50 protein-coding genes and 1 tRNA gene (2 of these 51 only partly in view) are annotated in these 56392 nt (G+C 61.6%); 30 read left to right on the forward strand and 21 right to left on the reverse strand.

What is annotated here, in order from left to right; all coding sequences use genetic code 11:
• The 4 genes from ACB034_RS16825 to mglC form a co-directional block, all read left to right on the forward strand.
• Positions 1-728, forward strand: partial view of a beta-galactosidase gene (locus ACB034_RS16825; protein ID WP_371173307.1) — the end only. 2332 nt of this gene lie to the left of the window's left edge; only the last 728 of its 3060 coding nucleotides appear in the window; its start codon lies beyond the left edge, outside the window; it ends in the stop codon at positions 726-728.
• Positions 729-972: 244 nt separating this feature from the next.
• Positions 973-1959, forward strand: coding sequence for a galactose/glucose ABC transporter substrate-binding protein MglB (gene mglB, locus ACB034_RS16830; protein WP_082037535.1), 987 nt, complete (start codon positions 973-975; stop codon positions 1957-1959).
• A gap of 54 nt (positions 1960-2013) precedes the next feature.
• The gene (gene mglA, locus ACB034_RS16835; RefSeq protein WP_026456960.1) at positions 2014-3534 is read left to right on the forward strand and encodes a galactose/methyl galactoside ABC transporter ATP-binding protein MglA; all 1521 of its coding nucleotides are present in this window, start codon (positions 2014-2016) and stop codon (positions 3532-3534) included.
• Positions 3535-3550: 16 nt separating this feature from the next.
• Positions 3551-4561, forward strand: a complete 1011-nt coding sequence (gene mglC / locus ACB034_RS16840) for a galactose/methyl galactoside ABC transporter permease MglC (RefSeq protein WP_026456961.1) — start codon at positions 3551-3553, stop codon at positions 4559-4561.
• Positions 4562-4638: 77 nt separating this feature from the next.
• Here mglC and trmA read toward each other — a convergent pair whose 3' ends face one another.
• Positions 4639-5772 carry a tRNA (uridine(54)-C5)-methyltransferase TrmA gene (gene trmA / locus ACB034_RS16845; protein ID WP_371173308.1) on the reverse strand — a complete coding sequence of 378 codons (1134 nt, stop codon included), beginning with the start codon at positions 5770-5772 and terminating at the stop codon, positions 4639-4641.
• A 170-nt stretch (positions 5773-5942) separates the two neighbouring features.
• On the opposite strand from trmA, the gene ACB034_RS16850 reads away from it, so the two are divergent.
• Together ACB034_RS16850 and ACB034_RS16855 are read left to right on the forward strand one after the other, a co-directional pair.
• Positions 5943-7085 (forward strand): DUF5610 domain-containing protein, encoded by a 1143-nt coding sequence (locus ACB034_RS16850; RefSeq protein WP_371173337.1) that lies wholly within the window; start codon positions 5943-5945, stop codon positions 7083-7085.
• Positions 7086-7171: 86 nt separating this feature from the next.
• On the forward strand, positions 7172-7705 hold the full coding sequence (locus ACB034_RS16855; RefSeq protein ID WP_371173309.1) for an ATP--cob(I)alamin adenosyltransferase: 534 nt from the start codon (positions 7172-7174) through the stop codon (positions 7703-7705).
• Positions 7706-7832: 127 nt separating this feature from the next.
• On the opposite strand, the gene malZ is transcribed toward ACB034_RS16855, so the two are convergent.
• The 3 genes from malZ to ACB034_RS16870 all read right to left on the reverse strand — a co-directional run bounded on the left by malZ (position 7833) and on the right by ACB034_RS16870 (position 11003).
• On the reverse strand, positions 7833-9662 hold the full coding sequence (gene malZ / locus ACB034_RS16860; RefSeq protein ID WP_223379523.1) for a maltodextrin glucosidase: 1830 nt from the start codon (positions 9660-9662) through the stop codon (positions 7833-7835).
• Positions 9663-9668: 6 nt separating this feature from the next.
• Positions 9669-10517, reverse strand: coding sequence for an HDOD domain-containing protein (locus ACB034_RS16865; protein WP_371173310.1), 849 nt, complete (start codon positions 10515-10517; stop codon positions 9669-9671).
• Positions 10518-10586: 69 nt separating this feature from the next.
• The gene (locus tag ACB034_RS16870; protein ID WP_371173311.1) at positions 10587-11003 is read right to left on the reverse strand and encodes an META domain-containing protein; all 417 of its coding nucleotides are present in this window, start codon (positions 11001-11003) and stop codon (positions 10587-10589) included.
• A gap of 325 nt (positions 11004-11328) precedes the next feature.
• Between ACB034_RS16870 and ACB034_RS16875 the strand changes: the two genes are divergently transcribed.
• Both ACB034_RS16875 and ACB034_RS16880 read left to right on the forward strand, forming a co-directional pair.
• Entirely contained in the window at positions 11329-12657 is a 1329-nt protein-coding gene (locus ACB034_RS16875; RefSeq protein WP_371173312.1) for a DUF4910 domain-containing protein, read from the forward strand.
• A gap of 11 nt (positions 12658-12668) precedes the next feature.
• Positions 12669-13490 (forward strand): formyl transferase, encoded by an 822-nt coding sequence (locus ACB034_RS16880; protein WP_371173313.1) that lies wholly within the window; start codon positions 12669-12671, stop codon positions 13488-13490.
• A 72-nt stretch (positions 13491-13562) separates the two neighbouring features.
• Here the strand turns inward: ACB034_RS16880 and yegD are convergent, their stop codons facing one another.
• The 6 genes from yegD to ACB034_RS16910 all read right to left on the reverse strand — a co-directional run bounded on the left by yegD (position 13563) and on the right by ACB034_RS16910 (position 18752).
• Complete coding sequence (yegD, locus tag ACB034_RS16885; RefSeq protein ID WP_371173314.1) at positions 13563-14939, reverse strand: molecular chaperone; 1377 nt, start codon at positions 14937-14939, stop codon at positions 13563-13565.
• A 94-nt stretch (positions 14940-15033) separates the two neighbouring features.
• Entirely contained in the window at positions 15034-16023 is a 990-nt protein-coding gene (locus tag ACB034_RS16890; protein ID WP_371173315.1) for a 2-hydroxyacid dehydrogenase, read from the reverse strand.
• A 76-nt stretch (positions 16024-16099) separates the two neighbouring features.
• Positions 16100-16771: an SDR family oxidoreductase gene (locus tag ACB034_RS16895; RefSeq protein ID WP_371173316.1), complete on the reverse strand. Its 672-nt coding sequence runs from the start codon at positions 16769-16771 to the stop codon at positions 16100-16102.
• A 19-nt stretch (positions 16772-16790) separates the two neighbouring features.
• Entirely contained in the window at positions 16791-17258 is a 468-nt protein-coding gene (locus ACB034_RS16900) for a CreA family protein (RefSeq protein WP_026457162.1), read from the reverse strand.
• Between the two features lie 69 nt (positions 17259-17327).
• Positions 17328-18182, reverse strand: a complete 855-nt coding sequence (locus tag ACB034_RS16905; protein ID WP_371173317.1) for a hypothetical protein — start codon at positions 18180-18182, stop codon at positions 17328-17330.
• A gap of 183 nt (positions 18183-18365) precedes the next feature.
• Complete coding sequence (locus ACB034_RS16910) at positions 18366-18752, reverse strand: TraR/DksA C4-type zinc finger protein (RefSeq protein WP_026457164.1); 387 nt, start codon at positions 18750-18752, stop codon at positions 18366-18368.
• Between the two features lie 465 nt (positions 18753-19217).
• Here ACB034_RS16910 and ACB034_RS16915 point away from each other — a divergent pair, with 465 nt between their 5' ends.
• The 9 genes from ACB034_RS16915 (at position 19218) to ACB034_RS16955 (ending at position 28361) form a co-directional block, all read left to right on the forward strand.
• The gene (locus ACB034_RS16915; RefSeq protein ID WP_042027284.1) at positions 19218-20549 is read left to right on the forward strand and encodes a glutamine synthetase family protein; all 1332 of its coding nucleotides are present in this window, start codon (positions 19218-19220) and stop codon (positions 20547-20549) included.
• A gap of 139 nt (positions 20550-20688) precedes the next feature.
• A complete protein-coding gene (locus ACB034_RS16920) occupies positions 20689-22050 on the forward strand; it encodes an aspartate aminotransferase family protein (protein ID WP_371173318.1) in 1362 nt (453 codons plus the stop codon).
• 53 nt (positions 22051-22103) lie between these two features.
• Positions 22104-23201 (forward strand): polyamine ABC transporter substrate-binding protein, encoded by a 1098-nt coding sequence (locus ACB034_RS16925; RefSeq protein WP_371173338.1) that lies wholly within the window; start codon positions 22104-22106, stop codon positions 23199-23201.
• A gap of 119 nt (positions 23202-23320) precedes the next feature.
• Positions 23321-24406 carry a polyamine ABC transporter substrate-binding protein gene (locus ACB034_RS16930; protein WP_042070603.1) on the forward strand — a complete coding sequence of 362 codons (1086 nt, stop codon included), beginning with the start codon at positions 23321-23323 and terminating at the stop codon, positions 24404-24406.
• A gap of 78 nt (positions 24407-24484) precedes the next feature.
• Complete coding sequence (potA, locus tag ACB034_RS16935; protein WP_042070602.1) at positions 24485-25639, forward strand: polyamine ABC transporter ATP-binding protein; 1155 nt, start codon at positions 24485-24487, stop codon at positions 25637-25639.
• Entirely contained in the window at positions 25636-26541 is a 906-nt protein-coding gene (locus tag ACB034_RS16940; RefSeq protein ID WP_124239651.1) for an ABC transporter permease subunit, read from the forward strand. The genes potA and ACB034_RS16940 overlap by 4 nt, the downstream gene beginning before the upstream one ends.
• A complete protein-coding gene (locus ACB034_RS16945; RefSeq protein WP_026457636.1) occupies positions 26538-27380 on the forward strand; it encodes an ABC transporter permease subunit in 843 nt (280 codons plus the stop codon). Before ACB034_RS16940 ends, ACB034_RS16945 begins: the two co-directional genes overlap by 4 nt.
• Before the next feature lie 45 nt (positions 27381-27425).
• A complete protein-coding gene (locus ACB034_RS16950; RefSeq protein ID WP_042027292.1) occupies positions 27426-28130 on the forward strand; it encodes an MOSC domain-containing protein in 705 nt (234 codons plus the stop codon).
• Between the two features lie 154 nt (positions 28131-28284).
• Positions 28285-28361: transfer RNA gene (locus ACB034_RS16955), tRNA-Pro, on the forward strand.
• Between the two features lie 365 nt (positions 28362-28726).
• Here the strand turns inward: ACB034_RS16955 and ACB034_RS16960 are convergent.
• Both ACB034_RS16960 and ACB034_RS16965 read right to left on the reverse strand, forming a co-directional pair.
• Positions 28727-29254, reverse strand: a complete 528-nt coding sequence (locus ACB034_RS16960) for a hypothetical protein (RefSeq protein ID WP_026457638.1) — start codon at positions 29252-29254, stop codon at positions 28727-28729.
• Positions 29255-29378: 124 nt separating this feature from the next.
• A complete protein-coding gene (locus ACB034_RS16965; RefSeq protein WP_042027294.1) occupies positions 29379-29843 on the reverse strand; it encodes a thioesterase family protein in 465 nt (154 codons plus the stop codon).
• Between the two features lie 132 nt (positions 29844-29975).
• On the opposite strand from ACB034_RS16965, the gene recQ reads away from it, so the two are divergent.
• On the forward strand, positions 29976-31811 hold the full coding sequence (gene recQ, locus ACB034_RS16970; RefSeq protein WP_201982617.1) for an ATP-dependent DNA helicase RecQ: 1836 nt from the start codon (positions 29976-29978) through the stop codon (positions 31809-31811).
• 89 nt (positions 31812-31900) lie between these two features.
• Here recQ and ACB034_RS16975 read toward each other — a convergent pair whose 3' ends face one another.
• A complete protein-coding gene (locus tag ACB034_RS16975) occupies positions 31901-32200 on the reverse strand; it encodes a c-type cytochrome (protein WP_017787071.1) in 300 nt (99 codons plus the stop codon).
• Positions 32201-32303: 103 nt separating this feature from the next.
• Between ACB034_RS16975 and ACB034_RS16980 the strand changes: the two genes are divergently transcribed.
• From ACB034_RS16980 to ACB034_RS16990, 3 genes are all read left to right on the forward strand, one after another.
• Entirely contained in the window at positions 32304-33731 is a 1428-nt protein-coding gene (locus ACB034_RS16980) for a YdiU family protein (RefSeq protein ID WP_371173319.1), read from the forward strand.
• Positions 33732-33741: 10 nt separating this feature from the next.
• Complete coding sequence (locus tag ACB034_RS16985; protein WP_371173320.1) at positions 33742-34029, forward strand: DUF3630 family protein; 288 nt, start codon at positions 33742-33744, stop codon at positions 34027-34029.
• A 94-nt stretch (positions 34030-34123) separates the two neighbouring features.
• A complete protein-coding gene (locus tag ACB034_RS16990; RefSeq protein ID WP_042027298.1) occupies positions 34124-34798 on the forward strand; it encodes a 7-cyano-7-deazaguanine/7-aminomethyl-7-deazaguanine transporter in 675 nt (224 codons plus the stop codon).
• Between the two features lie 272 nt (positions 34799-35070).
• Here the strand turns inward: ACB034_RS16990 and rraA are convergent, their stop codons facing one another.
• Positions 35071-35556: a ribonuclease E activity regulator RraA gene (gene rraA / locus ACB034_RS16995; RefSeq protein WP_026456861.1), complete on the reverse strand. Its 486-nt coding sequence runs from the start codon at positions 35554-35556 to the stop codon at positions 35071-35073.
• A gap of 306 nt (positions 35557-35862) precedes the next feature.
• Between rraA and ACB034_RS17000 the strand changes: the two genes are divergently transcribed.
• Positions 35863-36513: a chromophore lyase CpcT/CpeT gene (locus ACB034_RS17000; RefSeq protein ID WP_371173321.1), complete on the forward strand. Its 651-nt coding sequence runs from the start codon at positions 35863-35865 to the stop codon at positions 36511-36513.
• A gap of 80 nt (positions 36514-36593) precedes the next feature.
• Here ACB034_RS17000 and rpmE read toward each other — a convergent pair whose 3' ends face one another.
• On the reverse strand, positions 36594-36809 hold the full coding sequence (gene rpmE, locus ACB034_RS17005; protein WP_005306787.1) for a 50S ribosomal protein L31: 216 nt from the start codon (positions 36807-36809) through the stop codon (positions 36594-36596).
• A gap of 147 nt (positions 36810-36956) precedes the next feature.
• Here rpmE and priA point away from each other — a divergent pair, with 147 nt between their 5' ends.
• Positions 36957-39164 (forward strand): primosomal protein N', encoded by a 2208-nt coding sequence (gene priA, locus ACB034_RS17010; RefSeq protein WP_371173322.1) that lies wholly within the window; start codon positions 36957-36959, stop codon positions 39162-39164.
• A gap of 63 nt (positions 39165-39227) precedes the next feature.
• On the opposite strand, the gene ACB034_RS17015 is transcribed toward priA, so the two are convergent.
• Positions 39228-40313 (reverse strand): hypothetical protein, encoded by a 1086-nt coding sequence (locus ACB034_RS17015; RefSeq protein WP_371173339.1) that lies wholly within the window; start codon positions 40311-40313, stop codon positions 39228-39230.
• Between the two features lie 220 nt (positions 40314-40533).
• Between ACB034_RS17015 and ACB034_RS17020 the strand changes: the two genes are divergently transcribed.
• The 4 genes from ACB034_RS17020 (at position 40534) to dtd (ending at position 44951) form a co-directional block, all read left to right on the forward strand.
• Positions 40534-41967 carry a DUF2867 domain-containing protein gene (locus tag ACB034_RS17020; protein ID WP_371173323.1) on the forward strand — a complete coding sequence of 478 codons (1434 nt, stop codon included), beginning with the start codon at positions 40534-40536 and terminating at the stop codon, positions 41965-41967.
• A 179-nt stretch (positions 41968-42146) separates the two neighbouring features.
• Positions 42147-43391, forward strand: a complete 1245-nt coding sequence (locus tag ACB034_RS17025) for a malic enzyme-like NAD(P)-binding protein (protein ID WP_371173324.1) — start codon at positions 42147-42149, stop codon at positions 43389-43391.
• A 163-nt stretch (positions 43392-43554) separates the two neighbouring features.
• A complete protein-coding gene (locus tag ACB034_RS17030; protein WP_026456899.1) occupies positions 43555-44427 on the forward strand; it encodes a virulence factor BrkB family protein in 873 nt (290 codons plus the stop codon).
• 86 nt (positions 44428-44513) lie between these two features.
• Entirely contained in the window at positions 44514-44951 is a 438-nt protein-coding gene (gene dtd / locus ACB034_RS17035; protein ID WP_371173325.1) for a D-aminoacyl-tRNA deacylase, read from the forward strand.
• On the opposite strand, the gene ACB034_RS17040 is transcribed toward dtd, so the two are convergent.
• Positions 44940-45620, reverse strand: a complete 681-nt coding sequence (locus ACB034_RS17040) for a spermidine synthase (protein ID WP_042027327.1) — start codon at positions 45618-45620, stop codon at positions 44940-44942. The genes dtd and ACB034_RS17040 overlap by 12 nt on opposite strands.
• A gap of 51 nt (positions 45621-45671) precedes the next feature.
• Here ACB034_RS17040 and ACB034_RS17045 point away from each other — a divergent pair, with 51 nt between their 5' ends.
• Positions 45672-46592, forward strand: coding sequence for a bifunctional GNAT family N-acetyltransferase/hotdog fold thioesterase (locus tag ACB034_RS17045; RefSeq protein ID WP_026456896.1), 921 nt, complete (start codon positions 45672-45674; stop codon positions 46590-46592).
• A 45-nt stretch (positions 46593-46637) separates the two neighbouring features.
• On the opposite strand, the gene ACB034_RS17050 is transcribed toward ACB034_RS17045, so the two are convergent.
• From ACB034_RS17050 to gntU, 4 genes are all read right to left on the reverse strand, one after another.
• The gene (locus ACB034_RS17050; protein WP_371173326.1) at positions 46638-48716 is read right to left on the reverse strand and encodes an AsmA-like C-terminal region-containing protein; all 2079 of its coding nucleotides are present in this window, start codon (positions 48714-48716) and stop codon (positions 46638-46640) included.
• A 31-nt stretch (positions 48717-48747) separates the two neighbouring features.
• Positions 48748-50817: an ATP-dependent DNA helicase RecG gene (gene recG / locus ACB034_RS17055; protein WP_371173327.1), complete on the reverse strand. Its 2070-nt coding sequence runs from the start codon at positions 50815-50817 to the stop codon at positions 48748-48750.
• A gap of 192 nt (positions 50818-51009) precedes the next feature.
• A complete protein-coding gene (gene pssA, locus ACB034_RS17060; protein WP_025202387.1) occupies positions 51010-52359 on the reverse strand; it encodes a CDP-diacylglycerol--serine O-phosphatidyltransferase in 1350 nt (449 codons plus the stop codon).
• A 153-nt stretch (positions 52360-52512) separates the two neighbouring features.
• On the reverse strand, positions 52513-53853 hold the full coding sequence (gene gntU, locus ACB034_RS17065; RefSeq protein WP_026456631.1) for a gluconate transporter: 1341 nt from the start codon (positions 53851-53853) through the stop codon (positions 52513-52515).
• Between the two features lie 245 nt (positions 53854-54098).
• Here gntU and ACB034_RS17070 point away from each other — a divergent pair, with 245 nt between their 5' ends.
• On the forward strand, positions 54099-54608 hold the full coding sequence (locus ACB034_RS17070) for a gluconokinase (RefSeq protein WP_026456630.1): 510 nt from the start codon (positions 54099-54101) through the stop codon (positions 54606-54608).
• Positions 54605-56392, forward strand: the 5' portion of a protein-coding gene (gene edd, locus ACB034_RS17075; RefSeq protein ID WP_371173328.1) for a phosphogluconate dehydratase. The gene runs 9 nt beyond the window's last position; the window shows 1788 of its 1797 coding nt (coding positions 1-1788); its start codon is at positions 54605-54607; its stop codon lies off the right edge, out of view. The genes ACB034_RS17070 and edd overlap by 4 nt, the downstream gene beginning before the upstream one ends.

Raw genomic sequence — 56392 nt, forward strand, 5'->3', positions numbered from 1 at the left:
TGCTGGCGCCGATCGGGGATCACTTCTACCGGGCACCGCTCGACAACGATATCGGCACCAGCGAGGCGGATCACGCGGATCCCGACTCCTGGATCGCCCGCTGGCAGGCCTGCGGCCTTATCAACTGGCAGCATCGCTGCCTCGGCATGGTGGCATCAGAGGGCGAGATCCGGGTGCACCACGGTTATTTCCACGATGGGCAATTGCTGGTGGTCTGCCAGTGGCGACACGGCTTCACCAGCGAGGGGGCCATGACTCTCGAGATAGAGACGGAGCTGGCGCCTTCACTCCCCTCTCTGCCCCGTATCGGCCTGCTGCTGCACCTGGCCGGTGTGCCGGAGCGGGTCGATTGGTTGGGACGCGGCCCCCACGAGAACTATCCGGATCGTCTGCTGGGGGCGGATCTGGGGCACTGGAGTGTGCCGCTGGCCGCCATGCACACCCCTTACATCTTCCCTTCCGACAACGGGTTGCGTTGCGACAGCCGCTGGTTACAGCTGGGGGAGGTGAGGGTGACGGGGACCTTCCATTTCAGCGTCAGCCGCTTCAGCCAGCAGCAGCTCGCCGCCGCGCGTCACCAGAGCGATCTGGTGGCAGAAGAGGGGATCCATGTCTGCCTTGATGGCGTCCACATGGGGGTCGGCGGGGATGACTCCTGGAGCCAGAGCGTGCGGCCCGAGTACCAGTTGACGGCACGCCGCTACCATTGGCGTTGCACCCTGATGTGAGCCGTTTTGACAACCTGGCCACAACGACTAGCCTCAACAGACCAGGATTGATTGAGTCTCAAAGATTGTTCTTGAGTTTATGTATTTGAAAAATAATAAAAAGGTTTCAATGTAACAAAGTGTAATCGTTTCCATTTCGTTGTGAGGATCACAGAAGGAATCACAACAAACCGATTACATTTACTGGCGCTTGCTCAATTGCTCGCCACCCTACAACACAGATAGATACATCGGAGCACACATAATGAAAAAACTCACCACAGTTGCCACCCTGTTGATGGGCCTGATGGCCGGTGCCACTGCCCATGCCGAAACCCGGATCGGGGTCACCGTTTACAAATACGACGACAACTTCATGTCGGTCGTACGCAAGGCCATCGAGAAGGAGGCGGCAGCCAATCCGGACGTGGAGCTGTTGATGAATGACTCCCAGAACGATCAGTCCAAGCAGAACGATCAGATCGACGTGCTGCTGGCCAAGGGGGTGAAGGCCCTGGCCATCAACCTTGTTGACCCGGCGGCGGCCCCCGTGGTGATCGAGAAGGCCCGTGGTGAAGATGTGCCTGTGGTGTTCTACAACAAGGAACCGAACGCCACCGACCTGGCCAGCTATGACAAGGCTTATTACGTAGGTACCGACTCCAAGGAGTCCGGCATTATCCAGGGTCAGCTGATTGCCAAGCACTGGAAAGCCAATCCGGCCTGGGATCTGAACAAGGATGGCGTCATCCAGTTCGTGCTGCTGAAAGGCGAACCGGGCCACCCGGATGCGGAAGCCCGCACCACCTACGTGGTCAAGACCCTGAACGAGGGTGGCATCAAGACCCAGCAGCTGCACATGGATACCGGTATGTGGGATACCGCCATGGCGAAAGACAAGATGGATGCCTGGATCTCCGGCCCCAACGCCGACAAGATCGAAGTGGTCATTGCCAACAACGACGGCATGGCAATGGGCGCTGTTGAATCCCTCAAGGCTCAGGGCAAGACCGCCATTCCGGTGTTCGGTGTCGATGCGTTGCCGGAGGCCCTGGCGCTGGTCAAGAGCGGTGCCATGGCCGGTACCGTGCTGAACGATGCGACCAACCAGGCCAAGGCCACCTTCGATCTGACCAAGAACCTGGCCGAAGGCAAACCCGCCGGTGAAGGCACCAGCTGGAACATTGTCGACAAGGTCGTCCGTGTTCCCTACGTCGGTGTCGATAAAGACAACCTGTCCCAGTTCCAGTAATCCTCCCCTTCAGGGCAAGGGAGATCCCCTTGCCCTCTGTTTCAACCAGATGTGATGGCTGATATGACAACACAGCAACAATCAGAATGGCTGTTGGAGATGATTGACGTCAGTAAGAGCTTTCCTGGCGTCAAGGCACTCGATAATGTCAATTTACGGGTCCGTCCTCATTCTGTGCATGCGTTGATGGGCGAGAACGGGGCGGGGAAATCCACGCTGCTCAAGTGCCTGTTCGGCATCTACGAGAAGGATCAGGGCAAGATCTTCTTCAAGGGGCAGGAGATCAACTTCACCTCCTCCAAGGAGGCGCTGGAGAACGGTGTCTCCATGGTGCATCAGGAGCTGAACCTGGTGCTGCAACGCTCCGTGATGGACAACATGTGGCTCGGTCGCTACCCCACCAGGGGGTGGTTCATCGACCATGACAAGATGTATGACGACACCAAGCAGATCTTCGACGAGCTGGATATCGACATCGACCCCAGGGTCAAGGTGGCGACCCTGTCGGTCTCCCAGATGCAGATGATCGAGATCGCCAAGGCGTTCTCCTACGATGCCAAGATCGTCATCATGGACGAACCCACCTCCTCCCTGACCGAGAAAGAGGTCAACCACCTCTTCAAGATCATCAACAAGCTCAAGGAGAAGGGGTGCGGCATCGTCTACATCTCCCACAAGATGGAAGAGATCTTCCAGCTCTGTGACGAGATCACCATATTGCGGGATGGCCAGTGGGTGGCGACCCAGCCCCTCAAGGGGATGACCATGGATCAGATCATCGGCATGATGGTCGGTCGCGAGCTCACCCAGCGCTTCCCGGAGAAAACCAACCAGCCGAAAGAGGTGATCCTCGAGGTCGAGCACCTGACGGCGAAGAACCAGCCCTCCATCCAGGACATCACCTTCAACCTGCACAAGGGGGAGATCCTTGGCATCGCCGGTCTGGTGGGGGCCAAGCGTACCGACATCGTCGAAACCCTGTTCGGCATCCGTGAGCATGTCGAGGGTAGCATCCGGCTTCATGGCAAGGAGATCGCGAACCACAACGCCCACGAGGCGATTCGCAACGGTTTCGCCCTGGTTACGGAAGAGCGTCGTTCCACCGGCATTTATTCCCGTCTCGACATCGCCTTCAACTCCCTGATCGCCAACATGGACAACTACAAGGGCTCCATGGGGCTGCTCAGCGACCAGAAAATGAAGAGCGACACCCAGTGGGTCATCGACTCCATGCGGGTCAAGACACCGACCCAGCAGACCCAGATCGGCTCCCTCTCGGGGGGCAACCAGCAGAAGGTGATCATCGGCCGCTGGCTGCTGACCCAGCCGGAGATCCTGATGCTGGACGAGCCGACCCGCGGCATCGATGTAGGGGCCAAGTTCGAGATCTATCAGCTCATCCTGGAGCTGGCGAAGAAGGACAAGGGCATCATCATCATCTCGTCCGAGATGCCGGAATTGCTCGGGATCACCGACCGCATCCTGGTGATGAGCAATGGCCGGGTCGCCGGGATCGTCAATACCAAAGAAACTGACCAGAGCGAGATATTGCGTCTGGCATCTCTGTACCTCTAGAGACAGGAAGACATTTATGGAGTCGGCAAAAAATTTCAATCTGATGCAGGCGCTCAAGGAGAACGGCATCTATGTGGTGCTGCTGGTGCTGCTGATGATCATCGTCATCAAGGAACCCTCGTTCCTGAGCCTCACCAACCTCAGCAACATCCTGACCCAGTCCTCGGTGCGGGTCATCATTGCCCTCGGGGTGGCGGGCATCATCATCACCCAGGGGACTGACCTGTCGGCCGGTCGCCAGGTGGGCCTGGCGGCGCTCATCGCGGCGACCATGCTGCAGGCGCTGACCAACGTCAACAAGGTCTTCCCGACCCTGGGCGAGGTGCCCATCCCGGTGGTGATCCTGCTGGTGTGCGCCGTCGGTGCCCTGATTGGCCTCATCAACGGCCTGATCGTGGCCTACCTGAACGTGACCCCCTTCATCACCACCCTGGGGACCATGATCATCGTCTACGGTATCAACTCCCTCTATTTCGATTCGGTGGGCGCTTCACCGGTAGCCGGCTTCGATCCCCGCTTCTCCAGCTTCGCGCAGGGCTTTATCCGGATAGGAGGCTTCAAGCTGTCGTATCTGACCTTCTACGCGGCCATCGCCAGCGTGTTCGTCTGGGTGTTGTGGAACAAGACCCGCTTTGGCAAGAACATCTTCGCCATCGGTGGCAACCCGGAAGCGGCCAAGGTCTCCGGTGTCAACGTAGCGGTCAACCTGGTGATGATCTATGCCCTGGCCGGCGTCTTCTACGCCTTCGGCGGCATGCTGGAGGCGGGCCGGATCGGCAGTGCCACCAACAACCTGGGCTTCATGTACGAGCTGGACGCCATCGCCGCCTGTGTGGTGGGCGGGGTATCGTTCGCCGGCGGCGTGGGTACCGTGGCCGGGGTGATCACCGGGGTACTCATCTTCACCCTGATCAACTACGGTCTGACCTATATCGGCGTCAGCCCCTACTGGCAGTTCATCATCAAGGGCGGCATCATCATTCTGGCGGTGGCGCTGGACTCCATGAAGTACGCCAAGAAGAAGTAATAGCAACTGCCCGCAGGCAGTACGGAAATAAAAAAACAGGGCCATCCGGCCCTGTTTTTTTATTTGTTTCTTACGGCTTAACCGGCCTTGCGCTTTAAATAGACCCCGGCTTCCATGTGGTGGGTCCAGGGGAACTGGTCGAACAGGGCGAAGCGGGCGATCTCGTGGGTCTCGCCGAGCACCTGCATGTTGGCCTGCAGGGTCTCGGGGTTACAGGAGATGTAGAGGATGTTGTCGTAATCCTGCACCAGCTTGACGGTGGCATCGTCGAGACCGGCGCGGGGCGGGTCGACGAAGATGGTGTTGCACTGGTAAGCAGAGAGGTCGACCCCCTTGAGGCGGTTGAACTCCCGTTCGCCGCGCATCGCCATGGTGAACTCCTCGGCAGACATGCGCAGGATGATCAGGTTGTCGACTCCGTTGGCGGCGATGTTGTACTGGGCTGAATCCACGCTTGGTTTGGCGATCTCGGTGGCCAGCACCTTGCGGAAATTCTGGGCCAGGGCGATGGAGAAGTTGCCGTTGCCGCAGTAGAGCTCCAGCAGGTCGCCCTCGCTGCCTCGGGTCACGTCCAGCGCCCAGCCCAGCATCTGCTCGTTGATGGCGGCGTTGGGCTGGGTGAAGCTGTTCTCCACCTGCTTGTAGGTGAGCTGGCGGCCGGCGACGTTCAGCTGCTCGACGACGAAATCATTGCCCAGGCAAATCTTCTGCTTGTGGGCGCGGCCAATCAGCTGCAGATCAAACCCCTTGGCGCGCAGGTCGGCCTGCAATGCCTCGGCGGCCTGCTGCCACTCGGCCTCGAGCTTGCGATGGTAGAGCAGGCTGACAACGATCTGGCCGGACTGGGTCGAGAGATAGTCGATCTGGAACAGCTTGCGGCGCAGCACCGGCTGCGGGCGCAGCCCCTCCAGCAACACAGGCATCAGCTGGTTGATGAGGCGGCTGGCGGTGGGGAAATGGTCGACCCGGATGATCTCTCTGGTGGCCGGTGCATACATGCAGTGGAAGAGGTCATCCCCCTCGTGCCAGATGCGAAATTCGGCGCGCATCCGGTAATATTCGGCGGGCGAGGTGTGCACCTCCAGCTTTGGGAGCGGGTAGCCGGCGAACAGCCGGGTGAGTCGCTCGCATTTTTCGTCGAGCTGGGCCTGATAGTCGGCAGGAGTCCGCAGGGGCTGGGAGTCAGCGGAAGCCCGTTGGGATTGGGTCATAGATACCTCATATGCACACCGGCCGGGCCGGAACGAAAACGGGGGAAGGCAACAGGCCACCCAAAGGGGCCCGATTTTAAAAGGCCGCTCTGGATTGTCCAGTATTTTGTGGTCAAGAAGTGTGCAATCGGGCCGATATCCGATCTACAGGCATGATGGGAGGACACATGATGCAAATCGATGGCGTGGGCGCGGCCCAACCCAAGGGAGTGGGTGTTTCTCCCAAATCGCCCCAACAGGCACAGGCAAAGCAGAATCAGGGCGGGGAGGAGGTCTCCCTGCACCAGCCACCGAAGTGGGCTCAGGTGCTGATCCAGCAGGCGCTGCAATTCTCCCTGGAGATCAACGGCCAGCACTATCAGGCGCCCAAGACGAAGGCGCCGGAGGAGATCACCCCCGAGACCCTATTCGACTTCCAGTCGGTGGCGGACAACGTGCTGCAGTTCGTCACCGGTCGTCTGGGGGCAGCTCGTGCCGATGGCAAGTCCGACGACGAGCTGACCAAGATGATGGAGCAAGCCCGCAAGGGGGTCGACATGGGCTTTAACGCAGCCAAGCAGCAGCTGGGGGATCTGGCTACCGACAACGAGGACATCAAGACCGGCATCGAGCAGAGCTACAAGCTGATCCAAGACGGGCTCGAGGAGTTTGAACGGGAGTTTTTCGGCAAGGTCTCCCCCACCGAGCGGGCCGCGATCGAGATGGCCAGCCGCCAGCAGGGCATTCTGGAGATCGAAACCAAGGATGGCGACAAGGTGCTGCTGCGTTTCAATGACAGCTGGCAGATGAAGTCCAGGCAGGGTGAGGGGGGCAGCCAGTTCAGCCTCAAGTCGAGCCAGAGCTTCAGCTTCTCCCTGGAAGGGGATCTCAGCAGCGAAGAGATGGACTCTATCGGCAAGCTGGTCAAGGGGATCGACGATCTGGCGGGGAGCTTCTTCTCAGGCAACTTCGACGATCTGCTCAAGAAAGCGGGCGAGCTGCAACTGGATGACAGCCAGCTGGCCTCCTACTCGCTCAAGCTCAAGCAGAGCGTCAAGCTGAGCCAGACCTATCAGGGGGCTCACTCCCTGCAGGAGATGCTCAAACCGCTGGCCGACTACCTGCCCAAACTTGATCAGGTGCAGCTGCAGGCGGATACCCTGTTGCCCGCCTCCCAGCAACAGGCGCTGGTGCCCGCCGTGCTGGCCGCCAGAGGGGAGGAGGACCCGGCCCAGGTCAGCAGCTTCACCAGTTTCAACCAGCGCATGCTGGAGGCGTTGCGGATGATTGGCCAGTTCCAGCCCGCGACCGGGACCGACAGCCAGTACGGCTGATAGCCGGCCTCACTCCCTAATAATCAGCCGTTTGCCACGCCCGCCGGGGGCTGGCAAACTGGCCTTTTCTTCAATCCGGTCGTCCCATGAACCCCAAGAAGCCCAGAGACAAGCGCGAGCTCTGCTACCCCTTTATTTTCGAAACGTCGCTCAAATGTGATTTTGAAATCGCCACCGACGAGCTCTGTTGTCAGGTGGGGGCCGTGCTGTCACACCTTGCACCGGATGCCGATATTCAGCCCATGCTGGCGGATCTCGCAGCGTTGCAACGCCTTATCTACAACCTCAACGGTTCGGTGCGCGGCAAGCTCGGCCTCTTCGAGGAGGATCTGGACTGGCTCAAGGGGCGTTACGATCACTACAACGAGGCGAGCCGTGGCCGGGTCACCGGTTTCGTGTTGCCCCAGGGGCCGCAACCCATCCCGACCCTGCATCTGTGCCGCTGCGGCAGCAAGAAGGTGGTGCGACTGCTGGTGCGGCTGGAGGAGAGTGACGTCGCATTCGACCCCATCCTCTATCGCTTTGCCAACCTGTTGGCCAACTTCTTCTTCGTGCTCACCGTCTACCTCAAGCAGCTGTGGCAGGTGCCGGAAGTGCCCTACGTCAGCATCAACTACTGATACGGTCGGGCCGTCATAGGGCGCTGCCTGCCGCCATGGGCGGGGTTGCCAGCCAGCGCCGATTGCACAAACGAAAAACCGGAGCACTGGGCTCCGGTTTTTTATTTCCAACTGGCGAGCGTCACTCTCAGCTGGACAGCAGCACCCTGGCCGAATTGGCGGGGACGGTCAGCTGCAGCTCTCCCTGCACCACTTCGAACTTGTCGCCGTTGAAGGCATCGGTGAAGCGGCTGGCCGGGCTGGCGGTCTGCCACAGGGGCAGGCTGATGGTGCGCGGCTCGCTGGGATGACGATTACAGGCCACCACCACCTGATCGCTTTGCAGGGTGCGGGCGAACACATAGCTGTGGGGGCCGGCATAGAGGGTCTGGATATCGCCACGGCGCAGGGAGGGGCGCTGGCGGCGGATCTGGATCAGGCGGCGGTAGTGGTCGTGCAGCACGTGATCCCAGGCGGTGGTTTCCCACGGGAAGCAGCGACGGCAATCCGGGTCGTTGCCGCCGGAGAGCCCCACCTCGTCACCGTAGTAGATGGAGGGCACGCCGATATAGGTGAGCAGCAAGGTGGCGGCGAGGCGCATCCGCTGTTTGTCCTCTCCCAGCAGGTGGAGGAAGCGGGCGGTGTCGTGGCTGTCCAGCAGGTTGAACTGGGCCAGCTGGTTCTTGAACGGGATGTGGGCCCGCGCCAGCCTGAGCCAGCGATCCAGCTCCTCGGCGCTGATCTTGATGGGGTGATAGGCGATGTCCTGGCCGGCCAGGAAGGCGCGGATCGGGTGGGCGAAGCCATAGTAATTCATGGCGCCGTCTTCCTGATCTCCCTGCAGCCACTGGCTTGCCTCGAAGAAGTGTTCGCCGAGCACGTAGGCGTCCGGGTTCTCCTGCTTCACCGCGCCGCGAATCGCGCGCACATGGCCGCTGTTGCCCTCGGCGGTGCCCCGCTCACCCAGCATGTGAATGACGTCGAAGCGCCAGCCGTCGATCTGGTAGGGCGCACGCATCCAGTAGCGCAGGATGGCGTCATCGGCCCGGTAGACGGCGTCCTGTACCTGCTCGCTGGAGAAATCGAGCTTGGGCAGGCTGCGAATGCCCTTCCAGCTGACGTAATCCCCATCGCCATCAAAGGTATAAAAGCTGCGCCATGGCGAATCCGGGTTGCTCTGGGCCCCCAGCGGCGGGCAGAACCAGGGGTGCTCGGTGGAGGTGTGGTTGACCACCGCATCCAGGATGATCTTCATGCCGCGCTGGTGCAGGTTGCGGGTCAGCTCGGCGAACTGGGCGTTGGTGCCCAGATGCGGGTCGACCTTGAAATAGTCCTGGGTGTCGTACTTGTGGTTGCTCGGTGAATCGAAGATGGGGTTGAGGTAGAGCGCCGTCACCCCGAGGGACTGCAGGTAGTGCAGCTTGGCATCGATGCCCGCCAGATCGCCGCCATAGAATTCGCAGGCGCCGTGCCCCTCGTCGTGGCGACTGACCGGCTCGCCCCAGGCCTTGCTGATGACCGCCTTGCCACGATATTCGTACTCGTGATGCTTGACGCTAAGCGACGGGTCGCCGTTGCAGAAGCGGTCGGGGAAGATCTGGTAGAACACCTGATCCTGCACCCAGGCCGGCGGCTGGTGCAGGCTGTTGAAGCGAAAATGCTGTTCCCGCGGCGGCATGGCCGAACTGACGCCGGCACCGTGCAGCCACCACTGCTCCTCATCGGTGAGGCACTTGAAGCAGTAAAGGTGGATATCCTGCCCCTTGATGAGCGGCAGGGTTCCCTGCCATACCTGCAGCCTGTCCCGGGTGGAGACAGGGGTCATGGCGATCAGGTACTCCTCGTTGTCCGGCTCGTGGCGCAGCCACACCTCGCGGATGGGGGCGTCCAGTTCGCTGAACAGGGTGAGTTGCAGTGCATCGGCGCTCTCTTTGAACCAGGGCGCTACCTGGGGATGAAACAGAAACGGATGGGTCATGATCACTTATTGAGTCAGAAGCTCGGCAAGGGCGTTGCCCTGTTCGTGCAGCGTTTCGAGCTGGTTTGCCAGCGACTTGGGGTCCAGTCCAAGCTGGTCGGCCAGCGGTTTGGGGAAGCGGGCTATGATGGCCTGGGCCGGCACCCCCGCATTCCAGGCGAAGGAGATAAACACGGCGAGGCGGATCAGCACCGCCTCCTTGCTGATCGGATCGTGGGAGAGGGGATCCAGCTGCTGGGAGATGGCCTCGATGAAGCTCTCCGACAGGTTCCAGCGCCGTGCCAGCTCGGCTCCGAGCTGGGCGTAGTCAAATCCAAGCATCTCCCGCTGGGCCTCGACCCGGCTGCTCCCCTTCTGGATCGCCAGATTGATGAGTTCGGCCTCTTCCGGCAGGGTGCTCTGAATGAGCAACTCGCCAATGTTGTGGATCAGCGCGCAGGTGAAGGCGGTTTCGGGATCCAGCACATTGGCCTCTTTGGCCAGCGTCCTGGCGATGGTGGCCACCTGGAAGGTCTCGGTCCAGAACTTGTTCTTGTCAAAACTGGGGGGCGTCTTGAAGCTGCCTATGATGCCGGAGGCAACCACGATGGAGCGCAAGCGGTTGAAGCCAAGGCGGATCACCGCCTGCTCGACCGAAGTCACTTCGTTGCCACGGCGCAGGGCGGCCGAGTTGGCCATCCGCAGCACCTTGACGCTGATCACCTGATCCATGGCGATCTTGGCCGCAATCAGGTCGATGCGGGCGTTGTCATCGTTGAAACTCTGCATCAACTCGTGCAGCAGCTTGGGTATGGTGGGGAGTTGCTTGATCTTGTCAAACAGACGGTCCATCGACATGGCTGAGGCAGCCTCCATTGCGAATTCTGCCTCATATTGTGCCACAGCCGGGCAACATGTTCCTGTTTGTGATGCGGCTTTTGAGCGTCAAAACACCCAGTCGCGCAATTGGTATTCCAAACGGTGCTGCTTGCCTTGCAGGATCAGGGTCTGGCTGTCGCCGCTCAGACGCGCCCCCTCGGTCAGGGTGGTGAGCACCGCCTGTTCGATGGCATCGAGGGGCGGCGTGCAGGCCCTGACCGTGCTGCCGAGGCTGGTGACCCACAACTTGTCTTTTTTCAGATGGCCCTGGCCGAAGTAACGGTTGCAACCTGCGATGCCGTTGACGGTGAAGTGTTCGCCGATCTCGAGGTCGGGAGGATTGTCGCGCACCGACGCGACCGGTTGGCCATCCAGCTTGCTCAGCACCCAGTGATGATGTTGCAGATCCTGCTGGACAAAGGCAGTCGAGCTGCATCCGGCGAGCATGAAAAGGGGGATCAGCAGGGCGGGCAATTTGGACATATCAAGGCTCCGTTGGGGGGAACGACAAGCATATCCTGTCGGGGCCGCTTGCAGCAGAGGAAGAGGAGAGCAAGCCGACCGCTTCTGTCGCCGCCATTTCGCCTCGGTGTCGTTAAATGGCGACATCTATCTGCTTTTTGCCGGCAATATGTCCGATCTGCTGAGTAAACAGCCGGTCGGGCAACAGACAACAGAATGCCAGCTCCCCATGCAGACAACAGATGAGCAGAGGCGTTCGGGAACGTGCTCCGTCGGTCATTTGGTGCCATCAATGCCGGGTGTGATAAAGTGCCGCAACGATTAACGCCTTGATGAAACATATAAAATGACCACCGAGCAGCTGGACTCACTGTTTGACCGCCTGTTTCCCATCTGTCGCAGCATCTCGGGGGCGGGGCTGCGCGAGAGTCTGGCCATCTTCGCCGAGCAGATGCCATTGCAGCTGGAGAGCACGCCATCCGGCACCCAGGTCTTTGATTGGACTGTCCCGCACGAATGGCATATCGATTCGGCGACACTGACTGCGCCAGATGGCCGCGTGGTGGCCGATTTTGCCGATCACAATCTGAGGGTGGTCAACTATTCGGCGCCGGTTGAGGGGCGCTATTCGCTCGAGGAGTTGCGCCCCCGGCTTCATACCCTGCCGCATCTGCCGGATCTGATCCCCTACGTCACCTCCTATTACCAGCCGAACTGGGGGTTCTGCCTCACCCACAACGAGCTGGCGCAGCTGGCTCCCGGTGACTATCAGGTGCGCATCGACAGCCGGTTCCAGGCCGGCGAGATCAATTACGGCACGGCCCTGCTGGGCGGCGAGAGTCAGCAGGAGTTTCTGCTGTCGAGCTATTTGTGTCACCCCAGCATGGCGAACAACGAGCTGAGCGGCCCCCTGGTGCTGCTCGGCTTGTACCACAGGCTGGCCCGCTGGCCGAAGCGGCGGTTCAGCTACCGCTTCGTGCTGGCGCCCGAAACCATTGGGAGCCTCTGCTACCTGCATCGTTATGGCGAGCACCTGAAGTCCCACTGCATCGGTGGTCTGGTGCTGACCTGTCTGGGAGGGCCGGCCAGCGCCCTCTCCGTCAAGCTGGCCAGGCAGGAGGAGTGCCTGCTCAATCAACTGGTACGCCAGCTGGCCAGCGAACAGCCCGAGCGCTGGGCGGTCCGCGAGTTCACCCCCTGCCACGGGTCGGACGAGCGCCAGTACTGCTCGCCGGGCTTTGACCTGCCGGTGGCGCAAGCGGCCCGCACCGTCTACGGCAACTTTGCCGAATACCATACCAGCGGTGATACCAAGGAGTTCATGCAGATCTCCCGCCTGATCGAGGCCATCGATCAGCTCGAACAACTGCTGTTGCAGCACGAGAATGCCGGGGTGTTCGAGCGTACCAACCCCTACGGTGAACCCCAGCTCGGCAAGCGGGGGCTCTACCCCAACCTGAATTCGCCCGCGAGCTACGGCAAATCGAGCGATCAGCTGCTGGATGGCCGTACCCAGCTGATGGCGATGCAGTGGATCCTGAACCTGGCCGACGGCCGGCACACGCTGCTGCAGATGGCCCGTCGTGCCAGGATGCCGCTGGCGACCCTGCTGGCCGTGGTACCCTTGCTGGAAGAGGCTGAGCTTATCCGGTTTACTGCCCCGCAGTGCCGCTGACAGGAGAAAACATGTCGATAGTCCTGATTACCGGGGATCACCCCCGCCACCGCTACCTGGCGCGCCAGGTGATGGCCAGCGGCCTGCCGGTGACCTGGTTCGCCGAACGGCGGGAACACTTCACCCCGGCGCCACCGGCTCATCTGAACGGGCGCCTGGCAGCACTGTGGCAACACCACTTCCGCCTGCGTGACGAGTGCGAGCAGCACTATTTTGCCGCCCAGGGAGCGCCGCTGGATGCGGCCATCGGCATCGGGCATGGCGAGCTGAACGGGCCCGAGATGATCCGCAGGATCAGCCAGTTGCAGCCGACACTGCTGCTCTCCTACGGTTGCCACAAACTCTCCCCCGAGTTGCTGAACTGCTTTGACGGCATGGCGTGGAACGTGCACGGCGGCCTCTCGCCCTGGTACCGTGGCTGCATCACCCACTTCTGGCCCAGCTACATGCTGGAGCCCCAGATGACGGGGATGACCCTGCACGAGACGACCGAGGCCATCGATGGCGGCAATATCCTCTACCAGACGGCTGTCACGCCGCGACGGGGCGATCGGCTGCATGATCTGGCCTGCCGGGCTGTCAGGGAGTTTTGCGATACGCTGCCCGCCGTGCTGGGAACCCTGCTGGCCCGGGAGCAACCCGTGTCAGGCATCGCCGCCACCAGCACGGGGCGTATCTGGACGGCCCGCATGTGGCAACCCCAGCATCTGGAGGTGGTATACGGCCAGTTCGAGGACAAGATAGTCGACTACTGTCTCGATTCCGGCATCGCCATGCCGCCGGCCAGGTTGCTTTGCGTCGACGGCCTCGACATGACCAGCCCTCAGCCCTGAGGGTCTGCATGATGAACAACAGGGAGGCCATTGGCCTCCCTGTTGTTTTGTGGCACTCCTGAGCCGGAGCGGTTATTCCCCCTGGTTCGCCGAAGCGAACAGCCGCTCCGCGTAACGGGCCAGGCCGGCGGCAACCGAGCCGAAGTCATCGCCCCCTTCCAGCGGAATAGCCGGGAGCTTCTGGCGGATAAAGCTGGCGATCAGCGGCGAGCGGGCGCTGCCGCCGGTGACGAAGATGCGATCCGGCTGTACGCCGGCGGCGGCGATGGCCTCATCCATCAGCTCGCCGATCTTCTCCAGCAGCGGCGCCGAGGCGCAGGCCAGCTGCTCGCGATTGAGTTCTGCTGCCAGCCCTTTCTCCAGCTCGTCCAGGGATTGGCGGTTCAGATCCTGCTCCGAGAGGGCGATCTTGCCCTGCTCGGCGCGCCACACCAGCTGGTGGCTCAGCTTGTGGGCCCGCAGGTTGGCAAGGCGCGATAGCTTGCTGCCGGGCTGGCTGTCGAGCTGCAGATCTTGCAGCTGGCGGACGGTATCCAGGCTGTAGAAGCGGCTCTGGGCGCTGACGTCGTTGATGGCGGCCGCATCCCAGAACAGGGGGTGGGGCAGCGGCTTGCCGGTCTTGAGGGTCTCGTGCATGCCGAGCAGTGGCATCATGCCTTCCACCGTCAGGCGGATGTCGAAGTCGTTGCCGCCGATGCGCTGGCCGCTGTGGCCGAGGAGATCGCCGCTGCGATCCAGCTGGTCACGATAACTCGGGCCCATGCGCAGCATGGAACAGTCTGTGGTACCGCCGCCGATATCCACCACCAGTACCACGGCATCTTCGGTGAGGCGCGCCTCGAATTCAAAACCGGCCGCCACCGGCTCGTAGAGAAATTCCACCTGCTCGAACCCGGCGAGGCGGGCCGCCTCGGTCAGGATGGCGATGGCCTGGCGGTTGCTCTCCTCCCCCGCCAGCCCCTGGAAGTTGACCGGGCGGCCGATCACCGCCTGGCGGATGGGGGCTCCGGTCTGCTGCTCAGCCTGCTGGCGAACGTGCAGCATCATGGCGCAGACGATGTCTTCGAACAGGGCAATCTGGGGGGCCTTGAGGCCATAGGCGCCGAGGAAGGATTTGGGCGACTTGATGTAATAGCCCTCGTCCGGCTCTTCCAGATAGCGCTCCAGCGCCGCGGTGCCAAAGCTGAGCTCGTCGATCAGCCCCTCTTCCCGCATCTGGCGGCGCACGCTCTGGGCCCGGGTAACCACGGGGCCGCGCAGCTTGAGGTATTCCGCCTGGCGGGTCGGGGCCAGTCCTTCGGCCAGCAGGCCCGCGATGGCATCCCGATGGGGGGCGTGCAGGGTGGAGGGGAGATAGCGAGAGGCGCCGAGATTGAGCAGCCTGGGGCTGCCTTGCTCCATCACGGCAACGGCACAGTTGGAGGTACCGTAATCAAATCCGATAAACATGGGCAGCCAGACTCCTGAATAAAAAAGGGGGGCTAGCCTACCCGATGGCGCCGGGTCTCACAACCCGGCGCAGGGTGAAGAAAGGGGCTATCCCTTACTCCACCTCGTTGTCGCAGCGACCCTGGCTGTCGAGCGCCCGGATGTTGCTGAGGGTGGTATCGGCGATGGCGTGCAGCGCCTCGCGGGTCAGGAAGGCCTGGTGGCCGGTGAACAACACGTTGTGGCAGGCCGACAGGCGGCGGAACACGTCATCGGTGATCACCTCGTTGGACTTGTCGGCAAAGAAGAGATCTTCCTCTTCCTCGTAGACGTCCAGCCCCAGGGCGCCGATGCGGGCGGTCTTGAGTGCCTCGATGGCGGCGTTTGAGTCGAGCAGGCCGCCACGGCTGGTGTTGATGATCATCACCCCGTCCTTCATCTTGTCGAACGCCTCCTTGTTCAGCAGGTGGTAGTTCTCCTTGAACAGCGGGCAGTGCAGGCTGATGACGTCGGACTGGCGGAACAGGGTGTCGAGATCCACGTACTCGGCCCCCAGATCGAGCGCCGCCTGGTTCTGGTACGGATCGCTTACCAGCAGCCGCATGCCGAAGCCCTTGAGAATGCGCAGGGTGGCGATGCCGATCTTGCCGGTGCCTATGATGCCGGCGGTGCGGCCGTGCATGTTGAAGCCGACCAGCCCCTCCAGCGAGAAGTTGGCGTCGCGGGTGCGCTGATAGGCCTTATGGATACGGCGGTTGAGGGTCATCATCAGCCCCACCGCGTGCTCGGCCACCGCCTCCGGTGAGTAGGCCGGTACCCGCACTACCTTCATCCCCAGCTCCCTGGCGGCAGCCAGATCCACGTTGTTGTAGCCGGCGCAGCGCAGGGCGATGACCTTGGTGCCGTTGGCGGCCAGCTCGGTCAGGACTTCGCGATCCGCATCGTCGTTGACGAACAGGCAGACGACCGGGAAGCCGTGAGCCAGTCGGGCCGTCTTGGCCTCCAGACGAACATCGAAAAACTCCAGGTTGAAGCTGTACTGGCTGTTGGCCTGGTTGAAATGCTCTTTGTCATAGCTCTTGCTGCTGAAAACGGCGACTTTCATGTTGGAACTCCGTATCGGTTGATGGCGTCACGTTACTACAAACCGTGATCCTGATCACCATGCCCGCATGACGTACTTACTCCAGCTCGAACGGCGGCCGGAAGGTCATCTCGTGGACGATCACGTCCGCCGGCAGACCAAGCAGGGTGGTGATGGTGGTGGCCACGCTGGCGGGTTGCATGTAGTGAGGCTTGGCCTCGGCCCGGAACGGAGTATCGACGCCGCCCGGGTAGAGGGTCGAGACCTTGATGCCGTGGGGCTGGGCCTCCTTCATCATCACCTGGCTCAGGCTCGCCAGGCCGCTCTTCATGGTGCTGTAGATGCCCATGGGGGTGGGGTGGCGCAGGGCGCAGGTGCTCACCACGTTGATGATGTAACCGCTGCCGCGCGGGATCATCTCGCGCAGGGCCTCGCGTCCGAGCAGATAGGGGGCGCGCAGGTTGAGGGCGTATTGCAGCTCGAACTCTTCCAGCGTGGTGTCGGCGATCGGCACCTTGCGCGGGTTGGCACCGGCGTTGTTGATCAGCACATCGACCCGCCCCAGCGTTTCGCGAGCCCGCTGATAGAGGGCCATGGCCTGCGGGGGATCGGTGAGATCGGCGGTGCTGCCGAGACAGCCGGTGGCGGCCATCAGCTCGGCTAGGGCAGCCTCATTGCGGCCGGTGGCATAGACCCGGTAGCCGCGTGCGCACAGGTCGTGCACCACGATGCCGCTGGTGGCGCCGGTGATCAGAACGGTTTCGTACATGCTTGCCTCCTTGCGGGGATCAGCCCCAGGGCATGATGGGCACAGCGCTGACGGCGCTCTTGTAGGAGCCGTCCACCAGCTTGGTGCTGTAGGTGAGATAGACCAGCGCATTGCGCTTCTGGTCGTAAAAGCGCACCACCTTCTGTTCCTTGAACACCAGGGAGGTGCTGACGTCGAATACCTCTTCCCCCGCCTTCAGCTTTTCGGGCAGGGTGATGGGGCCGATCTGATGGCAAGAGAGGGAGGCGTGGGACGGATCTTCCGCCAGCCCCAGTCCGCCCTTGACACCGCCGGTCTTGGGACGCGCCAGATAGCAGGCGACGCCGTCGATCCTGGGGTCATCGAACGCCTCCACCAGGATCTTGTGGTTGGGACCGAGCAGCTTGAACGAGGTGCTCACCTCGCCGACGGGATCGGCCTTGTCGGCGAGGGCCGGCATGGCCAGCAGGCAACCCGCCAGCAGCAGGCTCATCTTGGTCTTTTGCATATCAACTCCTGGGCGCGGTGGAGAGTGGCCAACCCGGCGTTGGGGCGGCCGCTTGCGACAAACGCCCCTTTAGCGGGGCGGATATTGCCAATATTGGGCCGGAATGCGTTGGAGCAAGGGGGTCATGTCCGGATTATCCAGCTTGATGGTGACCCGCCGATCCAGGTTGGCGCTAGCCAGCGCCTCGCGGATCCTGGGGTTCTCATTGAAGAACTTCATGAAGCTACCGTCGGCGTAGGCCCGCTCCAACCCGGTCTGAATCGCCTTGGCCAGCTTGGGATTGTTGGGACTGACGAAGAAGAACTGGGCGAAGGGGTAGCGCAGCAGCAGGTGCTGCTCGATGGCGAGGCGGGGGTATTGCTCGGCCAGTTCGCCATGCTCGGCGAAGATCTCCACCAGGCCGCGGGGGAAGAAATCCACTTTGTCGCCGTCGTTGATGAGGCGGAACAGGTTGCTGTAGCGACCCGAATAGGTGGGGATGCCGGCATTCTCCAGGATCCTGTTGTCGGCCCAGCCGACACCCTGCAATGCCTTCATCTGCTTGAGATCGGCCAGGGTGTTGATCTGGTTGAACTTCTCTTGGGCATCCTGGTGGATGAACGACAGCCGCAGCCCTTCCAGCCCGCGAAACAGCGGGATCGGGATGGCGATGAGGGTGGATTCGAGGGCGCTGGAGGTACCCATCCAGAACACATTGATCTTCTTGCCCTTGACCAGCTGCTGCTGCAGGGTGAACTGGTTGAGATCGAGTTCGACGGGGTCGATGCGAAAGGGTTGTCCGGAGCGGGTCAGGGCCAGTTCAAGCAGCTTGATCTGGTACTCCTGATCCAGGCTGTTGATGGGCCGGCTGGGGATCTTGACCTGCAAAACCTGTGCTTGTGCCAGCAGGGGCAGACACAAGCACAGCTTGATGAGCCATTTCACTCTCTGTTCTCCTCTAGAATCCGGGGCTAGCCCGGAGTCTATCAGAACTTCTCCGCGATCTTGTGGCGAAGTCATGAGCAAGGCGTGTTCGCCGTCAGGCTCGCGGTTCATCGAGATGAACCGGATACCTTGGGCCGTGCAGCCTGCCCGCGATTCACCGCGGATCGTGACGGTCTACAGAGATCAGGCGACGCGGCGAAATACGTGAGTGTCGTTGAATTCCTTGGTGCTCTGGCACTCGACGCAGAAACGGGATTCTGGACGGGCCTGCAACCGCTTGAGAGAGATCTCGTCACCGCAGGATTCGCAGTAGCCGAAGTCTCCTTCGCTGATGCGCTTCAACGCGCCACGCAGTTTGCGCAGGTGCAGTTTGTCGTGCTCGATGCGGTTCAGCTCCAGACGGCGGGCCTCCTCGATGCTGGCACGGTCAATTTCATCAGCCATCTCGTTGGTATCGGTGGCGATGGCCTGGCTGGCCTGGGAGTTGAGGCGTTCCTCGAGCTCGACGATCTGTTGCTCGATCTGCCCCTTGTAAAAGGCCAGTTGGTCTTCAGTCATGAAATCACACATACGATTTACTACCAGTCAGTTTACTAACCCAATTATCCCTGTTTATGGGGGCTGTCTGCCTGCAGACCAAGCCCTTGTGTCCGATTTGCACTCGAATCGTGCAAGAGAGTGCAAATCAGGGCGGGCCTTGTACCAAAAAAATGCAGCCAAGCAAAGCAAATGGGACAAGGATTGTGCGCCCTTGCAAAGAAAAGCCCATTCGGACCACTGTTCGGCCGGGTTCTGTCGCGTCCTGAAACCCCTGTTGGCACTGGCTTTGCAATGAGCTGAGTCCGGGATGAAGTGTTTAGTATTTGGTGCCGTCTTGGTCATTATATGCACCGATATTTATATTTTTTTAAACAGTTCACCTTGACATTGCCCTTGATGGCGGGCTTTTATGGTGATGTTGATTACAATTTGATAACAAGGGTGTTCCATATATTAGACACCCTTGCCAATGACAATCGAAAGTCGGGGTTTAACATGGACAGTATCAAAGGCTGGATGGAGAACAATCGCATCACGGAGGTGGAGTGCCTGTTTCCGGATTTCACCGGCAACGCCCGGGGCAAGATCATCCCAGCCAACAAGTTTCTACGCGAGGGGGGCATGCGCCTTCCCGAGGTCATCTTCACCCAGACGGTAACCGGCGAATACCCGGACGATGACAGCATGATCGACCCGCTGGAGCGGGACATGCAGCTCTATCCCGATCCCAACACCATCCGCTTCGTGCCCTGGGCACTGGAGCCGACCGCCCAGGTGATCCACGACTGCTTCGACGTCAATGGCAAGCTGATCGACATCGCCCCCCGTTCGGTATTGCGCCGGGTTTTGTCATTCTACGAGAAGCAGGGCTGGAAGCCGGTGGTGGCGCCCGAGCTGGAATTCTACCTGGTGACCCGCAACGAAGACCCCGACTATCCCCTGGTGCCTCCGGTGGGACGCAACGGTCGCCCGGAGACCGCACGCCAATCGTTCAGCATCGATGCGGTCAACGAATTCGACCCCATCTTCGAAGACATGTATGACTACTGCGAGGCCCAGGAGCTGGAGGTGGATACCCTGATCCACGAATCCGGCGCCGCCCAGATGGAGATCAACTTCCTGCACGGGGATGCCATTGATCTTGCCGACCAGGTGTTCCTGTTCAAGCGCACCATGCGGGAAGCGGCTCACCGCCACGGCATCTACGCCACCTTTATGGCCAAGCCGATGAGCAATGAGCCCGGCTCCGCCATGCACATCCACCAGAGTCTGGAGGACATGGACGGCCGCAACCTGTTCGGCACCGAGAGCGGTGGCCACTCCGAGCTGTTCATGCACTTCATCGCCGGGCTGCAGAAATACACCCCGGCGGTGACCGCCCTGCTGGCACCGAACGTCAACTCCTATCGCCGCCTCACCTTTGGCGAGAGCGCGCCGCGCAACGTGCAGTGGGGAGTGGAGAACCGTACCTGCGGGTTGCGGGTGCCCTTCTCCGAGCCCAATGCCCGCCGGGTGGAAAACCGCTTCGCCGGTGCCGATGCCAACCCCTATCTGGCGCTGGCCGCCACCCTGGCCTGCGGCTATCTCGGCATGATGGAGAAGCTGGACCCGCTGCCCGAGATGAAGTCGAGCGCCTACGAGCTGCCCTACAGCCTGCCCCGCTCGCTGGAGGAGGCGCTCAGCCATCTCGAGCAGTGCGAGCCGATCAAGGAGATGCTGGGCGAGCGCTTTACCCGCGCCTTCGTGGCGGTCAAGCGCAAGGAATACGAGACCTACTTCGGGGTGATCAGCCGCTGGGAACGGGAATTCCTGCTGCTGAACGTGTGACCCGGATGCGTGCCCGTCACGCATCCCCCCTGTGGGGAGGCTGAACCTCCCCGCTCATATCGAGAGTGTTGGCAGCGCGCCAGCAGCCTCTCGATTCATGAAACAAACCGCTTGAGTCGAAGGAACCGAGGAGCAAGAAATGCAGCACACCACCCGTGAGTGGCAGCAACTGGATGCCAGCCACCACCTGCACCCCTTTACCGATTTTCAGGCCCTGAACAAGAAGGGTAGTCGCATCATCACCAAGGCCGATGGCGTCTATCTGGAGGACTCCGACGGCAAGCGCATCCTCGACGGCATGGCGGGGTTGTGGTGCGTCAACATGGGTTACGGCCGCCAGGAGCTGGTGGAGGCTGCCACCCGCCAGATGCAGCAGCTGCCCTACTACAACCTCTTCTTCCAGACTGCGCACCCGCCGGTGATCGAGCTGGCCACCCTGCTGACCGAGGTGACGCCGGCCCATCTCAATCACGTCTTCTTCACCGGCTCAGGCTCCGAGTGCAACGATACCGTGCTGCGCATGGTGCGCCACTACTGGGCCAGCAAGGGGCAGCCCGACAAGCAGGTGATCATCAGCCGCCACAACGCCTATCACGGCTCCACCGTGGCGGGGGCGAGCCTTGGCGGCATGAAGGGCATGCATGCCCAGGGTGGCTTGCCCATCCCCGGCATAGTGCACATCGATCAGCCCTATCATTTCGGCGAGGGGCAGGGGATGAGTGCCCACGAGTTCGGCCTGGAGCGTGCCCGCCAGCTGGAGAAAAAGATCCTGGAGCTGGGGGTGGACAAGGTGGCCGCCTTTATCGGCGAGCCGATCCAGGGGGCCGGCGGCGTCATCATTCCGCCCGACAGCTACTGGCCCGAGATCCAGCGCATCTGCGATCAGTACGGCATCCTGCTCATCGCCGATGAAGTGATCTGCGGGTTTGGTCGCACCGGCCACTGGTTTGCCAGCGAAGGGTTTGGCATCAAGCCGGATCTGATGTGCCTGGCCAAGGGGATCACCTCCGGCTATCTGCCGCTGGGTGCCGTGATGGTGAGCGATCGGGTCGCCAAGGTGCTGGTGGAGGAGGGAGGCGAGTTCAATCACGGCTTCACCTACTCGGGTCACCCGGTGGCCTGCGCCGTGGCGGTAGCCAATATCCAGCTTATGCAAAACGAGAGCATAGTTAAGCGGGTGCATGATACTATCGGCCCCTATTTGCAGCGTCGCTGGAGCGAGCTGGCCGACCATCCTCTGGTGGGCGAAACTCGCGGCAAAGGCCTGGTGGCCGCGCTGGAAATTGTCCAGGACAAGCAGACCAACCAGCGTTTTCCGGCCGAGGCAAATGCCGGAATGACGTGTCGGGAATTCTGCTTTAACAATGGCTTGGTGATGAGGGCGGTCGGCGATACCATGATCATATCGCCCCCCTTGGTCATCACCGAGGAACAGGTTGATGAATTGGTCAAGCTGGCAAGGCTCAGTCTGGATCTGACTGCTGCGAAGCTGAAGGGATAGCTGGTGCCAGGCAGGTTGGCATGCGCATACAATTTGCTTAGGAGACAAGGATGATGTCTTTCAAAATGGGAGTGATCGCTGCCTCTGTGGCGTTGGTCATGGCAAGCGCCGGAGCAATGGCTGAAGAGAAGGTGTTGCACGTCTACAACTGGAGCGACTACATCGCCTCGGATACCCTGGATAACTTCCAGAAGGAGACGGGCATCAAGGTGGTCTATGACGTGTTCGACAGCAACGAGGTATTGGAAGCCAAGTTGCTGGCAGGCAAGTCTGGCTACGATATCGTGGTGCCGTCCAACCCCTTCCTGGCCAAGCAGATCAGGGCGGGCGTGTTCCAGAAGCTGGACAAGTCCAAGCTCCCCAACTGGCAAAATCTGGATGACAACCTGCTCAAGGCGCTCGAGCCTAGCGATCCGGGTAACCAGTACTCCATCCCCTATCTGTGGGGCACCATCGGCTTTGCCTACAACCCCGAGAAGGTGAAGGCCGTACTGGGTGACAAAGCCCCGGTGGATTCCTGGGATCTGGTGTTCAAGCCGGAAAACATGGCCAAGCTCAAGGAGTGCGGCGTCTCCTTCCTCGACTCGCCGACCGAAATGCTGCCTGCGGCCCTGCAATACCTGGGCTTCAAACCGGATAGCCAGAAGCCGGCCGAGCTGAAGAAGGCCGAGGAGCTGTTCCTCTCCATTCGCCCCTATACCGCTTATTTCCACTCCTCCAAGTACATTTCGGATCTGGCCAACGGCAACCTGTGTGTGGCGGTCGGTTACTCCATGGACCTGCAACAGTCCAAGGCTCGTGCCGCCGAGGCCAAGAATGGTGTCGCGCTGACCTACATCATTCCGAAGGAAGGCGCTGGCAGCTTCTTTGACATGATCGCCATTCCGGCCGATGCCAAGAACGTCGAATCTGCCCATACCTTCATCAACTACCTGATGAAGCCGGAGGTGATCGCCAACATCACCAACCAGATCCAGGCCCCGAACGGCAACAAGGCAGCTACTCCGCTGGTGGATGAGGCGATCCGCACCGATCCGGGTGTCTACCCCGATGCGGCGACCCTGCAGAAGATCTACACCTTCCCGGATCTGCCGGCCAAGGTGCAGCGGACCATGACCCGCAGCTGGACCAAGATCAAGTCCGGCAAGTAAGTGACGAGTACTCCTCCCGGTCCGCAGTTCGGCCGGGAGGATTGTGATGCCATCCCTTCGGGATGGGCCGCGCGAAGGGATGCGCAGCCGGAATACCACAAAACAGGAGAACTGACACAGTGCATACTACCAAGTTGATCACCCTTGCCCTGACCATGGGGCTGGCGAATGTGGCCCAGGCAGCCCCTGTGGTGCACTTTTACAACTGGTCCGATTATATCGGCGAGACGACCCTCAGCGATTTCCAGCAGGCGACCGGGATCAAGACCGTCTATGACGTGTTTGACTCCAACGAGACCCTTGAGGGCAAGCTGCTGACGGGACGGACCGGGTACGACCTGGTGGTGCCTTCCAACAATTTCCTGGCCAAGCAGATCCAGGCGGGGGCGTTCCAGAAACTGGACAAATCCCAGCTGCCCAATCTGGCCAACCTGGACCCCGTGCTGCTCGGCCAGCTCGACAAGGTGGATCCGGGTCAGCAATACGCGGTGCCCTATCTGTGGGGAACCAATGGCATCGGCTACAACGTCGACAAGATCAAGGCGGTGCTGGGGGTCGACAAGATTGACTCCTGGGCCACCATCTTTGAACCGGAAAACATGGCAAAACTCTCCCGTTGCGGAGTCGCGTTTCTCGACTCCGCCGACGAGATGATCCCCGCCGTCCTCAACTACCTCGGACTCGATCCCAACAGCCACGAACCGGCCGACATCAAGAAGGCCGAGGCCCAGCTGTTGAAGGTGCGGCCCTATGTGGCCTACTTCCACTCCTCCAAGTACATCGGCGATCTGGCCAATGGCGACATCTGCGTGGCGGCCGGTTTCTCCGGCGACATCCTGCAGGCGGCGGCGAGAGCCGAGGAAGCGGGCAAAGGGGTGAATATCGCCTACAGCATTCCGAAGGAGGGAGCCAACCTCTGGTTCGACATGATGGCCATCCCTGCGGATGCCCACAATGTCAAAGAAGCCCACGCCCTCATCAACTATGTCCTGCGGCCCGAGGTGATCGCCAAGATCAGCAACTATGTGGGCTATGCGAACCCCAACGCCAAGGCCGGAGAGTTCATGGATGAGGAGGTGCGCAAGGATGAGCGGGTCTACCCGCCTCAAGCGGTGCTGGAGCATCTGTTTGTGCAGGAGGCACATCCACGTGCGGTACAGCGCCAAATGACCCGGAGTTGGACGAAGATCAAGTCCGGAACCTAACCTTGGTGCCCGCTCTGGGGCGCCAGATCGCTTTTATGAATCGACCCTCTGGTCGGTGTCACGCTTGGGAGTTTGGTAATGGCGATAGCCTCCAGTGCCTACAAGAAAGCCCTCGAGGGCAGTCAGCAGCGCAAAGAAGTGCTGGTCAAGATCGATCGGGTCAGCAAGCAGTTCGATGAAACGCTGGCGGTCGACAATGTGTCGCTCAACATCCACAAGGGCGAAATCTTCGCCCTGCTCGGTGGGTCCGGTTCGGGTAAATCCACCCTGTTGCGGATGCTGGCCGGGTTCGAGCGCCCCACCGAGGGACGCCTGTTCCTCGACGGGGTCGACATCACCGACATGCCGCCCTACGAGCGCCCCATCAACATGATGTTCCAGTCCTATGCCCTGTTCCCCCACATGACGGTGGCGCAGAACATCGCCTTCGGCCTCAAGCAGGATGGCCTGCCCAGGGCCGAGATCGATGCCCGGGTGGAAGAGATGCTCAAGCTGGTGCAGATGACCCAGTATGCCCGCCGCAAGCCGCACCAGCTCTCCGGTGGTCAGCGTCAGCGGGTGGCCCTGGCTCGCTCCCTGGCCAAGCGCCCCAAGCTGCTGCTGCTGGACGAACCCATGGGGGCACTGGACAAGAAGCTGCGTTCCCAGATGCAGCTGGAGCTGGTCGAGATCATCGAGCGGGTCGGCGTGACCTGCGTCATGGTGACCCACGATCAGGAAGAGGCCATGACCATGGCCGAGCGGATCGCCATCATGCATCTCGGTTGCATCGAGCAGATCGGCAGCCCGATGGACATCTACGAGACCCCGGCCAGCCGACTGGTGTGCGAGTTCATCGGTAACGTCAACCTGTTTGACGGTCTGCTGGTGGAGGATGAGCAGGACCACGCCACCATCGCCTGTGCGGATCTGGAGCAGCCCATCTATGTGGGCCACGGCATCAGCTCCCGCGCCGAGAACAAGAAGGTGACCTATGCCCTGCGGCCGGAGAAGCTGCTGATGAGCCTGCAAAAACCGGTCGAGATCGAGCACCCCGATTTCAACTGGACCAAGGGCGAGGTCTATGACATCGCCTATCTGGGCGGCCACTCCGTCTATTACATCCAGCTGCCCTCGGGCAAGATCGTTCAGGCTTTCATCGCCAACGCCGAACGCCACGGCAAGCGGCCGACCTGGGATGACCAGGTGTTCCTCTACTGGGAAGATGACAGCGGCGTGGTGCTGCAATCATGAATGCATTGAAACGACTGAAGATATTGGGCGGGCGCCAGTTGGTGATCGGCATCCCGTTCTTCTGGCTGTTCCTCTTCTTCCTGCTGCCCTTCATCATCGTAGTGAAGATAAGCTTCGCCGAAGCGGATGTAGCGATCCCGCCTTACACCGATGTGGTGAGCTGGGCCGACAACCAGCTCACCATACTGCTCAACATGGGCAACTACCTGCTGCTGCGGGAAGATGAGCTCTATATCGCGGCCTATCTCGGCTCCCTCAAGATGGCCTTCATCAGTACCCTGCTCTGTCTGCTGATCGGTTATCCCATGGCCTACTCCATCGCCCGGGCCAACAAGGAGACCCAGACTGTTCTGCTGCTGCTCATCATGATGCCGACTTGGACCGCGATCCTGATCCGGGTCTACGCCTGGATGGGCATCCTCAGCAACAATGGCCTGCTCAACAGCCTGCTGATAGGGATAGGCCTCATCGACGAGCCGCTGCAGATCCTCAACACCAACCTGGCGGTCTACATCGGCATCGTTTACTCCTACCTGCCGTTTATGGTGCTGCCGCTCTACGCCAACCTGGTCAAGCACGACCAGAGCCTGTTGGAGGCGGCGTCTGACCTCGGTGCCCGCAACCTCACCCGTTTCTGGCAGATCACGGTACCGCTCTCCAAGAACGGCATCATCGCCGGCTGCATGCTGGTGTTCATCCCTGTGGTGGGCGAGTTTGTGATTCCGGAACTGCTGGGCGGCCCGGAAACCCTGATGATTGGTAAAGTGCTGTGGCAGGAGTTCTTCAACAACCGCGACTGGCCAGTGGCCTCTGCCCTGGCGGTGGTGATGCTGGCGGTGCTGATCGTCCCCATCATTCTGTTCAACCGCAACCAGGCCAAAGAGCTGGAGGGTAAAGCATGAAGCGCTTCGGTTTTGCCAAATTGATGCTGTGGCTGGGGCTGCTGTTCATCTACCTGCCCATGGTCATCATGGTGATCTACTCCTTCAACGCCTCCAAGCTGGTAACAGTATGGGGTGGCTGGTCGCTGAAGTGGTACTTCGGCCTGCTGGACAACAAGCAGCTGATAGGCTCAGTGCTGCGCTCGCTGGAGATCGCCTTCTACACCGCGATTGCGGCGGTAGCGCTCGGTACAGTGGCGGCCTTTGTGTTGACCCGGATCCCTCACTTCCGCGGCCGGACCATGTTCGGCGGCATGGTGACGGCGCCGTTGGTGATGCCCGAGGTGATCACCGGTCTCTCCCTGCTGCTGTTGTTCGTGGCCATGGCCCAGCTGGTGGGCTGGCCCGCAGAGCGGGGCATGGTGACCATCTGGATTGCCCACACCACCTTCTGTACCGCCTATGTGGCGATCGTGGTGTCGGCCAGGTTGCGGGAACTGGATCTCTCCATCGAGGAGGCGGCCATGGATCTGGGGGCCAAACCCTGGAAGGTGTTCTTCCTGATCACCATCCCGATGATCGCCCCCTCGCTGGCGGCGGGCGGCATGATGTCGTTTGCCCTGTCGCTTGACGATCTGGTGCTGGCAAGTTTCGTCTCCGGCCCGGGCTCGACCACGTTGCCGATGGAGGTCTTCTCGGCGGTGCGTCTCGGTGTGAAACCCGAGATCAACGCGGTTGCCAGCCTGATCCTGCTGTCTGTGTCGCTGTTTACCTTTGGCAGCTGGTATCTGATGGCCAAGGCGGAGAAACGCCGCCGCGCCGAGATCGCCATGACTGCCCAGATGCAGGCTGTCGCCTGACCTCGTGTTAAGATCCGCCTACTCTCGTCAATTCGGAGGATGAGTATGCGGATCTCTCTCTTTACCGGCCGTGGTGCCGAACTGGTGCCCGGTCTCACTACAGCCATCCACAAACACCCCGCCACGGCGCCGCTGTTTTGCGGCCAGCTTGGACTGGAGGGGGATGAGCAAAGCGATCAACGTCATCATGGCGGCCCGGATCGGGCACTGCACTACTATCCCGCCGATCACTACCCCTGGTGGCAGACCTGGCAAACCGCGCTGGGCTTGCCTGCACCCAAAACGCCATGGCAACCCGCCGCCTTTGGCGAGAATCTCTCCGGTGTCGGGCTGACCGAAGCACAGGCCTGCATCGGCGACGTCTATCGACTCGGCGAGGCACTGATCCAGATAAGTCAGCCCAGATCGCCCTGTTTCAAACTCAACCAGCGTTTTGGCTATGGTCAGATGTCCCAGGTGATGCAGCTCAGTGGTCGCTGTGGCTGGTTGCTGCGGGTGCTGGAGGAGGGCATGGTCGCACCGGATCAGACGCTGGAGCTGGTGGACAGGCCCTATCCAGAGCTGACGGTGAAGCGCACCGCCGATATCCTGTTCAATCAGGTACGCAACGAAGCCGATCTACTGCTGTTGCTGGAGAATCCGGCGCTGTCGCCCAACTGGCGTCAGAATGCGGCCAGCTGGCTGGAGCACGGGATGGTGGCTGACTGGCGACCCCGTTTACTGGGGCCCGAATCGCTGCAGTTGCCTTGAGTCTGGTTGCCGGAATGTCACTACTTGGCTGCATTCCGGTAAACTCGTGCGTAAAACGCTGAATAGTTGAGCGAACGGCAGTTTTTTTCCCTTTTAATGCAAAAAAGTCTTGTGTCGAGTCGGGGCTTTCGGTAAATTCCCGTCCCGCAGACATCGGTGTGTAGCGCAGCTTGGTAGCGCACTTCGTTCGGGACGAAGGGGTCGGAGGTTCGAATCCTCTCACACCGACCACTTTTGAAAAGGCCGCTCAATGAGCGGCCTTTTCGCATTTCTACTCTCCGCTTTTCTTCTCTCTGCCAGCCGGCCACTTCTCTTTCCTGATTCCTGACGCAGCTTGGGCCATCTAGTTCCACATCCGGAATATCTGGGGCATTCACGGGCCGAGCACTGCAGATGATGGTTGAGTCATGACTGTATTTTGCGGTCACAAGAAGTGGACGAGTACTGAGTGGCAGGGGTGATTGCGACAGGCATGAAAAGGGCCACCGCCCGGTGGCCCATGGGTGGAGTCTGATCCTGACTCCGGCACTCTCAGATTGTGGCAATCTCGCTATGGGTCTTGTCTATAGTGCCCTCCTTGCGCTCCAGGCGCTTACTCAGATATGCCAGTGCTGATGCCGCAATGCCTTGAAGCTGTGCTGAGGTTGCAAGGCCGCGTGCTTGGGGTACTCACTAATGAAATGTTCGATTCCCTCCATCAGTTGTGCACGTAATGAAATCACGGGCTCATGCCAGGCTTGCAGGCATAGATGGCCGGGGATCAGCTGCTCCTGATAATCTTCCAGCAGCTGTTCTGGCCAGGGCTCAATACCGGAATTGCGTTGCAGCAAATAGTGGGCGGCGGGTTCACGGGCATAGATGAACTGAATTTGGGCCAGATCGCGTTGGCATAGCGTTTGACTGTTGATATGACAGGTCAAATATTTTCCCGTCTTCAGATCCAAAAAGTGACCGCGTTGCCGGCAGGGAACGATGCGATACCAAGGCAGGGGCGAGGAGAGCGCATAGCCCTCAAGCTCCTGTTCCAGCCAGTGACGACACTCGGGTGTCTGCACCTCGTCGAGCATGGACTCGATACGCATCAACAAGGCTCTGGATGGTGTGGTCGCCAGTTTCGCACTCATCGCCTGCAATCCTCCCTCTGCAAACAATCCCGGATCTCAGTATGGCTCTTTATCGGGCGGAGGGGGTAAGGAATCTAATGATTAAAAGTGGATTAACAGAGTGGTTTTTATGCATTAAGCGGGCTCATCCAACCAGATAGGTACCGGTTCCGAAGGCTATATGGGTCCCCTCCTCGTTGTGCAGCTCCATGCGGGCAACGGCGACCTTGCTGCCGGCTCGGATGATGTGGGCGGTGGCGATGAACTCGTTGCCGCGCCCCGGCCGCAGATAGTCCACCCGCAGATCGATGGTGCCGAGGCGGGAGAAGCGCTCCTTGAGGTAGCTGGGGGAGAAATCCTCCAGCTCGTCGATGCAGGAGGCGGCGACTATCATGCCGCCCGCCACATCCAGCAGGCTGGCGGTGACGCCGCCGTGCAAAATGTTGTGGAAGGGGTTGCCGATGAGCTTCTCGTCCATCCTGATGCGCAGCTCCACCTTGTCGAAGTCGTAGTGGGTCACCTGCATGCCGATCAGCTTGTTGAACGGCATCTTCTCGGCAAACAGGTTGGCAATGCCACTGAGCGCCATCTTCTTGAGCATCTGTTTCATCCTTGATCCCGATCCCTGTCAGCAAAGCCGAGTAAAAACTCCAGCCAGTCTGCAACACTTCCTTAACAGTCGCAATGGCAGGTTTATTGTGGACGGCGGCTGCTTTAGAATGGCGACCCCAAAGGAGAGCCCATGACTGCGATTGCCGAAACCCTGCCTGACCCCCAGCCAGAGACACCGCTAGCCCTGCTGCAAGCGGTCTTCGGCTATCAGCAATTTCGGCCGGGCCAGCTCGAGATCATCGAGCAGATAGTGGCGGGGCGCGATGCCCTGGTGCTCAAACCCACAGGCGGCGGCAAATCGCTCTGCTACCAGATCCCGGCGCTGCTGCGACCGGGGCTCGGGGTGGTGGTCTCACCCCTCATCTCGTTGATGAAGGATCAGGTCGACACCCTGCGTGCCAACGGCGTGGCGGCGGCCTACATCAACTCGGCCCTGAGCCGGGAGGAGATGATCCAGAACTTTGCCGCCATGCGCCGCGGCGAGATCAAACTGGTTTATGTTTCCCCCGAGCGTCTGCTGCAGCATGAGTTCATGGACCGGTTGGCGGAACTGCCGCTTGGTCTGTTCGCCATCGACGAGGCGCACTGCGTCTCCCAGTGGGGGCACGATTTTCGGCCGGAGTATGCGGCGCTGGGGCGGCTCAAGCAGTGGTTTCCCCAGGTGCCTGTGGTGGCGCTGACCGCCACCGCCGACGAGGCGACCCGCAGCGACATGCTGCACCGGTTGGAATTGAACGATCCCTTTATCCACACCGCCAGTTTCGACCGGCCCAATATCCGCTACAGCCTGGTGGAGAAGTTCAAGGCGGCCGAGCAGCTGCTGCGCTATGTGCAGAGCCAGAAGGGCAACTGCGGTATCGTCTACTGCTCCAGCCGCAACCGGGTGGAGGAGGTGGCCGAGCGGCTCTCCCGCCACGGCTGCAAGGCAGCTCCCTATCATGCCGGCCTGCCCCTCGAGCTGCGCCAGCAGACCCAGGAGGCCTTCCTCAAGGATGACATCGAGATAGTGGTGGCGACGGTGGCGTTTGGCATGGGCATCGACAAGCCCAACGTGCGCTTCGTGGTGCACTACGACATCCCGAAGAACATCGAGTCCTACTATCAGGAGACCGGTCGGGCCGGGCGCGACGGCACCCCCGCCGAGGCGCTGTTGCTCTACGATCCCGCCGACATCGGGCGGGTGCGCCGGCTGCTCGACAACATCGAAAACCCCCAGCAGTTGCAGGTGGAGCAGTACAAGCTCAACGTGATGGCGGCCTTCGCCGAGGCGCAGACCTGCCGGCGCCAGGTGCTGCTCAACTACTTCGGCGAATACAACGACAAGCCGTGCGGCAACTGCGATATCTGCCTCGATCCGCCCAAGAGCTATGACGGCACCGAAGACGCCCAGAAGGCGCTCTCCTGCGTCTGGCGGGTGGGGCAGAATTTCGGGGTGGGCTATGTGGTGGAGGTGCTGCGCGGTTCGCTCAATCAGCGCATCAAGGATCACGGCCACGACAAGCTGTCGACCTACGGCATTGGCAAGGATCAGAGCCACGAGTACTGGATGAGCGTCATCCGCCAGCTTATACACAAAGGGTTGCTGACCCAGAACATCACCCGCAACCTGGTGCTGCAGCTGACCGAGGCGGCCCGCCCCGTGCTGCGCGGCGAGGTGAAGCTGGAATTGGCGGTACCCCGCCTGCAGCCAATCTCCAGTCGCAAGGAGAAGCGCAACGGCCTGCTCGACAACGCCAACTACGACAAGCGGCTGTTCAAGGAGCTGCGCGCTCTGCGCAAGCAGATCGCCGAGGATGAAGAGGTGCCGCCCTACGTAGTGTTCAACGATGCCACTCTGGTGGAGATGGCTCAGCTCATGCCGATGACGGAAGACGAAATGCTGGCGATCAACGGCGTCGGTCACCGCAAGCTGGAACGCTTCGGCGAAGCCTTTATGGACCTGATCATCGACTACTGCCGTCGCTAGGAGAGATTCGCGAAGCGTCATCGGCCGCGGCGGACTCAGGCCTGGGCGGCACATCAGGGGAGTGGCGCCCGTTGGCCGGGCGCCGTGGATTATTTCAAGCTGGCGTAATAGGCTGCCAGGTTCTCCATGTCCGCCTCGGTGAGCGGCGCCATGAAGGGCACCATCAAAGGTTCCTTGCGGCTGCCATCCTTGAAAGCCTTCAGCTGTTTCACCAGATAGGGGGCGTTCTGTCCTGCCAGATGGGGATAATTGGGGATCAGAGCCCTGCCTTCGGCCCCATGACAGGCGGCGCATACGGCGGCCTTGGCCTTGCCAGCCTCGACATCGGCCGCCTGGGCCGGCCCCCACAACAACAGCAACAGGGGCAGGGCGCCCAACCATCTTTGCATCTTCTTCTCCTTGAAATGAAATAGCGCATCGCCCGTTAGCCACTGCTGGCCGACGGCGGTATAAAGAGTGACACGAGCATACGCAGGGACGAACCGCACCACCATGAAGCTGATCAACACTTTTGCCACCGAACTGCCCTGGGCCTGTGAGCCCGTCGCCCCCCAACCACTGCATGCCCCCGGCCTGCTGCACCTCAACCGTGCGCTGCTCGGCGAGCTGGGGCTGGGGGTGGTGAGCGATGCCGACTGGCTGGCCTGCTGTGGTCATGGCCAGCCTTTGCCGGGCATGCAGCCGGTGGCCCAGGTCTATGCGGGCCATCAGTTCGGCGGCTACAGCCCGCGTCTCGGTGATGGCCGTGCTCTGTTGCTGGGGGAGCAGCTGGCGCCGGATGGCAGCCGCTGGGACCTGCACCTGAAAGGGGCGGGCAAGACCCCTTTCTCCCGGTTCGGCGATGGCCGTGCCGTGCTGCGTTCCAGCATTCGCGAGTATCTCGCCTCCGAGGCGCTGCATGCCCTCGGCATCCCCACCACCCGGGCACTGGTGCTGGTGGGCAGTCAGGAGCCGGTTTACCGCGAACAGGTGGAGACGGGGGCGACCGTACTGCGCACCGCCTCGAGTCATCTGCGCTTCGGCCATGTCGAGTACTTCGCCTGGAGCGGGCAGGGGGAGAAGATCCCGGCCCTTATCGACTATGCGCTGCGTCATCATTTCCAGGAGCTTGCGAACGGGGTCGAGCTGTTTGCCGAAGTGGTGCGCCGCACCGCGCGGCTCATCGCCAAGTGGCAGGCGGCAGGTTTCTGCCACGGGGTGATGAACACCGACAATATGTCGCTGCTCGGACTGACTCTGGACTATGGCCCCTACGGCTTCATCGACACCTATGTGCCGGACTTCGTCTGCAACCACTCGGATCCGGGCGGTCGTTATGCGCTGGATCAGCAGCCGGCGGTCGGCTACTGGAACCTGCAGAAGTTGGCCCAGGCGCTGGCCGGTCACGTCGATGGCGACGCGCTGGCGTCGGCCCTGGCCCAGTATGAACACCAGTTGATGCTGCACTACTCCGAGCTGATGCGGGCCAAGCTCGGGCTGGTGGTGTGGGAGGACGATGATCCGGCGTTGTTTCGCGAGCTGTTCCGACTGCTGGCGGCGCACAAAGTGGATTACCACCTGTTCCTGCGTCGTCTCGGTGAAGTGACGCGAGAGGGGGAGTGGCCCGCCTCCCTGCTGGCCTTGTTGCCGGATCCTGCCGCCTGGCAGGGATGGTTGACGGACTATCGTGAGCGCCTAGTCCGGGAGGGGAGCGAGGACGCCGTACGCAAGACGAAGATGGATGCGGTCAATCCGAAATATGTGCTGCGCAATGCCCTGGCCCAGCAGGTGATCGAGGCTGCAGAGCGAGGGAACATGATGCCGTTTGAACGGCTGTTTGCAGTCTTGCAAAATCCCTATGATGAACAGCCTGAATATGAGGAGCTCGCCACGCCGATTGCCAGCTGGTATTGCGGTGGTGAGTTGTCGTGCAGCAGTTGAGAGGCAAGGGATGAACTGGCGAATTACACAGACAGATACGGACGCCGGCGTGGTGATGCTGGCGTGTGATGGGCTTGAGTGGGACAACTTTTCCGCCCGTGCCGAGTCGTTGCTGGCCGCGTGGGAGCTGGTTGTGATCGAACGGGAATGGGGGGCAGACCGCCACAGCTGGCTGCTGGAATTTGAAGGCAGCCGGTTGCGACTCGAGTATGAACACTACAGTGGTTGCTGGCTGACCGCGGTTCACCCGGCCGATCAGGAGGTGCTGTTCTGGCTTGCTGAACAGCATAAAGATTGAACTATCGATAGGGGGCGGTATAATGCCGCCCCTCAATTATCGCCAATGGTGGCGGTATGGGTTCCCTAACCCCATTAACCAAAAAGGTCACAATATGAATCTGACCCCTGCTCAGCACCAGACGGCGCTGGTGCGTCTCTCGTTGTTCCACATCCTGATCATTGCCAGCAGCAACTATCTGGTTCAGCTGCCGATCACCATCTTCGGCTTTCACACTACCTGGGGTGCGTTCAGCTTCCCGTTTATCTTTTTGGCTACCGATCTGACGGTGCGGATCTTCGGTGCCGGCCTGGCGCGCAAGATCATCCAGACCGTGATGTTGCCCGCTCTGGCTATCTCCTATGTGCTCTCGGTGCTCTTCTTTGAAGGGAGCTTCCAGGGGGTCAGCCATCTGGCCGAGTTCAACCTGTTTGTGGCACGCATCGCCCTGGCCAGCTTTATGGCCTATCTGGTGGGGCAGTTCATGGACGTGGTGGTGTTCAACCGGTTGCGGCTGCTCAAGCACTGGTGGATTGCGCCGGCTGCCTCCACCCTGTTTGGCAATCTGGTGGATACTATCACTTTCTTCAGCATCGCCTTCTGGCGCAGCACGGACCCCTTCATGGCTGAACACTGGGTCGAGATCGCGACCGTGGACTATGTATTCAAGCTGCTGATAAGCCTGGGGTTGTTCGTTCCGCTCTATGGTGTATTGCTGCGTTACCTCAGCCGTAAGCTGGTGGGCGAGGCTGGATTGGCCAGCCTGCAGACGGCCACACGACAAGCCTGACGAAATTGACCACCCTTAGCGGTGGTCAATTTTTTTGCTTTTTTGGCAAATAAGGGTTGCACAGTTAAATGAGAATGATTATTGTTAACTTGTTTTCCGGGAAAGACTTCATTTGTTCCAACGTGATGGACTTCTTGTGAAGGCACGACATTGCTCACATTGCTTCCAGTTAAAGGGCCAGTTTTTACTGGCCCTCTTTTTTTGTCTGCGTCTGGCGGAAAGCGGCCATAAAAAACGGGAGCCTTGGCTCCCGTTGTCACTCTGGTTGCGGCTTACTCGATATCGAGCGCCTCGGGGGAGAGAATCACCCCAGTCGTATCCGCGTAGAGATGGTCATCCGGCAGGAAGGTGACACCACCAAAGTTGACCGGCAGATCGGTTTCACCAACGTCCTTGCTGTCGGCACCCACGGGAATGGCCGCCAGTGCCTGAATGCCGATATCCAGATCTTCCAGGATGTCGACTTCGCGCACGCAGCCGTAGCAGACGATCCCTTCCCATTCGTTCTCGGCAGCCGTGGTGGCGATCTCGCTGTCTATCAGGGCGCGGCGCATGGAGCCGCCGCCATCGATCAGCAGCACGCGGCCGACGCCATTCTCCTTGACGATCTCACGGATCAGGCCGTTCGATTCGAAGCATTTGACCGTGGTGATGACGCCGCCGAAAGAGGCGCGGCCGCCGAAGGAGCAGAGCATGGGTTCGAGCACATCCACCATGTCCTGATAGATGTCGCACAGTTCTGAAGTGTTGTATTCCATTGTGTCAAATCCACCGCCGGAAACAGGTGGATCCAGTATAAGGAGTGGGCCCGGCATTTCAATGAATATTCCTTGAACAGGTCGGCACGCTCCCGCTTTTGTGCCAGCACCTGCACCATGTTGCCAGCCGGTGTCGCTTTCTTGTCTGGCCGACCAATATTGGCGGGGAAGGGGATTGTCATCATATCCGTATGTCTCTTCCCGCAAGGTTTTTGCCCCAGAGTGGCAAGGATTTGATCCTGATGGCTGTTATTGACGGGATTCGCTCATATAATCGCCGCCACTATGATGATTCGGAAGGATTCGATGGCAAAATTGCTGGCGGCCGTGCTCGGGCTGCTCTGCTCCTGTCTGGCGTTGGCAGGAACACCCCCCGGGAATGGTTCGCTCACGTCGAGCATGGAGCCCTTGCTTTCCTGGTTCAGCGGAGAGTTCTCGAGCAAGGAGCAGGCCAGCTATGATAGCCGCTTTACCAGCGCCGAGCTGCGGCTGATGGAGATCTGGCGCGGCCGTCAGGGCTATCGTTGGGTATATGCCGAGCAATATCTGACCCAGCGTGCGGTGCGTCCTTTTCGCCAGCGCATCTATCGCTTCTCGCCTGCTCCTGACGGACGCATCCTGATGGCCGAGCTGACCATGCCGATGGCGACCGATTTTGCCGGCGCCTGGCACAACCCTGCCTTGCTCGATTCTCTGACTCCGCAACAGCTCTCTTTACGCCAGGGGTGCGAGATCTGGCTGGTACGCACCTCCGCCGGCGAATATGCCGGCCATACCCGGGTCGGGCACTGCGCCACCAACTTTGGCGGGGCCGCGACCCTGGTGCAGCATATCTGGATTGGGCCGAACAGCATCAGGCTGCTGGATCGGGCATATGATCTGAAAGGCAAGGCGCGCTGGGGCAGCCCGGGAGAGGGATACGTCTATCTGCGCCGAAGCGAAGAACGCGGACAATGATCCGGTTATCTGGTGGGTAAATTTGGGATGTAAAAAAGGCGCCCATCGGGCGCCTTTTTCAGAATTCTTCAGAAGTAAGATTACTTCTTGGTGGTCATCGCACCGAAACGCTTGTTGAACTTGTCTACGCGGCCGCCGCTAGAAACTTCTTTCTGCTTGCCGGTGTAGAACGGGTGGCACTCGGAGCACACGTCCAGGTTCAGATCTTTACCAACGGTAGAGAAAGTGTTGATGACGTTACCGCAAGAGCACTTGGCGGTGATGGCTACGTAGTCAGGATGGATACCAGCTTTCATGGACAACCTCAATTAATAGGCCGTGTCGCCATCCGATCTCTTGTCGGACACCACACGATTGTTGAACACAGTTTCAAAGGCTGCGAATAATATAGGAAATGCCTGAGATCAGGCAAGTGGCTTCGCAGAAAAAATAGGCAACCCCTGGTGAATTCTTCCCAAACGCTGGATCTGGTTCGTGTGGCTGTGCCGGTGCCGTTACGCCGTCATTTCGACTATCTCTCCCCCCTGCCTCTGCCCGAACCCGGTTGCCGGGTCGAGATCCCTTTCGGCCCCCAGACTCTGGTCGGTCTGGTGGTGGATCACCCGGCCGAGAGCCAGGTGCCCCGCAACAAGCTCAAGCCCATCAAGCGCGTACTCGATGCGACGCCGGTGCTGGGGCCGGACATACTGGCGCTGATGAACTGGAGCGCCGGCTACTATCAGCATCCCTTGGGCGAGGTGCTGCCCCATGCCCTGCCGGTGCTGGTGCGCAAAGGAGAGCCCGCCGCCTATCGGGAGCTGGAGTTCTGGTTTGCGACCGAGGCCGGTATGGCAATCGATCTCAATGAGCTCAAGCGGGCTGCCAAGCAGCAACAGGCCCTCGCACTGCTGCGCAAGGGGCCGCAGACCCCCTCCGCCCTCAAGCAGGAGGAGATCCAGAGTGCTGCCCTCACTGCGCTGGAGAAGAAGGGGCTGCTGGAGAAGCGCAGCCTGGAGCCGAGCCACGACGGTGACTGGGCTACCCATTTTGAGCCGGGCGAGGGGCTGCGCCTCAACGGTGAGCAGGCGCTGGCGGTCTCTGCCGTCACCAGCCAGAGCGACAAGTTCGGCGCCTTTTTGCTGGATGGCATCACCGGCTCCGGCAAGACCGAAGTCTATTTGAGCATCCTCGAACCCCTGCTCAAGGCGGGCAAGCAGGCGCTGGTGATGGTGCCGGAGATCGGCCTCACCCCGCAGACCATCAATCGCTTTCGCCGCCGCTTCAACGTGCCCGTGGTGGCGATGAACTCCGCCATGAACGACAGGGAGCGGCTCGATGCCTGGCTCGCCTGCCGTGACGGGGGCGCCGCCATCCTGATCGGTACCCGCTCCGCCGTGTTCACCCCGTTCAAGCACCTCGGCATCATCATCATCGACGAGGAGCACGACGGCTCCTTCAAGCAGCAGGACGGCTTTCGCTACCACGCCCGGGATCTCGCCGTGATGCGGGCCCATCGTGCCGGCATTCCCATCCTGCTCGGTTCGGCCACCCCCTCGCTGGAGACGCTGCACAACGCCCGCAGCGGCAAGTATCACCACCTCAGCCTGACCCGCCGCGCCGGTAACGCCCAGACTGCTCGCCAGGAGATCCTGGACATCAAGAACGTGCGGCTGCAGGCCGGGCTCTCCCCCCAGCTGGAGCAGCTGATGGCGGAACATCTGGCCGCTGGCAATCAGGTAATGCTGTTTCTCAATCGCCGCGGCTATGCGCCGGCCCTCATCTGCCATCAATGTGGCTGGAGCGCCGCCTGCGAGCGGTGCGATGCCTGGTACACCTGGCACCAGGCCGGGCGACGGCTGCACTGTCATCACTGCGACAGTATTCGTCCTTTACCCCATCATTGTCCCGAGTGTGGCAGCAGCGAACTGATTGGCTCAGGTGTCGGCACCGAGCAGCTTGAGCAGCTGCTCACCACGGTTTTTCCGCAATATCCTGTGGTGCGCATCGATCGGGACAACACCCGCCGCAAGGGGGAGCTGGAGACCCATCTCGGCGACATCAAGGCGGGCAAGTACAAGATCCTGATCGGTACCCAGATGCTGGCCAAGGGCCACCACTTTCCGGATGTGACATTGGTCGGCTTGCTGGATGTGGATGGTGCCCTGTTCAGCGCCGATTTTCGGGCAGCCGAACGGTTGGCCCAGCTTTATACCCAGGTGGCGGGTCGTGCCGGTCGCGCCAGCAAGCCGGGTCTGGTGGTATTGCAGAGCCATCACCCGGAGCACGCCCTGCTGCAGGATCTGACCCAGAATGGCTATGGCCACTTTGCCGATACGGCGCTCAAGGAGCGTCGCCTGCTGGGGCTGCCGCCGTTCAGCTATCAGGGGCTGTTTCGGGCCGAGGCCAACGGCCGTGACGAGGTACAGCTGTTCCTCAGTCGCCTCGCCGAGACGCTACGCAGCGCCCGTTATCCCCATCTGCAGGTGCTCGGGCCCATCAGCGGCTTTATGGAGCGCAAGGCGGGCAAGTTTCGCATGCAGTTGCTGGTGCAGGGGCCCAGCCGGGCAACTCTGGCCCAGCTGCTGGATTGGGCGGTGAAGGAGCTGGATGGCTGGCCCGAGACCAAGAAGGTGCGCTGGAGTCTGGATATCGATCCCACCGAGCTGAGCTAAGCCGATTCAAGCGGTCACTGGCACGTCTCGTCAGTGGCCAAGCTTGCAATCTTGCATCCGGGTTCAGACCCTCAGATCGATCTGCTGTACCCAGCCTCCCTTGCCCTGTTCGGTCAGGTAGAGGCCGGACTGGCGCAATACCCCCTGACTGCCACCCTCGCCGAGGTGGTTGAAGGGGGTATCGAGGGGGCGCAGCAGGATGGCGCCGATCCCCAGCTTCACCAAGGCGATGGGGGCCTGGTCCGGCTGCCAGAACTGCAGCGCCGAGAATTGGCTGTCCCGCTCGTCCAGCACCCCGTTGCCATCTTCATCCAGGGTAGCCAGCTCGCCAAAGCCGTTGCCGGAGCGGGCGCCAAACAGCTCGCCTCCGTCATCTATGGTGCCGTTGCCGTTGCGATCCAGCGCCACGAAGCCACTCCCCTCGCCGAGGCCTGGCAGGCTGTCCGCCTTACCATCCTGATCGATGTCGAAATTGACCCGGGCGTCGGTCAGATCGGCTATCTTGCCGTCCAGGCTGAGCACCAGCGGATCCTTGAGGGCATTCAGGGTGGTGCGGCGCTGGCTCACTTCCAGCTGACGCCAGTCGAGCACAAAGCCCAGATCCAGCTGCAGGGTCTGGCCATCGTTGGTCTGGACGCTGGCCGATGCGATCACCTTGAGTTGTTCCTGTTGCAGCAGGGTGTCGGTCACTTCCACTACTTGATCCTGACTGGCAGCCTGGCCGGTTGACCCTCTTTGAGTGGAAGCTGCCCCCTCCTGATGGCTCTGCTGGATAGGGTCGGGCACCTCGATCTCGTGGCCGACCATGGCTTCGATCATCAGCTTGATGAGGCGCTGGCGGTTGTCGAGCCCGTCGTTGGGGATGCCGTCTTGTTCCTCGCTCTTGCCGGTTTCGGCGGGTTTGGCCAGCGCTGGATTGGGGGTGGCCTGCGGCTGACTGGTGGCGGCGCGGCTGGTCCCTTGCCGTGTCAGGGAGTTGGTCTGTGTCAGCATGAGGCTGGTGCGCGCCTCGCTGGTGGTGGGGGGCGTTTGCGTGTCTGCCGGGTTGATAGCCGCGGCCGCGGGCTCCAGGTTGCGTACCTTGCGGGCCTGCACCTGTTGCTGCTGGTATTGCACCTCCCCCTGGAGGTCGTAGTGATCGATGCGCATCCCTGTGCCCTCGGCGCTATCCACCTGGTCATTTATCGACCGCATGCAGAAGAGGGATTAACACCGAATCGCACTAAGCGGCGACTCTGTTATCTTGATGTTGCAAAGTGGCCGTCAGACAGCATGATGGTGAGGCCCGCATGCGGGTATGGAGATGGCGCCCTGTATCAGCTCTGCTGACGGCTGGGCGGCGTCTGAATTGAGCGGGACGGAGGTGGTGATGCGTGATTGTCTGGTGATGGGGGCGGCGGGCTATATAGGTTCTTATTTGGTGCCCCATCTGCAAACGCTGGGCTACAGGGTGGTTGCCGGGGCGCGTCGTCCTTGCCGGCTGCCGCCCGGGGTGGAGTTCCGCCTGGCCGACAGCCTCAAGCCTGCGACCTTGCCATCGGCGCTGGCAGGCATAGATACCGTCTTCTATCTGGTGCATGCCATGGGGGCGGGGGCCGATTTTCACCGGCTGGAGCAGCAGGGGGTGAAGAACTTCGCCGCCGCCGCGCGGGCCGCCGGGGTGCGCCGCATCATCTATCTCGGCGCCATTCAGCCCGAACAGTGCAACAGCCGCCACCTCAACTCCCGCCGTCACTGCGGCGAGCTGTTCCGCGCCGCCGGCGTGCCGACGGTGGAGCTGCGTGCCGGCATCATCATAGGGCCCGGCTCTGCCGCCTTCGAAGTGATGCGGGATCTGGTGTTCAACCTGCCGATGATGGTGACACCCAAGTGGGTGCGCTCGCGTACGCCCCCCATCGCGCTTTCCAACCTGCTGCACTATTTGGGCGGGCTGGTGGAGGCGGAGGGGGTGGACGGCCAGATCTTCAACGCCGCCGGCCCCGAGCTGCTCAGCTATCAGCAGCAGTTGCAGAAGTTCGCCGCCCACATCGGCAAGCGCTGCCCCATAGTGCCGCTGCCATTTCTGAGCCCGCGCCTCTCCGCCTGGTGGTTGCAATTTGTTACCTCGGTGCCGCAGCCGGTGGCCAAGGCGCTGGTGGGGGGGCTCAAACACGATATTCCGGCGGATGACGGTCCGCTGCGGACCCTGCTGCCGCAAGCGCTGCTCAGCTTCGACGAGGCGCTGACGGAGAGCCTGGCGCTGGAGCAGCGGCTCGGGGCCGAACAGCAGGGGGAAGAGACGCCGCTCGGTCTGCGCTGGCGCCATCCCGAGTACGGCTTCTATGACCGCACCGCCAGCGGGGAGGCCATCTGCCTCGCCGCCCCCGAGGTGGTGTGGCAGGTGTTGCAACAGCTGGGGGGCGAGAAGCGCTACTTCTACATGAACCAACTTTGGGTGGTGCGCGAATGGATGGATCACCTGATCGGTGGCCCGGCCCTGACCCGTGGTCGCACCAATCCGGATCGTTTCGTGAAGGGGGATATGCTGGACTCCTGGCAGATCCTCGGGGTGGACGAGGGACGCAGGCTGGATCTGCTGTTCAACATGAAGGCGCCCGGTGTCGGGCGGCTTGAGTTCAACATACTGCCGGAGGAGTCTGGCCTGACCCGGCTCAAGGTGACGGCTCACTGGCATCCGCAGGGGGCCTGGGGGCTGGCCTACTGGCTCGCCATGTTGCCGTTCCACCTCTTCATCTTTCAGGGAATGACGGAGGCGATTGCCCGAGAGGCGGAGGCGATGGCGGGGATACCCGTCATGGATTGAAACCATATCTATAACTAAATAGGTATTATAGACTGGTATGACATGCTGATTACTGGCTTGTCGGCGCCATGATGGCGATACTTTCCTCTGTGAAAGCCCGATGGTTTTCTTTATGATCCCCAGCCCTCGCCATCGGCGAGCCAATGCACCACTCATTCACATCCGTATCGGGGTCACCCATGTCCGATCTTCGTCAACAAGCACTCGATTACCACGCCCAGCCCGTACCGGGCAAAATTGCCATCGCCCTCACCAAGCCCGCCGAGACCGCCCGCGATCTGGCGCTGGCCTACAGCCCGGGCGTGGCAGAGCCGGTACGCGAGATTGCCGCCAACCCGGTCGATGCCTACCGTTATACCGGCAAGGGCAATCTGGTGGCCGTCATCTCCAACGGCACCGCCATCCTGGGATTGGGCAATCTGGGTCCGTTGGCTTCCAAGCCGGTAATGGAGGGCAAGGCCCTGCTGTTCAAGCGCTTTGCCGGTATCGACGCCATCGACATCGAGGTGAAGCACGAAACCAGCCAGCAGTTCATCGACACGGTCGCCGCCATTGCCGATACCTTCGGCGGCATCAACCTGGAAGACATCAAGGCTCCCGAGTGCTTCGAGATCGAACAGGCGCTGATCGAGCGCTGCGACATCCCGGTCTTCCACGATGATCAGCATGGTACCGCCATCGTCACCGCCGCCGGCCTGCTCAATGCGCTGGAAGTACAGGGCAAGGAGATTGGCAGCAGCCGCATCGTCTGCATGGGGGCGGGAGCTGCCGCCACCGCCTGCATGGAGCTGCTGATCAAGTGTGGCGCCAAGCCGCACAACATCTTCATGCTGGATCGTCAGGGCGTGATCCACACCGGTCGCACCGATCTGAACCAGTACAAGCAGCGCTTCGCCAACGACACCCCGCTGCGTACCCTGATGGAGGTGATCGACGGGGCTGACGTATTCGTCGGCGTCTCCGGCCCGGACGTGCTGCCCGCCGAGGCGGTGGCGCTGATGGCCCCCAACCCGGTGATCTTCGCCTGCTCCAACCCGGATCCCGAGATCAAGCCCGCCCTGGCCCACTCGGTGCGCGATGACCTCATCATGGGCACAGGCCGCTCCGATTATCCGAACCAGATCAACAACGTGCTCTGCTTCCCCTTCATCTTCCGTGGCGCCCTCGACGCCCGTGCCAGCCGCATCAACGACGCCATGAAGATTGCGGCGGTCGAGGCGATCCGCGCGCTGGCCAAGGAGCCGGTACCGGCCGAGGTGTTGACTGCTGCCGGCGTGAGCGAGCTCGCCTTCGGCAAGGATTACGTCATTCCCAAGCCGATGGATGCCCGTCTGCTGCCGCGCGTCGCCCGCGCCGTGGCGCTGGCGGCGGTGGAATCCGGCGTCGCCCGCACCGAACTGCCTGCCGACTACATGCTCTCTTGAGTCAGCGCCAACGGCCCCGTCATCGGGGCCGTTTTTTTATAAGCAGGATTGGGCTGAGGGGGTGAAGGGGGCAGGTGCCGACAGGTCAATCCGGGCGCAGAGGTGGTCAAACAGCGCTCCCCTCTGACACAATGTCTGCATGACGACGCTTACGAGAATTAAGATGCAGCAGCAAATTCACGGCCGTTTGGCCCACGCCCTCTCCTTCTTGCGCCACGATGGTCGCCACTTCATCCAGTTTGTCTGGGGCCGCTTCCAGCAGGACAGGCTGACGGTGACCGCCGGTTATCTCGCCTATGTCACTTTGCTCTCCCTGGTGCCCATGATCGCCGTGGTGTTCGGCATGATGTCCGCCTTCCCGGTGTTCCAGAGCATCAAGCAGCAGATGGAGCGGTTCGTCTACCACAACTTCGTGCCCACCGCGGGCGACATGGTCAAGGAGTACATCGACGGCTTCGTGGCCAATGCCACCAACACCACGGCGGTGGGGATCGGCGCCCTGATCGTGGTGGCCCTGATGCTGATTTCGGCCATCGACAAGAACCTCAACTACATCTGGCGCTCGACCCAGAGCCGGCCGCTGGCCCAGGCATTCGCCATGTACTGGATGATCCTGACCCTGGGACCCGTGCTCATCGGGGCCAGCATCGCCATCTCCTCCTACATACTGTCGCTGCGCTTCCTGTCGGAGGAGAGTCTGTTCGGCGCCGGCTACCTGCTGCTGCGCAGCCTGCCGTTCCTCTTCTCGGTGCTCACCTTCCTGCTGGTCTATACCGTGGTACCCAACTGCAAGGTGCGGCTGGTGCACGCCTTTATCGGCGCCCTGGTGGCGGCCACTCTGTTCGAGCTGGCCAAGCGCGGCTTTGCCATCTACATCACCAACTTTCCCTCCTATCAGGCCATCTATGGCGCCCTGGCGACCATTCCGATCCTGTTTGTCTGGGTGTATCTGAGCTGGCTGGTGGTGCTGCTGGGCGCGGAAACCACGGCCTGCCTCGGTGAATACGAGAAACCGGCGAACGAGGAGCTGGCCTGAGCCATCGCCTTGCCGGCGGTTTTATTGGTAGCATCGACGACCGCCCTTCCCGAAGGGCGGTCGTTCTGTTTTGAGAGGAGAGGGATGTGATTGCATTGATTCAGCGGGTGTCCGAGGCCAGCGTAACGGTAGAGGGAGAAGTGACCGGGGCCATCGGTCGGGGGCTGCTGGTGCTGCTCGGGGTGGAGCAGGGGGATGACGAGGCCAAGGCCGACAAGCTGCTGCACAAGGTGAGCGGCTACCGGATCTTCTCCGACGAGAACGGCAAGATGAACCTCAACGTGGGTCAGGCCAGTGGCAGCCTGCTGGTGGTCTCCCAGTTCACCCTGGCGGCGGATACCGGCAAGGGGATGCGCCCGAGCTTCTCCGGCGGGGCCCATCCGGCGGAAGCCGAGCGGCTCTACGACTACTTTGTGGCACAGGCCCGGGCGGGGGAGATCCCGACCGAGACGGGGCGCTTTGCCGCCGATATGAAGGTGGCGCTGGTCAACGACGGCCCGGTGACCTTCTGGCTACAGGTCTGATTCGTCGCCCTGGCGTGGCCGGGTGTGGACGATCACGTTGACGAAGCCGGGCACCGGATAGGGGGTGGTGGGGCCGACCCACTGCTCCAGCAGCAGCAGGGCCTGGCTCAACTCGAGCCGGGTGCGGGGCAGCAGATTGACGATGAGATCCCCGCTCAGGCGGGGAGCCAGCGCCCGATAGATCCGCTCCTGAAACAGCTGCAGCGGGTTGCCATCCTGGCTGAAGAGATCGAGCAGCACCAGGTCGTAGCTGGCCTCGCTCTGCTCGAGGAAGGCGAGGGCATCGGCCTGATGCACCTGGGGGGCGCGGTTATCTTCTTCCCCGGGATGCTGGAAAAACTGGCGATAGAGGGTGATCACCTCCTCGTCCAGCTCGACGCATTCGTGCCTGGCCGCGGGCCAGCGGCGCCGGATATGGCGTGTCAGATCGCCGCCTCCCAGTCCCAGCTCGAGGATGTTGTCGGCCTGCTGTGGCAGCAGGCAGGCGATCACCTGCTGGTGGGGCAGGCAGAGGGCCGCAGGGTCGTTCAGTGACATGGCGGATTGCACCACGCCGTCGATTTCGAGCCAGCGATGGTGGGCATTTTCCTGCACCGAGAGGCGGCGCCGGGGTTGGACACTGAGGTGCAATAAGTGATCGGCTTGGTACGCTTGCAGATTGAAGTCCATGAATTTGCACGGCAAGATGGTTTTCGACCAGTGTAACTCAAGGATGGAACTATGTACCGGGTGGTCACCCCCCAGACGGCAGCCGAGCTGGATGCCTATTATCAGTTGCGCTGGGAACTGCTGCGTAAACCCTTCAATCTGCCCCTCGGTTCCGAGCGGGACGAATACGACTCCGTTGCCATTCACCGCCTGATGCTGGCACCCGATGGTACTCCCATTGCCGTCGGCCGTCTGTTTGTCGGCGGTGACGAGGCACAGATCCGCTTCATGGCGCTGCGCCCGGAATATCGCGGCCAGGGGCTGGGCGCCCGCATGGTGGAAGATCTCGAGCAACTGGCCCTGAGCGAGAAGGTCAAACGACTGGTGATGAACGCCCGTCAGGAGGCGGTGGAGTTCTACCGCAGGTGTGGCTTTCTCGAGGTGGGTGAAGGGCCCGTCTCCTTCGGTCGCATTCCGCACCGTCAGATGATCAAGTCCCTGACCCCCATGCAGACCATCCAGTACCGCCCCGAGTGGTGCCAGGATCTCACCACCCGCTGGTCCAGGGGGATTCCCATCAGCGAGAAGATGGGGATGCACATCACCCACTACGACGGCCAGACCTTCCACCTCAAGGCCAACCTGGCGGCCAACCTCAATGTGCACGACACCATGTTTGCCGGCAGCATCTACAGCCAGTGCGTGCTGGCGGGTTGGGGCCTGATCTGGCTGCAGCTCAAGGAGGCCGGGCTGATGGGGGACATAGTGCTGGCGGAGGGTAACATCAAGTACTACCGTCCGGTCGACGAGGAGCCGGAGGCGAGGGTCGCCCGGGAGGGCATGCCCGCGGTGCTGGAGCCGCTCAAGAGCGGGGAGTCGGCCAAGTTCAGTCTCAAGATCAAGCTGTTCAGCGGTGACAAGCTGGCGGTGGAATTCGTTGGCCAGTACGTGGTGCAACCCATCAAGCGGCGCGGTCAGGCACCGGTGCTGTAACCGGTTGTGCGATGCAAACAAGGCCTCATGATGAGGCCTTGTTGTTTACTGCTCTGCCGGCGCTTCCTGCCCGGTCTGGGCTTTTGCCGCGGGAGCCGGTCGCCAGAGCGGGGCGCTGCGACCCTGGGCGGGGTAGCGGACACCCACCTCCCAGCCACATGACGCCTGTTTCTGCGGGAAGGCCCAGGTCAGGGTCGGCGCCGAGAGCGGTCCGCGCCACTGACCGGTCAGTTCGGCGCAGCGCTTGCCATTGAGCACACCCAGATCCATCTGCCACTGTTCGTTGACCAGGTCGATCCCCCCCTGCAGGGCCAGCAGGTGGGTGATGGTGGAGGCACCCGCCTGTTCGACGCTCAGCTGGCCATTCTCAATTTTCCCTTGCAGCCTGATGCGGTAGAAGGGGGTATCTCCCTCCTGCATCGCCTGCCACAGCTGCTCCGGGGAGAGTGTGGGTGGGGTCGCCCCCTTGAACCACTCATCCAGCAGGGGATCTATCTTCACCTTGTCCCAGAAGGGCTCGTCGGCGTCGAGGGCGAAGCTTCCCTGCAGGGTGCTGCGCCACTCGCCGGCGCTCTTGCCGTGCGTCGCCTGCAGATCGGCGCTGAGATCAGCCTTGCCCGCGAAGGAGACGGGGGAGTGCAGTATCTTGCCCCACTGATCCAGATCCAGCCTGGTGGCGTTCAGTTGCAGGCGGCTGAGCTGGCCCGGCTCCCGTCCCCACTGGCCATTCAGGGTGAGGCTTCCCTCATCCGGCAGCGAACTGGTGAGTTTGTCGAGCTGCCAGGTGCTGGGGGTCAGCTCCCCATCCAGCTCGCCGTTGCGGGCGCTGAGACCATCCCATACCAGCTCGAACCACTTGCTCTCGACGCGGGCGCGGCCGAACAGGGGGCCGGGCTGGTTGCCTCGCAGGGAGAGATCGGTCAGGTAGAGCTGCCAGCCGGTCAGCGACAGGGGCAGGCTGTCATCGAAGGAGAGCACCTTGAGCTTGTCAAACGCCAGCTTGCGGATGTCGATCTGCTGTGGCCGCCAGCTCTGCCAATCCTGCCACCACCCCTGGGGCAGGCTGATGTCCATGCCGCTCAGGGCCATGTCTTTCAACGTCAGCTTCTGCTGCTGGCTATCGAGGGCCAGCTCCAGGTTGAACTCCCCCTCGTAGGCCTTGCCCTGCAGTTCGCCCTCGATCTGTTGGGGGGAGAAGGCGAGCTTGCCCTTGATGGCTTCCAGCTGGAACAGGCCACGCCCCATGTCACCCAGGGTGCCGGCCAGATAGCCGCTCGGCTGGCTACCTGTTTGCCAGTTGAAGGCGGTGAGCTGGCCGCTGAAGTTGTTGAAGGCGAGCTCCTGCCTGATGTCGTTGATGCTCACCTCGTCGAATTGGCCCCGATCCAGGCTGACCTGGCGCAGGGGGAAGGGATGTTGTGCCAGATCCCCCAGCTCGACCCGCATGCCGCGTGCTTTGAGATCGCGCAGTTGCAGGCTGCGGGCGGGCCAGTCCAGTACCAGACCCGTCTCCAGCAGGCCGTCGAACAGGTTGGTTATCAGCTTGTCGCTGGACAGAACTTCCCCTTCCAGCCGCCCCTTCAGGTTGAGGCGGGCGAAGGTGAATTGCGGTGTTTCCAGCTGGCCTATGTTGAGGGTCAGGTTAGCCTGTGGCTGGCGTTTCGGGTCGATAAGCTCCCAGTCGCTCAGGGTGGCGTTGAGGCTGCGCAGGGTCAGGGCGTCACTCTGCAGGCTGAGGCGATCTATGGTGCTGTCGGCGATGGTGAGGGAGCGGATCGGCAAGTTTGGCAGCCGGTTCGGCAGCGGCAGTTTGATAGCCGGGCGAATGAGATCGAGATGGGCGATGCGCACGTCCCGGTTGAGCCAGTCGATATCCTCGATTTCCAGATAGAGCTTGTCGAGGGTGACCGCATCACCGTAGCGCACCTGTTCGGCCAGCAGGGTATAGGGGTGGAGCGGGTTGAACACCAGCCGGCCTATGGTGACGGGTACGCCGGTCTGCTGGCTGATCCAGCTGGCAATGGGCCCCTTGGCCCGTTCGGCGTCGAACAGCCCGAGGGCGACCCAGACAAACAACAGCAGGAAGGCGAAGGTGTAGAGCAGGCCGCGTAGCCAGGAATTCATGAGTGCTTTCCTCCTGTTTCTGTTTGCGTGATCAGGCGTTGGAGTAGTGGTCCCGCAGTCCCAGCCAACGGCGGATCAGGGGCTCGACGTGACTCGGGTGCTTATCCATCAGGAAGCGCGCCATCTTCTGTACCTGGGGGATAAGCGGCTGGTCGCGCACCAGATCGGCGATCTTGAGATCGGCCAGCCCGGTCTGACGGGTGCCGAGCAGTTCCCCCGGGCCGCGCAGTTCCAGATCGCGCTGGGCGATCTGGAAGCCGTCATTGGTCTCGCGCAGCACCCCGAGCCGGCTCTGGGCCGTCTTGGACAAGGGAGCATGATAGAGCAGCACGCAATGGGAGGCCACCGCCCCCCGGCCGACCCGGCCGCGCAGCTGATGCAGCTGAGCCAGCCCCAGCCGCTCAGGGTTCTCGATGATCATCAGGCTGGCGTTGGGCACATCCACCCCCACTTCGATGACGGTGGTGGCGACCAGCAACTGCAAAATACCCGCCTTGAACTCCTCCATCACCCGCTGCTTCTCGACCGGTCGCATCCGGCCGTGCACCAGGCCGATATGCAGACCGGGCAGCAAGTTTTGCAGCTCGGCGGCAGTGTCTTCGGCGGCCTGGCACTCCAGCACCTCGGACTCCTCGATCAGGGTGCAGACCCAGTAAGCCTGCTTGCCCTCGGTACAGGCGAGCCTGACCCGCTCGATCACGTCCTGGCGGCGGCTGTCCGGCAGCGCCACCGTGGTGATGGGGGTGCGCCCCGGCGGCAGCTCGTCGATGACCGAGGTATCGAGGTCGGCATAGGCGGTCATCGCCAGGGTACGGGGAATGGGGGTGGCGGTCATGATGAGCTGATGGGGATGGACCCCCTCCCGCTCCCCTTTCTCGCGCAGGGCCAGGCGCTGGTGCACGCCGAACCTGTGCTGCTCGTCGATGATCACCAGCGCCAGACGCTGGAACACCACCTGCTCCTGGAAGATGGCATGGGTGCCCACCACCATCTTGACGCTGCCATCCGCGATGGCAGCCAGCGCCTCTTCTCGCGCCTTGCCCTTCTGCTTGCCCGCCAGCCAGCCGACCTGGATGCCGAGCGGTTCCAGCCACTTGGCGAAGTTGATGGCGTGCTGTTCGGCCAGGAGCTCAGTCGGTGCCATCAACCCCACCTGACAGCCATTGCCGATGGCCTGCAGGGCGGCCAAGGCCGCCACTAGCGTCTTGCCGGAGCCCACGTCCCCCTGCACCAGCCGCATCATGGGGTGGCTCTGCTGCAGATCCTTACTTATCTCCGCCACCACCCGGTTCTGGGCTCCGGTCGGTTTAAACGGCAGGGCGCCGAGCAGTTGTTCGACCAGCTTGGGGGCCGGTTTGAGAGACCGTGCCAGCTGGGTTTGCGACTGGGCGCGTACTTTGAGCACCGAGAGGTTGTGAGCCAGCAGCTCCTCCAGCACCAGTCGCTGCTGGGCCGGATGCTGGCCGTTTTCCAGCAGCGGCAGCGCCACCGAGGGGGGCGGGCGGTGCAGCAGGCGCAGGGCGGCAGCCAGCTCTATCTGATGGGGGTAGAGACCGGCGGGCAGCAGCTCCTCCACCCCGTAGAGGTCGAGCTGGGCCAGCGCCTGATCCGTGAGGTTGCGCAAGGTGAGCTGGCGCAACCCCTCGGTGGTCGGATAGACGGGGGTGAGGGCTGATTCGGTCTGGCCCGCCTGATCGTCGCCGAGCAGCTTGTACTCGGGGTGGGCCATCTCCAGCCCGTACTTGCCTGGGCGCACCTCGCCGAAGCAGCGCATCAGCCGGCCCTGGGCCAGGCTGTTCTTCTGGGCAGCGGTGAAATTGAAGAAGCGCAGAGTCAGGGTGCCGGTGCCATCGCTGATGCGGCAGACCAGCATGCGGCGGCGCCCCATCACCAGCTGGGTATCCTGGATTTCGCCCTCGACGGCGCCGTGCAGGCCGGGCGGCAGATCGCCGATGGGCCACACCTGGGTGCGGTCCTCGTAGCGCAGGGGGAGGTGGAACAGCAGATCCTGCACCGTGGCCAGCCCCAGCCGCTCGAGTTTCTCCAGCATCTTGCTGCCGACACCCTTGAGGCTATCGAGAGGAATTTTATCCAATTTCATCAATTAGATGCCCGAAAACACTGTAAATATGTCCAGATAATAGGGGCTATTGATGTTGCTGCGCAAGCCGCGTTGCCGTGGCAAGGATGGGATGAAACGGGTGGAGGAGGCTGGTCGGGGCCGTTTTTGAGCAAGGCCTGCCGGGAATGGCAGGCCTTGTGACAGGTTGCGAAGGGGCGGTAGCGCCTCGCGTCAGATGATGCGCTTGAGCAGCAGATGAGCCTTGACCCTGTGGATCCTGGCCAGCAGTTTGCGTACCTGATCCGGGTAGTCCTTGATCTGCTCTACCTGGTCGAAGTGGCTGATCCGCTTGGTGTTGGTCAGGATGTTCTCGCGCTCGGCGTTGAACTGGGGACGCAGCAGATGGCGACGGTCGTGGATCAGCAGGCCGTTCTCCAGATCCAGCGCCCAGGCGCGGGGGTTGAGGTTGTTGCCGGTGAGCAGGGCCCACTCGTCATCCACGAAGATCCCCTTGAGATGGTAGGAGTTACGCTCGCAGCACCAGAGCATCAGGTTGAGACGGCCATCATCGATGTGATGCTGGTTGCGCTCGGCAAACTTGCGCAGGTTGGTCTCGTAGAGATAGGGCAGGCCGCCGATGGTGGAGAACTTCTCCTCCGGCGGAATGAAGAAGTCGTTGGCGGTCTTGTCGCCCACCACGATCGTCACCTTGCAGCCGCGGGCCAGCAGCTCCTCGATATCCTTGTTCAACTCCTTGGGCGGGTTGAAGTAGGGGGTGCAGATGAAGATCTCCCGCTCGGTGGCGCGCACCAGGTTGCGGATCATCTGGTTGAGCTGGTTGCCTCGCTTGCCCAGACCGGCCAGCGGTGTGATCGCCACCTCCTGGGTGTTGACCGGGGTGCTCTCGAAGCGGTACTGGCTACGGCGCAGCTGCTGCTTGAAGCGGCGGATCGGCCCCTTCAGCTGCTTGGCGCTGGGGATGTCGGTGCGATCCAGGCGCTGCACCGCCTCGCTCTTCACGAACTGGTCGTCCACATAGTTGACCAGGCTGCGGGCCAGCTCGGGGCTGGCAATCTGGTGGTAACGGTCGAAGCGGTAGCGATCCTGCTGGTGCAGGTAGATGTCGTTGAGGCTGGCGCCGGAGTAGAGCACCACGTCGTCGAAGACGAAGCCCTTGAGGTGGAGTACACCGAGCAGCTCGCGTCCCTTGACGGGCACGCCGTAGATTTCAATCTTGTGCTCGTGGCGGTCGGCCATCTCCTGATACATCAGGTGGTTGCCCCCCTGCTTGCCCTTGCCGATCAGGCCGCGTTGGGCGCGGTGGAAGTCAACGAACACCTTGATGTCGAGGGCGGGGTTGCGCTGTTTGGCGGCGTAGAGGGCGGCGAGGATCTCCCGTCCGGCTTCGTCATCCTGCAGATAGAGCGCGACCAGATAGATGCGGCGGGTAGCGCTGGCGATGAGCGCAAGAATGCGGCGCTTGAAATCCTGGGCACTGTAGAGCACTTCAAACTGATCCGCCGCGACGGCGATCTGGGGCAGGCGTGCAAGCAGTTGTCGATAATGGGCCGATGAATGCATAGAGAAACCTGAAATCACGGGGGTTAAGCGTTCCACTCGGAGCGATGAATAGGCGATTCTAGCAATCTCGCCCTTCCAGCCAAAGAAAGAATCGTCAGAAAGATGAAAAAGGCCTCACGAAGGAGGCCTTTTTCCGGGTGATGACAGCAACGTTTAGAGGAAGCTGTAGATGATCATCGCCATCACGCCGCCTGTGGTACCGATGATGGTTTCCATCACGGTCCAGGTCTGCAGGGTCTGCTTCTCGGAGAGGCCCAGATAGCGGTTGGCCAGCCAGAAACCGGAGTCGTTGACGTGGGAGAGCACGATGGCACCACCGCCGATGGCGATGGTCACGGCGGCCAGTTGGGCACCGTTCAGACCCAGCGGCTCCAGCATCGGCAGCACCAGGCCGCAGGCGGTCAGCATGGCCACGGTGGCAGAACCCTGGATGACCCGCACCGCGGCGGCCAGGATGAAGGCCAGGGCGACGATGGGCAGGCCTGAGTCCGCCAGCATGTTGCCAAGAGCCGCGCCCACACCGGAATCCACCAGTACCTGCTTGAACACGCCACCGGCACCGGTCACCAGGATGATGACGCCGGCGGGCTGGATGGCGCTGTTGCAGACGTTCATCACCTCGTCACGGGACATGCCGCGACGAATGCCCAGCAGATAGAAGGCGGCCAGACAGGCGACCATGATGGCGGTGAAGGGGTGGCCGACAAATTCCAGCCAGCCGTGCAGGGTGGAACCTGTCTCGACAAAGCGCCCGACGATGGTCTTGAGACCGATCATCAGCAGCGGCAGACCGATGAGGCCCATGGCCAGCCCGAAGGAGGGGAGGGACTTGCTGTCGTCATGGACGCTGTTCTGGGCATCGGCGGGCAGTGGCACGTCGACAATTTTGCTGATGAAGTCACCGAACAACGGGCCTGCCAGGATCAGTGCCGGCACGGCGGCGATCAGGCCGAACAGGATCATGTAGCCAAAATCGGCACCCAGCTGGGAGGCCACCAGGATGGGGCCCGGCGCCGGGATGAGGAAGGCCTGGCAGGTGGCGATGCCCGCCAGCAGGGCGATACCGATCTTCACCACACTGCCGCCGCCACGACGCACGATGGCAAACGCCACCCCGATCAGCAGCACCACGGCCACGTCGAAGAAGAGCGGCAGCGCACAGACGAAGCCGGTCAGCGCCATGGCCCAGTTGGCGCGCTTGACGCCGAACTTGCCAAGCAGGGTATGTGCCACCCGGTCGAGGGCGCCGGTCACTTCCATCACCTTGCCGAACATGGCGCCGAGCGCCACCACCACGGCCACGAAGCCCAAGGTACCGCCCATCCCTTTCTGGATGGTGGCGGCGATATCGGCCGGGTTCATGCCGGCGGCCAGACCCGCCACCATGGAGACCAGGATGAGGGAGACGACGGCATGCAACCGGGCCTTCATCACCAGGAAGAGCAGCAGCACGATGGATCCGGCTGCCGTCATGATCAAAGAGATATCCGACATTGTTCTCTGTTCCTTTTTTAGTTGTTCAGTGGCAATGCCGCAGGACTCAGTACCAAACATAACATCATGATTTATTTATATATATGTTTTGGTCTGTGGCATTTAGCACGAGGCCGGAGAGTATGGGTTACTGTCTGTGGCCGGCTTCACATTTTTTGTAGTTACCGGTAACATGTTACCGGTAACGTGTTAGATTAGAACCCATCAACAGCTGGTTTTTTGAAAAGTGGGACAGAGGTCAAATTATGGCGGGTAAGTGCATTATCGTGATGGGAGTGTGTGGCAGCGGCAAGTCCAGCGTCGGTCTCAAGGTGGCCGAGGCACTGGGGGCCAAGTTCATTGATGGCGATGATCTGCACCCGAAAGCCAACATCCAGAAGATGGCCGGTGGCACCCCTCTCAACGATGAGGATCGCGCCCCCTGGCTGGAGCGGATCCGCGATGCGGCCTACAGCCTGGAACAGAAGAACGAGGTGGGCGTCATCGTCTGCTCCGCCCTCAAGAAGCAGTACCGCGACCAGATCCGCGAGGGCAACGAGTCGGTCAGCTTCCTGTTCCTGGATGGCGACCAGCCTCTGATCCTTGAACGCATGCGGGCTCGCAAGGGCCACTTCATGCGGGAAAGCATGGTACAAAGTCAGTTTGATACCCTGGAGCGCCCGGATGGCGAGGCAGGGGTCTTCCATATCGATATAGACGGCACCTTCGAACAGGTTGTTGACCGCGCCGTCACCGCGTTGGAGCAAGCCGAATGACACACAACGTCATCTCTGAGGTCACTGCCCGCATCCGCGAGCGCAGTGCCAGCCGTCGCCAGGCCTTCCTGGCCCGCATTCAACGCCAGGCCGAGCAGGGCAAGACCCGTGCCGCCCTGGCCTGTGGCAACCTGGCCCACGCCGTCGCTGCATCCAGCTGTGACGAGAAGGGGCGCATCCTCGACATGACCCGCGCCAACGTGGGCATAGTTACCGCCTACAACGACATGCTGAGCGCCCATCAGCCCTATCAGGGCTATCCGGATCAGATCAAGGCGGCGCTGGCCGAGCTGGGCCACAGCGCCCAGGTGGCCGGCGGCGTGCCCGCCATGTGTGACGGCGTGACTCAGGGCCAGCCGGGGATGGACATGTCGTTGTTCTCTCGCGATCTCATCGCCCAGGCTACCGCGCTGTCGCTTTCTCACAATACTTTCGATGCCACCCTGCTGCTCGGCATCTGCGACAAGATAGCGCCGGGCCAGATCATGGGGGCGCTCTCCCATGCCCATCTGCCGACCGCCTTCGTGCCGGCCGGCCCGATGGCCAGCGGCATCAGCAACGACGAGAAGGTGAAGGTGCGCCAGCAGTACGCCGCCGGCGAGGTGGGTCGCGACGCCCTGCTGAAGATGGAGTGTGGCGCCTACCATTCGGCCGGTACCTGCACCTTCTACGGTACCGCCAATACCAACCAGCTGGTATTTGAGGCCATGGGCCTGATGCTGCCAGGCTCCGCCTTCGTGCATCCCCACAGCGAGCTGCGCCGCGCCCTCACCGACGAGGCCGCCCGCCGCATCAGCGCCATGATCCCGGGCTCTGCGGCTTATCGTCCGCTGAGCAAGGTGATCGACGAACGTTCCCTGGTCAACGGCCTGGTGGCTCTGCTCGCCTCCGGCGGCAGCACCAACCACAGCATCCACATGGTGGCGCTGGCCCGCGCCGCCGGCCTGGTGCTGACTTGGGACGACATCAGCGATCTCTCCGACGTGGTGCCGCTGCTGGTTCGCATGTACCCGAACGGTCCGGCTGACGTGAACGCCTTCGAACAGGCGGGTGGCGTGCCGGGCCTGATGCGCCGGCTGGCCGAAGCCGATCTGCTCAACATGGACGCCGTGCCGGTGTTTGGCGAGATGGCGGACTACCTCACTCGTCCTGCACTGGTCGATGGCAAGCTGGTATGGCAACCGGTCGGCGAGAGCGGGGATCCGAGCGTGCTGTCCCCCTCAGGGGCCGTATTCCAGGCCACCGGCGGCACCAAGCTGCTGGCGGGCAATCTGGGCCGCGCCGTGGTCAAGGTCTCTGCAGTCGCCCCCGAATACCGGGTGATCGAGGCACCGGCCCGGGTCTTCTCCTCCCAGCATGCGGTGGAGGCGGCTTACAAAGCAGGGGATCTCAATCAGGATGCCGTCATTGTGGTGCGCCACAACGGCCCGGCCGCCAACGGCATGCCGGAGCTGCACAAGCTGATGCCGGTGCTCGGCAACCTGCAGAAGGCAGGCCACAAGGTGGCGCTGGTCACCGACGGTCGTCTCTCCGGCGCCTCCGGCAAGATCCCGGCCGCCATCCACGTCACCCCGGAAGCGCTGCACGGCGGGGCCATCGGCCTGCTGCAAGACGGAGATCTGCTGCGGGTGGATGCCGAGTCCGGCCGTCTCGACTGCCTGACCGATTTGAGCGGTCGCACCCAGGCCGAGATTGACCTCACTCTGGAGCAAGAGGGGTGGGGCCGTGAACTGTTTAGCGTGATGCGTCGCGCGGTATCGAGCGCCGAGTGCGGCGCCACCATC

The sequence above is a fragment of the Aeromonas sp. S18(2024) genome, assembly GCF_041402525.1.
Classification (GTDB): domain Bacteria; phylum Pseudomonadota; class Gammaproteobacteria; order Enterobacterales; family Aeromonadaceae; genus Aeromonas; species Aeromonas enteropelogenes.

Excerpts from the sequence above, each read along its gene's own strand:
- mglB (WP_082037535.1), top strand. The coding sequence starts at position 973 with ATGAAAAAACTCACCACAGTTGCCACCCTGTTGATGGGCCTGATGGCC.
- mglA (WP_026456960.1), top strand. The coding sequence starts at position 2,014 with ATGGCTGATATGACAACACAGCAACAATCAGAATGGCTGTTGGAGATG.
- mglC (WP_026456961.1), top strand. The coding sequence starts at position 3,551 with ATGGAGTCGGCAAAAAATTTCAATCTGATGCAGGCGCTCAAGGAGAAC.
- trmA (WP_371173308.1), bottom strand. The coding sequence starts at position 5,772 with ATGACCCAATCCCAACGGGCTTCCGCTGACTCCCAGCCCCTGCGGACT.
- ACB034_RS16850 (WP_371173337.1), top strand. The coding sequence starts at position 5,943 with ATGCAAATCGATGGCGTGGGCGCGGCCCAACCCAAGGGAGTGGGTGTT.
- ACB034_RS16855 (WP_371173309.1), top strand. The coding sequence starts at position 7,172 with ATGAACCCCAAGAAGCCCAGAGACAAGCGCGAGCTCTGCTACCCCTTT.
- malZ (WP_223379523.1), bottom strand. The coding sequence starts at position 9,662 with ATGACCCATCCGTTTCTGTTTCATCCCCAGGTAGCGCCCTGGTTCAAA.
- ACB034_RS16865 (WP_371173310.1), bottom strand. The coding sequence starts at position 10,517 with ATGGAGGCTGCCTCAGCCATGTCGATGGACCGTCTGTTTGACAAGATC.
- ACB034_RS16870 (WP_371173311.1), bottom strand. The coding sequence starts at position 11,003 with ATGTCCAAATTGCCCGCCCTGCTGATCCCCCTTTTCATGCTCGCCGGA.
- ACB034_RS16875 (WP_371173312.1), top strand. The coding sequence starts at position 11,329 with ATGACCACCGAGCAGCTGGACTCACTGTTTGACCGCCTGTTTCCCATC.
- ACB034_RS16880 (WP_371173313.1), top strand. The coding sequence starts at position 12,669 with ATGTCGATAGTCCTGATTACCGGGGATCACCCCCGCCACCGCTACCTG.
- yegD (WP_371173314.1), bottom strand. The coding sequence starts at position 14,939 with ATGTTTATCGGATTTGATTACGGTACCTCCAACTGTGCCGTTGCCGTG.
- ACB034_RS16890 (WP_371173315.1), bottom strand. The coding sequence starts at position 16,023 with ATGAAAGTCGCCGTTTTCAGCAGCAAGAGCTATGACAAAGAGCATTTC.
- ACB034_RS16895 (WP_371173316.1), bottom strand. The coding sequence starts at position 16,771 with ATGTACGAAACCGTTCTGATCACCGGCGCCACCAGCGGCATCGTGGTG.
- ACB034_RS16900 (WP_026457162.1), bottom strand. The coding sequence starts at position 17,258 with ATGCAAAAGACCAAGATGAGCCTGCTGCTGGCGGGTTGCCTGCTGGCC.
- ACB034_RS16910 (WP_026457164.1), bottom strand. The coding sequence starts at position 18,752 with ATGTGTGATTTCATGACTGAAGACCAACTGGCCTTTTACAAGGGGCAG.
- ACB034_RS16915 (WP_042027284.1), top strand. The coding sequence starts at position 19,218 with ATGGACAGTATCAAAGGCTGGATGGAGAACAATCGCATCACGGAGGTG.
- ACB034_RS16920 (WP_371173318.1), top strand. The coding sequence starts at position 20,689 with ATGCAGCACACCACCCGTGAGTGGCAGCAACTGGATGCCAGCCACCAC.
- ACB034_RS16925 (WP_371173338.1), top strand. The coding sequence starts at position 22,104 with ATGTCTTTCAAAATGGGAGTGATCGCTGCCTCTGTGGCGTTGGTCATG.
- potA (WP_042070602.1), top strand. The coding sequence starts at position 24,485 with ATGGCGATAGCCTCCAGTGCCTACAAGAAAGCCCTCGAGGGCAGTCAG.
- ACB034_RS16940 (WP_124239651.1), top strand. The coding sequence starts at position 25,636 with ATGAATGCATTGAAACGACTGAAGATATTGGGCGGGCGCCAGTTGGTG.
- ACB034_RS16945 (WP_026457636.1), top strand. The coding sequence starts at position 26,538 with ATGAAGCGCTTCGGTTTTGCCAAATTGATGCTGTGGCTGGGGCTGCTG.
- ACB034_RS16950 (WP_042027292.1), top strand. The coding sequence starts at position 27,426 with ATGCGGATCTCTCTCTTTACCGGCCGTGGTGCCGAACTGGTGCCCGGT.
- ACB034_RS16960 (WP_026457638.1), bottom strand. The coding sequence starts at position 29,254 with ATGAGTGCGAAACTGGCGACCACACCATCCAGAGCCTTGTTGATGCGT.
- ACB034_RS16965 (WP_042027294.1), bottom strand. The coding sequence starts at position 29,843 with ATGAAACAGATGCTCAAGAAGATGGCGCTCAGTGGCATTGCCAACCTG.
- recQ (WP_201982617.1), top strand. The coding sequence starts at position 29,976 with ATGACTGCGATTGCCGAAACCCTGCCTGACCCCCAGCCAGAGACACCG.
- ACB034_RS16975 (WP_017787071.1), bottom strand. The coding sequence starts at position 32,200 with ATGCAAAGATGGTTGGGCGCCCTGCCCCTGTTGCTGTTGTTGTGGGGG.
- ACB034_RS16980 (WP_371173319.1), top strand. The coding sequence starts at position 32,304 with ATGAAGCTGATCAACACTTTTGCCACCGAACTGCCCTGGGCCTGTGAG.
- ACB034_RS16985 (WP_371173320.1), top strand. The coding sequence starts at position 33,742 with ATGAACTGGCGAATTACACAGACAGATACGGACGCCGGCGTGGTGATG.
- ACB034_RS16990 (WP_042027298.1), top strand. The coding sequence starts at position 34,124 with ATGAATCTGACCCCTGCTCAGCACCAGACGGCGCTGGTGCGTCTCTCG.
- rraA (WP_026456861.1), bottom strand. The coding sequence starts at position 35,556 with ATGGAATACAACACTTCAGAACTGTGCGACATCTATCAGGACATGGTG.
- ACB034_RS17000 (WP_371173321.1), top strand. The coding sequence starts at position 35,863 with ATGGCAAAATTGCTGGCGGCCGTGCTCGGGCTGCTCTGCTCCTGTCTG.
- rpmE (WP_005306787.1), bottom strand. The coding sequence starts at position 36,809 with ATGAAAGCTGGTATCCATCCTGACTACGTAGCCATCACCGCCAAGTGC.
- ACB034_RS17015 (WP_371173339.1), bottom strand. The coding sequence starts at position 40,313 with ATGCGCATCGATCACTACGACCTCCAGGGGGAGGTGCAATACCAGCAG.
- ACB034_RS17020 (WP_371173323.1), top strand. The coding sequence starts at position 40,534 with ATGCGTGATTGTCTGGTGATGGGGGCGGCGGGCTATATAGGTTCTTAT.
- ACB034_RS17025 (WP_371173324.1), top strand. The coding sequence starts at position 42,147 with ATGTCCGATCTTCGTCAACAAGCACTCGATTACCACGCCCAGCCCGTA.
- ACB034_RS17030 (WP_026456899.1), top strand. The coding sequence starts at position 43,555 with ATGCAGCAGCAAATTCACGGCCGTTTGGCCCACGCCCTCTCCTTCTTG.
- ACB034_RS17040 (WP_042027327.1), bottom strand. The coding sequence starts at position 45,620 with ATGGACTTCAATCTGCAAGCGTACCAAGCCGATCACTTATTGCACCTC.
- ACB034_RS17045 (WP_026456896.1), top strand. The coding sequence starts at position 45,672 with ATGTACCGGGTGGTCACCCCCCAGACGGCAGCCGAGCTGGATGCCTAT.
- ACB034_RS17050 (WP_371173326.1), bottom strand. The coding sequence starts at position 48,716 with ATGAATTCCTGGCTACGCGGCCTGCTCTACACCTTCGCCTTCCTGCTG.
- recG (WP_371173327.1), bottom strand. The coding sequence starts at position 50,817 with ATGAAATTGGATAAAATTCCTCTCGATAGCCTCAAGGGTGTCGGCAGC.
- pssA (WP_025202387.1), bottom strand. The coding sequence starts at position 52,359 with ATGCATTCATCGGCCCATTATCGACAACTGCTTGCACGCCTGCCCCAG.
- gntU (WP_026456631.1), bottom strand. The coding sequence starts at position 53,853 with ATGTCGGATATCTCTTTGATCATGACGGCAGCCGGATCCATCGTGCTG.
- ACB034_RS17070 (WP_026456630.1), top strand. The coding sequence starts at position 54,099 with ATGGCGGGTAAGTGCATTATCGTGATGGGAGTGTGTGGCAGCGGCAAG.